This is a genomic window from Bordetella genomosp. 9 (assembly GCF_002261425.1).
Classification (GTDB): Bacteria; Pseudomonadota; Gammaproteobacteria; order Burkholderiales; family Burkholderiaceae_B; genus Bordetella_C.
Map to the genome: position 1 here is coordinate 3313523 of NZ_NEVJ01000003.1, position 56534 is coordinate 3370056.

The 56534-nt window shown below is 68.1% G+C and carries 52 protein-coding genes and 1 pseudogene (2 of these 53 running past the window's edge); 34 read left to right on the forward strand and 19 right to left on the reverse strand.

The genetic code is table 11. The annotated features are described in order from the left end of the window. Together CAL26_RS26090 and CAL26_RS26095 are read right to left on the reverse strand one after the other, a co-directional pair. Positions 1-475, reverse strand: partial view of an ABC transporter permease gene (locus tag CAL26_RS26090; RefSeq protein ID WP_094849522.1) — the 5' portion only. It extends 386 nt beyond the left edge of the window; 475 of the gene's 861 nt are visible here — the first part of the coding sequence; it begins with the start codon at positions 473-475; its stop codon lies beyond the left edge, outside the window. Positions 476-545: 70 nt separating this feature from the next. Further along, positions 546-1619 (reverse strand): ABC transporter ATP-binding protein, encoded by a 1074-nt coding sequence (locus CAL26_RS26095; protein ID WP_094849523.1) that lies wholly within the window; start codon positions 1617-1619, stop codon positions 546-548. A 200-nt stretch (positions 1620-1819) separates the two neighbouring features. On the opposite strand from CAL26_RS26095, the gene CAL26_RS26100 reads away from it, so the two are divergent. The 3 genes and pseudogenes from CAL26_RS26100 (at position 1820) to CAL26_RS26110 (ending at position 4479) form a co-directional block, all read left to right on the forward strand. Next, positions 1820-2746: an IclR family transcriptional regulator gene (locus tag CAL26_RS26100; protein WP_256988592.1), complete on the forward strand. Its 927-nt coding sequence runs from the start codon at positions 1820-1822 to the stop codon at positions 2744-2746. 139 nt (positions 2747-2885) lie between these two features. After that, positions 2886-3101: pseudogene (locus CAL26_RS26105) on the forward strand (helix-turn-helix domain-containing protein); the annotation flags it as partial. Between the two features lie 37 nt (positions 3102-3138). Then, complete coding sequence (locus CAL26_RS26110) at positions 3139-4479, forward strand: type II toxin-antitoxin system HipA family toxin (RefSeq protein WP_094849526.1); 1341 nt, start codon at positions 3139-3141, stop codon at positions 4477-4479. A 75-nt stretch (positions 4480-4554) separates the two neighbouring features. Here CAL26_RS26110 and CAL26_RS26115 read toward each other — a convergent pair whose 3' ends face one another. Then, a complete protein-coding gene (locus CAL26_RS26115) occupies positions 4555-5424 on the reverse strand; it encodes a LysR substrate-binding domain-containing protein (RefSeq protein WP_179283483.1) in 870 nt (289 codons plus the stop codon). A gap of 156 nt (positions 5425-5580) precedes the next feature. On the opposite strand from CAL26_RS26115, the gene CAL26_RS26125 reads away from it, so the two are divergent. The 4 genes from CAL26_RS26125 to CAL26_RS26140 all read left to right on the forward strand — a co-directional run bounded on the left by CAL26_RS26125 (position 5581) and on the right by CAL26_RS26140 (position 10074). Beyond that, positions 5581-6576, forward strand: a complete 996-nt coding sequence (locus tag CAL26_RS26125; RefSeq protein ID WP_179283484.1) for a Bug family tripartite tricarboxylate transporter substrate binding protein — start codon at positions 5581-5583, stop codon at positions 6574-6576. Beyond that, a complete protein-coding gene (locus CAL26_RS26130) occupies positions 6573-7964 on the forward strand; it encodes an MmgE/PrpD family protein (RefSeq protein WP_179283485.1) in 1392 nt (463 codons plus the stop codon). The genes CAL26_RS26125 and CAL26_RS26130 overlap by 4 nt, the downstream gene beginning before the upstream one ends. Before the next feature lie 168 nt (positions 7965-8132). Beyond that, complete coding sequence (locus CAL26_RS26135; protein ID WP_094849529.1) at positions 8133-9107, forward strand: Bug family tripartite tricarboxylate transporter substrate binding protein; 975 nt, start codon at positions 8133-8135, stop codon at positions 9105-9107. A 55-nt stretch (positions 9108-9162) separates the two neighbouring features. Continuing rightward, complete coding sequence (locus CAL26_RS26140) at positions 9163-10074, forward strand: NAD(P)-dependent oxidoreductase (protein ID WP_094849530.1); 912 nt, start codon at positions 9163-9165, stop codon at positions 10072-10074. 28 nt (positions 10075-10102) lie between these two features. Here CAL26_RS26140 and CAL26_RS26145 read toward each other — a convergent pair whose 3' ends face one another. From CAL26_RS26145 to CAL26_RS26155, 3 genes are all read right to left on the reverse strand, one after another. Next, complete coding sequence (locus CAL26_RS26145) at positions 10103-11044, reverse strand: LysR family transcriptional regulator (protein ID WP_094849531.1); 942 nt, start codon at positions 11042-11044, stop codon at positions 10103-10105. A gap of 43 nt (positions 11045-11087) precedes the next feature. Next, on the reverse strand, positions 11088-11483 hold the full coding sequence (locus tag CAL26_RS26150; protein WP_094849532.1) for a cupin domain-containing protein: 396 nt from the start codon (positions 11481-11483) through the stop codon (positions 11088-11090). Between the two features lie 96 nt (positions 11484-11579). Then, a complete protein-coding gene (locus CAL26_RS26155) occupies positions 11580-11975 on the reverse strand; it encodes a carboxymuconolactone decarboxylase family protein (RefSeq protein WP_094849533.1) in 396 nt (131 codons plus the stop codon). A 353-nt stretch (positions 11976-12328) separates the two neighbouring features. On the opposite strand from CAL26_RS26155, the gene CAL26_RS26160 reads away from it, so the two are divergent. The 4 genes from CAL26_RS26160 (at position 12329) to CAL26_RS26175 (ending at position 17156) form a co-directional block, all read left to right on the forward strand. Next, complete coding sequence (locus CAL26_RS26160; RefSeq protein WP_094850098.1) at positions 12329-13294, forward strand: tripartite tricarboxylate transporter substrate binding protein; 966 nt, start codon at positions 12329-12331, stop codon at positions 13292-13294. Positions 13295-13307: 13 nt separating this feature from the next. Then, a complete protein-coding gene (locus tag CAL26_RS26165) occupies positions 13308-14786 on the forward strand; it encodes an aldehyde dehydrogenase (RefSeq protein WP_094849534.1) in 1479 nt (492 codons plus the stop codon). A gap of 124 nt (positions 14787-14910) precedes the next feature. Then, positions 14911-15636, forward strand: coding sequence for a GntR family transcriptional regulator (locus tag CAL26_RS26170; RefSeq protein ID WP_094849535.1), 726 nt, complete (start codon positions 14911-14913; stop codon positions 15634-15636). Positions 15637-15776: 140 nt separating this feature from the next. Continuing rightward, the gene (locus tag CAL26_RS26175; protein WP_094849536.1) at positions 15777-17156 is read left to right on the forward strand and encodes an MmgE/PrpD family protein; all 1380 of its coding nucleotides are present in this window, start codon (positions 15777-15779) and stop codon (positions 17154-17156) included. A 7-nt stretch (positions 17157-17163) separates the two neighbouring features. Here CAL26_RS26175 and CAL26_RS26180 read toward each other — a convergent pair whose 3' ends face one another. The 5 genes from CAL26_RS26180 to CAL26_RS26205 form a co-directional block, all read right to left on the reverse strand. Then, positions 17164-18396: an ABC transporter substrate-binding protein gene (locus CAL26_RS26180; protein ID WP_094849537.1), complete on the reverse strand. Its 1233-nt coding sequence runs from the start codon at positions 18394-18396 to the stop codon at positions 17164-17166. A 69-nt stretch (positions 18397-18465) separates the two neighbouring features. Next, a complete protein-coding gene (locus tag CAL26_RS26185; RefSeq protein ID WP_094849538.1) occupies positions 18466-19173 on the reverse strand; it encodes an ABC transporter ATP-binding protein in 708 nt (235 codons plus the stop codon). Then, a complete protein-coding gene (locus CAL26_RS28765) occupies positions 19166-21202 on the reverse strand; it encodes a branched-chain amino acid ABC transporter ATP-binding protein/permease (protein ID WP_256988593.1) in 2037 nt (678 codons plus the stop codon). Before CAL26_RS28765 ends, CAL26_RS26185 begins: the two co-directional genes overlap by 8 nt. Next, the gene (locus CAL26_RS26200) at positions 21199-22161 is read right to left on the reverse strand and encodes a branched-chain amino acid ABC transporter permease (protein WP_179283486.1); all 963 of its coding nucleotides are present in this window, start codon (positions 22159-22161) and stop codon (positions 21199-21201) included. The genes CAL26_RS28765 and CAL26_RS26200 overlap by 4 nt, the downstream gene beginning before the upstream one ends. 57 nt (positions 22162-22218) lie before the next feature. Further along, positions 22219-22962 carry an SDR family NAD(P)-dependent oxidoreductase gene (locus CAL26_RS26205; RefSeq protein WP_094849539.1) on the reverse strand — a complete coding sequence of 248 codons (744 nt, stop codon included), beginning with the start codon at positions 22960-22962 and terminating at the stop codon, positions 22219-22221. A gap of 198 nt (positions 22963-23160) precedes the next feature. Between CAL26_RS26205 and CAL26_RS26210 the strand changes: the two genes are divergently transcribed. From CAL26_RS26210 to CAL26_RS26235, 6 genes are all read left to right on the forward strand, one after another. After that, on the forward strand, positions 23161-24675 hold the full coding sequence (locus CAL26_RS26210; protein WP_094849540.1) for a glucosyltransferase domain-containing protein: 1515 nt from the start codon (positions 23161-23163) through the stop codon (positions 24673-24675). Positions 24676-24696: 21 nt separating this feature from the next. After that, positions 24697-25632 (forward strand): LysR family transcriptional regulator, encoded by a 936-nt coding sequence (locus CAL26_RS26215; protein ID WP_179283487.1) that lies wholly within the window; start codon positions 24697-24699, stop codon positions 25630-25632. Positions 25633-25723: 91 nt separating this feature from the next. Continuing rightward, positions 25724-27973, forward strand: a complete 2250-nt coding sequence (locus CAL26_RS26220; protein ID WP_094849542.1) for a DUF3604 domain-containing protein — start codon at positions 25724-25726, stop codon at positions 27971-27973. Positions 27974-28010: 37 nt separating this feature from the next. Beyond that, on the forward strand, positions 28011-28967 hold the full coding sequence (locus CAL26_RS26225) for a Bug family tripartite tricarboxylate transporter substrate binding protein (protein WP_094849543.1): 957 nt from the start codon (positions 28011-28013) through the stop codon (positions 28965-28967). Between the two features lie 28 nt (positions 28968-28995). After that, a complete protein-coding gene (gene kbl, locus CAL26_RS26230; protein WP_094849544.1) occupies positions 28996-30198 on the forward strand; it encodes a glycine C-acetyltransferase in 1203 nt (400 codons plus the stop codon). Continuing rightward, positions 30195-31166 (forward strand): NAD-dependent epimerase/dehydratase family protein, encoded by a 972-nt coding sequence (locus tag CAL26_RS26235; RefSeq protein ID WP_094849545.1) that lies wholly within the window; start codon positions 30195-30197, stop codon positions 31164-31166. Before kbl ends, CAL26_RS26235 begins: the two co-directional genes overlap by 4 nt. Positions 31167-31199: 33 nt before the next feature. On the opposite strand, the gene CAL26_RS26240 is transcribed toward CAL26_RS26235, so the two are convergent. After that, the gene (locus tag CAL26_RS26240; protein ID WP_094849546.1) at positions 31200-31628 is read right to left on the reverse strand and encodes a hypothetical protein; all 429 of its coding nucleotides are present in this window, start codon (positions 31626-31628) and stop codon (positions 31200-31202) included. A gap of 165 nt (positions 31629-31793) precedes the next feature. Between CAL26_RS26240 and gspG the strand changes: the two genes are divergently transcribed. From gspG to CAL26_RS26300, 12 genes are all read left to right on the forward strand, one after another. Next, positions 31794-32270, forward strand: a complete 477-nt coding sequence (gspG, locus tag CAL26_RS26245; protein ID WP_094850101.1) for a type II secretion system major pseudopilin GspG — start codon at positions 31794-31796, stop codon at positions 32268-32270. Beyond that, positions 32242-32853: a prepilin-type N-terminal cleavage/methylation domain-containing protein gene (locus CAL26_RS26250; RefSeq protein ID WP_094849547.1), complete on the forward strand. Its 612-nt coding sequence runs from the start codon at positions 32242-32244 to the stop codon at positions 32851-32853. Before gspG ends, CAL26_RS26250 begins: the two co-directional genes overlap by 29 nt. Continuing rightward, positions 32850-33221, forward strand: a complete 372-nt coding sequence (gene gspI, locus CAL26_RS26255) for a type II secretion system minor pseudopilin GspI (protein WP_094849548.1) — start codon at positions 32850-32852, stop codon at positions 33219-33221. The genes CAL26_RS26250 and gspI overlap by 4 nt, the downstream gene beginning before the upstream one ends. 77 nt (positions 33222-33298) lie before the next feature. Further along, on the forward strand, positions 33299-33940 hold the full coding sequence (locus CAL26_RS26260; protein WP_179283488.1) for a PulJ/GspJ family protein: 642 nt from the start codon (positions 33299-33301) through the stop codon (positions 33938-33940). After that, complete coding sequence (gene gspK, locus CAL26_RS26265; protein ID WP_094849550.1) at positions 33937-35004, forward strand: type II secretion system minor pseudopilin GspK; 1068 nt, start codon at positions 33937-33939, stop codon at positions 35002-35004. Before CAL26_RS26260 ends, gspK begins: the two co-directional genes overlap by 4 nt. Beyond that, entirely contained in the window at positions 35001-36056 is a 1056-nt protein-coding gene (gene gspL, locus CAL26_RS26270) for a type II secretion system protein GspL (RefSeq protein ID WP_094849551.1), read from the forward strand. The genes gspK and gspL overlap by 4 nt, the downstream gene beginning before the upstream one ends. Further along, complete coding sequence (gspM, locus tag CAL26_RS26275) at positions 36053-36655, forward strand: type II secretion system protein GspM (RefSeq protein ID WP_094849552.1); 603 nt, start codon at positions 36053-36055, stop codon at positions 36653-36655. The genes gspL and gspM overlap by 4 nt, the downstream gene beginning before the upstream one ends. Next, positions 36652-37401, forward strand: a complete 750-nt coding sequence (gene gspN / locus CAL26_RS26280; RefSeq protein WP_094849553.1) for a type II secretion system protein N — start codon at positions 36652-36654, stop codon at positions 37399-37401. Before gspM ends, gspN begins: the two co-directional genes overlap by 4 nt. Positions 37402-37416: 15 nt before the next feature. Next, entirely contained in the window at positions 37417-40227 is a 2811-nt protein-coding gene (gene gspD, locus CAL26_RS26285) for a type II secretion system secretin GspD (RefSeq protein WP_094849554.1), read from the forward strand. Between the two features lie 19 nt (positions 40228-40246). Further along, positions 40247-41671: a type II secretion system ATPase GspE gene (gene gspE / locus CAL26_RS26290; RefSeq protein WP_094849555.1), complete on the forward strand. Its 1425-nt coding sequence runs from the start codon at positions 40247-40249 to the stop codon at positions 41669-41671. Between the two features lie 5 nt (positions 41672-41676). Continuing rightward, a complete protein-coding gene (gene gspF / locus CAL26_RS26295) occupies positions 41677-42888 on the forward strand; it encodes a type II secretion system inner membrane protein GspF (protein WP_094849556.1) in 1212 nt (403 codons plus the stop codon). Between the two features lie 88 nt (positions 42889-42976). After that, a complete protein-coding gene (locus tag CAL26_RS26300) occupies positions 42977-43315 on the forward strand; it encodes a four-helix bundle copper-binding protein (protein WP_094849557.1) in 339 nt (112 codons plus the stop codon). Between the two features lie 11 nt (positions 43316-43326). Here CAL26_RS26300 and CAL26_RS26305 read toward each other — a convergent pair whose 3' ends face one another. Then, entirely contained in the window at positions 43327-43527 is a 201-nt protein-coding gene (locus tag CAL26_RS26305) for a hypothetical protein (protein WP_143277503.1), read from the reverse strand. Between the two features lie 198 nt (positions 43528-43725). Here CAL26_RS26305 and CAL26_RS26310 point away from each other — a divergent pair, with 198 nt between their 5' ends. Then, a complete protein-coding gene (locus CAL26_RS26310; protein WP_143277504.1) occupies positions 43726-44991 on the forward strand; it encodes a hypothetical protein in 1266 nt (421 codons plus the stop codon). On the opposite strand, the gene CAL26_RS26315 is transcribed toward CAL26_RS26310, so the two are convergent. The 3 genes from CAL26_RS26315 to CAL26_RS26325 all read right to left on the reverse strand — a co-directional run bounded on the left by CAL26_RS26315 (position 44944) and on the right by CAL26_RS26325 (position 47901). Beyond that, positions 44944-45615 carry a YrbL family protein gene (locus tag CAL26_RS26315; protein WP_094849560.1) on the reverse strand — a complete coding sequence of 224 codons (672 nt, stop codon included), beginning with the start codon at positions 45613-45615 and terminating at the stop codon, positions 44944-44946. The two genes, CAL26_RS26310 and CAL26_RS26315, sit on opposite strands and share 48 nt — an antisense overlap. Before the next feature lie 308 nt (positions 45616-45923). Next, entirely contained in the window at positions 45924-46448 is a 525-nt protein-coding gene (gene ssb, locus CAL26_RS26320) for a single-stranded DNA-binding protein (RefSeq protein WP_094849561.1), read from the reverse strand. Positions 46449-46716: 268 nt separating this feature from the next. After that, a complete protein-coding gene (locus CAL26_RS26325; RefSeq protein ID WP_094849562.1) occupies positions 46717-47901 on the reverse strand; it encodes an MFS transporter in 1185 nt (394 codons plus the stop codon). Between the two features lie 152 nt (positions 47902-48053). On the opposite strand from CAL26_RS26325, the gene uvrA reads away from it, so the two are divergent. The 3 genes from uvrA to CAL26_RS26340 all read left to right on the forward strand — a co-directional run bounded on the left by uvrA (position 48054) and on the right by CAL26_RS26340 (position 53280). Further along, a complete protein-coding gene (uvrA, locus tag CAL26_RS26330) occupies positions 48054-50951 on the forward strand; it encodes an excinuclease ABC subunit UvrA (protein WP_094849563.1) in 2898 nt (965 codons plus the stop codon). A 73-nt stretch (positions 50952-51024) separates the two neighbouring features. Continuing rightward, a complete protein-coding gene (locus CAL26_RS26335; protein WP_094849564.1) occupies positions 51025-51690 on the forward strand; it encodes a glutathione S-transferase family protein in 666 nt (221 codons plus the stop codon). Between the two features lie 147 nt (positions 51691-51837). Further along, complete coding sequence (locus tag CAL26_RS26340; RefSeq protein WP_094849565.1) at positions 51838-53280, forward strand: DHA2 family efflux MFS transporter permease subunit; 1443 nt, start codon at positions 51838-51840, stop codon at positions 53278-53280. Here the strand turns inward: CAL26_RS26340 and CAL26_RS26345 are convergent. Genes CAL26_RS26345 through CAL26_RS26355 form a run of 3 tightly spaced genes read right to left on the reverse strand, consistent with a single transcriptional unit; the run spans position 53274 to position 56029 of the window. Then, on the reverse strand, positions 53274-54410 hold the full coding sequence (locus CAL26_RS26345) for a deoxyguanosinetriphosphate triphosphohydrolase (protein ID WP_094849566.1): 1137 nt from the start codon (positions 54408-54410) through the stop codon (positions 53274-53276). The two genes, CAL26_RS26340 and CAL26_RS26345, sit on opposite strands and share 7 nt — an antisense overlap. 48 nt (positions 54411-54458) lie before the next feature. Beyond that, the gene (gene aroB / locus CAL26_RS26350) at positions 54459-55535 is read right to left on the reverse strand and encodes a 3-dehydroquinate synthase (protein WP_094849567.1); all 1077 of its coding nucleotides are present in this window, start codon (positions 55533-55535) and stop codon (positions 54459-54461) included. Then, positions 55532-56029, reverse strand: a complete 498-nt coding sequence (locus CAL26_RS26355; protein ID WP_256988693.1) for a shikimate kinase — start codon at positions 56027-56029, stop codon at positions 55532-55534. Before CAL26_RS26355 ends, aroB begins: the two co-directional genes overlap by 4 nt. A gap of 243 nt (positions 56030-56272) precedes the next feature. On the opposite strand from CAL26_RS26355, the gene CAL26_RS26360 reads away from it, so the two are divergent. Next, a protein-coding gene (locus tag CAL26_RS26360) for a penicillin-binding protein 1A (RefSeq protein ID WP_094849569.1) crosses the window boundary here: on the forward strand, positions 56273-56534 show its 5' portion. 2174 nt of this gene lie beyond the right edge of the window; 262 of the gene's 2436 nt are visible here — the first part of the coding sequence; the start codon lies at positions 56273-56275; its stop codon lies off the right edge, out of view.

Consider the following 56534-nt stretch of genomic DNA (forward strand, 5'->3'; position numbering starts at 1 on the left):
GGCCGATGACGATGGCCGTGGGCGTGTACAGCAGCGGTCCCAGTCCCAGCGCGCGGGCCGCCTGGCCCAGCAGGCCGGCGGGGCCCAGCAGCATGCTCCAGCCGAAGGCGCGCACCACCAGGGAGATCAGCAGCGGCGACAGCACCGCGAGCAGGAAGATCGAACGCCAGGGCGCCCGCATGCGGCTCAGGATATAGGCTTCCGGCACGCCGACGGCGACGCAGATCGCGGTGGTCAGCACCGAGATCCACAGGGTGCGCCAGAAGATGCCCAGGAAGTAGGGATCGCTGAGCACCGTGGCGTAGTGGTGCAGCGTCAGGCCGGCCTGTATGCCGGTGTTGTAGTCGAAGGGGCGGAAGGTCAGGACGAAGGTCAGGCCCAGGGGCGTGACGACCAGCGCCAGGAAGACGATGCCGATGGGCAGCGAGCCCAGCATCGCGGGCAGGCCATCCAGCCTGCGGCCCGGAACGCTCATTGTTTACCCTCCTGTCGCTGCGCGCCCCCCTCCCCGGGGGAGGATTCGCGCTTGGGGCGGCCCGGCGCGCTCATTGTTTACCCTCCTGCCGCCCGACGTCCGGCAGCACCCGGACGACGTCGGGCTGCCAGTCCACGCCGACGCGTTCGCCATCGTCGTGGGGCGCGCGGCCGTCGTTGGGGGTGAGCACGGTCAGCACGCCCAGCGGTGTGTCCAGCTCGTACATCCACTGGCTGCCCAGGAAATAGCGGGTGGTGACGGTGCCGGTCAGCCGGCCCTGGCCGGCGGCCACCGGCAGCAGCTTTTCCGGCCGCAGGCAGACGCGCACGGCGTCGCCCTGGCGCAGGCCCTGCCCGTCGACGTCCAGGCTCAACTCCCCGCTGCGCACTTCCGCGCGCGCGCCCGCCCGCGTCACCGTGGCCGGCAGGAAATTCGTCTTGCCCACGAAGCGCGAGATGAACTCACTGCCCGGATGCTCGTACATCCGGTACGGACGGTCGATCTGCGTCGCGCGTCCTTCCTGCATCACGACCACGCGATCGCTGATCGACAAGGCCTCGGCCTGGTCGTGGGTGACCATCAGGGTGGTGGTGCCCGTCTTGCGCTGGATGGCCCGCAGCTCGAACTGCATATCCTCGCGCAGCTTGGCGTCCAGGTTCGACAGCGGCTCGTCCAGCAGCAGCACCGGCGGGCGGATAACCAGCGCGCGCGCCAACGCCACGCGTTGCCGCTGGCCGCCGGACAGCTCGCGCGGATAGCGGTCGCCGTGCTGGTCCAGCTTGACCAGCGCCAGCGCCTCGCGGGTGCGCTCGCGGCGTTCCGCGCGCGCCACCTTGCGCATGGACAGCCCGAACTCCACGTTGTCCGCCACCGTCAGATGCGGGAACAGCGCATAGGTCTGGAACACGATGCCCAGGCCGCGCGTGTTGGGCGGCGCGTGGGTGATGTCGCGGCCGTCCAGCACCACCCGGCCGCGCGTGACTTCGGCGAAGCCGGCAATCATCTGCAGGGTGGTCGTCTTGCCGCAGCCCGAAGGCCCCAGCAGGGACACGAATTCGCCCTGCTCCACGACCAGGTCGAGATCCTGTACGACGCGCAGATCGCCGTAGTCCTTGGAAAGCTTTTCCAGGCGCAGAAATGACATGCCAGGCCCCGCCGTGTTGTGTGAAGGATTTCGGCCCGCCCGGGGGCCGACGCTGCTCAATGCCAGCGCAGTCTAGGTTTCCCAGCCAAGGCCGGTCAATGGGGTTTTTCCGTACAGCCGATTATTTCTGTGTATTTTTCCGTTGTATAGAATTACGATGACGCCATTGCCCCGACTTATGCGAACGGATGGAATCCAGGATGACTTCTTCCGACGGTATGGAAAATGGAACCGCCGACGCGGGCGCCGTCGGCGCGCGCGGTGCCCCGCCTGATTCGGCGTCTGGGGAGCCATCGGGTACACCGGCGGATTCGAACGCCCAGGGCGTCCTGCAGCGCGCCTTCACCGTGTTGCGCGCCCTGGCGGACGCCAAGGGCGAAGCGCTGCGGCTCACCGAAATCGCCAAGCGCACCGGCCTGGCGCCCGCCACCGCGCACCGGGTCCTCCAGGGCCTGATCCAGGAAGACGCGGTGGAACAGCCCGCCGGCGGCAAGGCCTATCAGTTGAGCGTGGCCTTCTACGCGCTGGGGTCGGCGGCGGGACGCTACCGTTCCAACCTGCGGGAAATCTATCGGCCTTCCATGCTGCGGCTGTGCGGCATGCTCAGCGACACGATTTTCATCCTGGTGCGCCAGGGTTTCGACGCGATCTGCCTGGACCGCATCGACGGCCCCTTCCCGGTGCGCTCGCACACCGGCGACATCGGCGGCCGCGTGCCGCTGGGCCTGGGCCAGGGCGCACTGATCCTGCTGGCCAGCCTGCCCCCCGCCGAGCGCGAGGAAGTGATCCGCTTCAACATCCCGCGCCTGCACCACCTGGGCTTCATCGACGAAATCTCCATGCGGGTGCGCATCAAGCAATGCCTGGAATCGCGCTACGCGTACAGCGACGGGCCGGGCCTCTATCCCGGCATCGCCGGCCTGTCGGTGCCGATCGAGGACCGCAACGGCGATACGGTCGCGGCCCTGAGCGTCGCCGCTCCGCAGGAGCGCCTGAGCGGCGAACGCCTGCCGCTCATCGTCGAAATGCTGCACAAGGAAGCCCGCGCGATCGGCGCGCAGATCAATCCTTTCGATCCGGCGCTGCGCCGTCCCAGCCATTTCCTGGGGCGTGGCAATCGGGAATAGCCGGGCAGGCGGTCTTTACTACTTACAGGCTGTTTTTATCGAATACAGCCTGGAAGGCGTAAAAGCGAAATACTACCTTTGAGTTGTATTTGGCCAGTACAACCGATAGACTGTATCCAGTCCGTCTACCGGAGCCCATATGGACTTTCCCGTCCGCACCCTGCAGCAACTGCGGCCCGTGCTGCAAGGCTTCCGCAAGGCCAAGGGCCTGACCCAGGCACAGCTCGCTGCACGCCTGGGCATCAGCCAGCAAAGCTACGCCAAGCTGGAGGCCGCGCCCGCCAAGGCCAGCGTCGAACGCCTGTTCACCGTCCTGCAAATGCTGCGCGTGGAGGTCCACCTGCGCCCTATGGACCAACAGGACGCCAACGCGTCCAAGTTGGAGTGGTGACATGGCCCGAAAGCCACATCAGCTGAACATCTGGATGAACGGTTCGGCAGTCGGCGCGTGGCGCAACGAACCGGGCGGCTCTTCGCTGACGTACAGCGACGCCTGGATCGACGACCCGGGCGGCCGCCCGCTGTCCCTGTCGCTGCCCTTCCGCCTGGGCAACACCCCCTACAAGGGCGCGATCGTCGATGACTTCTTCGATAACCTGCTGCCGGACAGCGACGTCATCCGGCGCCGGCTGGCGCAGCATCACCGCGCCGACAGCGCCGCTCCCTTCGATCTGCTGGCGGTGCTGGGCCGTGACTGCGTCGGCGCCATCCAGCTACTGCCGCCGGATGAAAGCCCGGCCGGCCTGGACCGTATCGATGCCGACCCGCTGACCGACGCCGATATCGCGCTGATCCTGAGGTCGGCTGTCAGCGGCACGCCGCTGGGTCACGACGACCGTACCAGCGACCTGCGGCTCTCGATCGCCGGCGCACAGGAGAAAACCGCCCTGCTGCGCCAGCAGGGCCTATGGTTCCGGCCACGCGGCAGCACACCCACCACGCATATCCTGAAACTGCCCCTGGGCCTGGTCGGTGCCATGCGGGCCGACATGCACGAATCCGTCGAGAACGAATGGCTATGCGCACAGCTGGCCGCCGCGTACGGCCTGGCAGTGGCTCGATGCGAAATCGCGCACTTCGAAGACCAGAAAGCGCTGGTCGTCGAGCGTTTCGACCGCCGCTCCACGGGTGCGGGCGCCATCGTCCGTCTGCCGCAGGAAGACATGTGCCAGGCGCTGGGCGTATCGCCGCTGCGCAAATACCAGGCGGACGGCGGACCGGGGATCACCGCCATCATCAGAAACGTACTGAACTCGTCGCAGCGCGAGCAGGACGTCCTCGACTTCTACAAGGCACAGATCTTTTTCTGGATGCTGGCCGCCACCGATGGCCATGCCAAGAACTTCAGCATTGCCCTGCTGGCCGGCGGCAGGTACCACGCCACGCCGCTGTACGACATCCTTTCGGCGCACCCCATCATCGGCACCCGGCGCGCGCAGCTCGCGCCCCAGCGCGCCAAGCTGGCGATGGGCGTGAAAGGGGCCAGCGGATTGCACTATCGCCTCGGCGAGATCCGCCGCCGGCACTGGTACACGCACGCACACGAAGTCGGGCTGGATGCCGCGTCGGTGGACGGCATCATGCAGGAACTCATCGATGCGACCGACCCCGCCATCGAGCACGTCGCCGCAAGACTGCCACGGCATTTCCCCGCGCGTGTCGCGGAATCGATCTTTGCCGGGCTGCGTGCGCAGCGCGATAAGCTCTTGCAGCAGGACCACGAGGTGGTTTGACGGCGCCACCACACGGCTCCGTACCACCCGGTCCATACCGCCCGACGCCGCACGAGCCGGCTCCGCGCGCCAGCCTTACGCCACCGACCGCACCCACGCCGCGAATTCCGCGCAAGGCTTGATGTCCAGCGTGCCCGGCGCACTGACCAGGTAATAGGACTCCCCGCTGCGCATGGCCACGTCCAGCGGACGCGCCAGCATGCCCAGCGCCAGCTCCTCACGCATATAGGCCTGCTGCGTCAGCGCGATGCCCGCGCCCTGCACGGCCGCCTGCAGGCATAGCGCCGCATTCGCCAGCGGCACCAGGCGGGCGTCCGCCGCCGGCAATCCCTGCTGCGCCAGCCACGCGTCCCAGCTGGTCGGCGCGATCATCGAATGCAGGAGCTTGTGTTCCAGCACGTCGCGCGGATGATGGATGGCGGCGGCCATCGATGGCGCGCAGGCCAGCGTCAGCACGTCGTCGAACAGCGCTTCGGCGTGCGTGCCGGGCCACTGCCCATGGCCGCGCCGCACCACGAAATCCGCATCGCCCAGGCTGACATCGTCGGCGCGCGTGACCGTGGCCACCTCCAGGTCGATGTCGGCATGGGACGCATAGAAGGTGGCCAGGCGCGGCATCAACCACTTGATGGCGAAACTGGGAATGACCTTCAGCCGCACACGCCGCGTCCTGCCCAGCGACGTGGCCTCGTGCACGGCTTCTTCCACGCGATCGAACAGTTCCGCCACGCGGGTGGCCAGCTGCATGCCGCTGGGCGTCAGGACGGCTTCGCGTCCTTCCTTGCGGCACAGCCGCGTATCCAGCGCGGCCTCCAGCGCGCGGATCTGGTGGCTGACGGCGCCGGGCGTGACGTGCAGGCTCTGCGCCGCGCGCGCGACGCCGCCGGTGCGATTGACCGCGTCCAGCACGCGCAGCGGTCCCAGGATATTGCGCAACTTATGCATGATGCGTGAATGGTTCTCAATGTTTGCGAAAGAAATTCGGATGACGCACGCCGGCCTGCCTCCTATAGTCCCGATCAAAGACCGGTCAAGCCGACAACAAGAATTCTCAACATACAGCGTCCATCGGTGTATCGGGAACATCCAGGAGGAGACATCATGAAAGCCATCATCTTTCGCCGCGCTGCAACAGCGGCCGCGGCGGCCTTGGCGCTGTGCGTCTCGGCGGCGCACGCGCGCGACGACTACCCCGCGCGTCCCTTGAAAATGATCGTGCCCTTCGCCGCCGGCAGCGCGGCGGATACCTTGTCGCGCGCGGTCGCCACCCAGTTGGCGACGCAGCTGGGCCAGGCCGTCGTCGTGGAAAACAAGGCGGGCGCGGGCGGCACGATAGGCACGATGGACATCGCCCGCGCGGCTCCCGACGGCTACACCATCGGGCTGGCCGCGCAAGGCACGCTGATCACCAACCAGGCGCTGTACGACAAGCCCGGCTACGACTCGCTGAAGGACTTCACGCCCATCGCGGTGCTGGCGGACGTGGCCAACGTGCTGGTGGTCGCGCCCGAGTCCCCCTACACGTCGGTCGGCGCGCTGGCCCAGGCCATCAAGGCCCAGCCCGCCAACAAGTTCAGTTTTTCTTCCAGCGGCGTCGGCACCAGCCACCACATCGCCGGCGTGGTGCTGGGCCAGTACCTGGGCAAGCCGCTCATGCATGTGGCCTACACCGGCGCGCCGCAGGGCATGGTGGCGATCATGAGCCGGGAAGTCGACATGGGCCTGTACAACATCCCGGCCGCGCTGGGCCTGATACGCGGCGGCAAGCTCAAGCCGCTGGCGGTGACCAGCCTGCAACGGTCGCCGCTGATGCCGGACGTGCCGTCGCTGAACGAGAGCGGCATGAAGGATTTCGAAGTCACGCTGTGGTTCGGCATCATCGCGCCGGCCGGCGTCCCGGCCGACCGCGTGGCCCGCCTGCACAAGGAACTGAATGCGGTGATGAGCCAGCCCGCGATGCGCAACAAGCTGACCGAGCAAGGCTATGACGTCGCCAGGACGCCGCTTGCGCCGCCGACGGATTTCACGGCGCTGATCCGCCGCGACCTGGACAAATGGCTGCCGGTCCTGAAGACGATGAAGGGAGGCGCGCAATGACGGTGCCGGATACCGATGCCGCTCCGGGCGCGACGATCGCACAGGCGCTGGCCGGGTTCGCGGTCCGCACGCAGCTCGCCGACATCGCGCCGCTGGCGCTGGAGCATGCCAAGATGAGCCTGGCCAGCACCATCGCCAGCGCGTCCATGGGCTATCGCATCCCCTCGGCGGAAATCATCCGCCGGCTGGAAAGCGGCGACGCCGGCGCGCCGCAGGCCACGCTCTGGTTCGACGGCGCGCGGCTGCCCGTGGCCCGAGCGGCACGCGTCAACGCCGTGGCCAGCGACGCCGCCGCGTCGGACGACAGCGACCTGCGCAGCATCGCCCATATCGGCACCATCATCAGCACGGCGGCGCTGGCGTTGGCCGAATGGCTGAAACGCCCCGGCCGCGACGTGCTGGCCGCCATGGTGCTGGGCTACGAGGTCGCCGGGCGCATGGACGAATCGATGACGCCGGGCCGCATGCAGCGCGGCTTCCACGGATCGGTGTCGACGGTGTTCGGCGCCGCCGTGTCCGCCGGGCGGCTGCTGGACCTGGACGAGCAGGCGATGACCCATGCCATCGCGTTGTCCGCGACCTCGATCGGCGGCATGGCGCTGGCGGCCGACACCAGTTGTTCGCGCGAGTACCACGCCGGCATGGCTGCCATGGCGGGCATCCAGGCCGCGTTGGCGGCGGGCGCCGGCTTCCAGGGCGACCCGCGTATCCTCGAAGCGCCGCGCGGCTTCCTGCAGGCCATGGGCGGGCAGGCGACCGAAGACATCGTGCGCGACCTGGGCGCATCCTGGGACATCGTGACGGACATGGCGATCAAGCTGATGCCCGGCGCCCATCCCTTCCACGCCGTCGCGGAGGCCGCCGCCACCGCGGCGCGCGACCATGACGTCGATCCTGCGCGCGTACGGAGCATCGTCGTATCCGCCGCGGTGCAGCACACCACCTTCGGCGGCGCGGCGCACCCGCGCAACCTGGTGGAAGCCGCCCACAGCGTCGCCTACTTCGTGGCCGCGTCCGTGGTCGATCGCGGATTCGGCTGGGACAACCTGAGCCCCGCGAAAATGGCCGATCCGCGCATCGCGGCGCTGCAGGACAAGGTGCGCTACGCCAGCGAACCGCCGCCCCTGCCCGACCGTTTCCCGCATCGCCACGGCGGCAGCGTCGCCATCCATATGGACGACGGCAGCGTGCACCAGGCCACCTGCCGCGCTGCGCGCGGCGCGGGTGCGCGCGGCATCGCGTGGGCCGACGTGGAGGACAAGTACCGCCAGCTCGCGCCCCGCGCCGGCCTGGACGCCGGCCAGGTGGCGCACACCTGGTCGATGATCCGCGACCTGGATCATCTGGACGATGTTTCGCTGCTGGCCCGCGGGCTCATGCTGCGCTGACCGCGGCCGCCGGTATGTCTAAAACAGGCAGTCTGCTATGCCGATCGCGTGGCGTGCCGGGCCGACTCGCGTGACTAGTATTGACCGACACGCGTACGGGCCGGCGTCCGGCCCCAAGCGCGCAAAAGCGTAGGCATCGCGCCTACCGATAACATCCAGGAGACAGACATGTTGCGATTCCTTATCGGCTGTGTCGCTGCCCTGATGCTGGCCGCGCCCGCCGCCGCCGCCGACGGCTTCCCTTCCCGGCCCATCGTCATGCTGGTGGCCGTGGCGCCCGGCGGCACGCTGGACACGCTGGCGCGCCAGATCGCCAGCGGGCTGACCACCGAACTGGGCCAATCCGTCGTGGTGGAGAACACCACCGGCGCCGGCGGCCTGATCGGCTACCAGCGCCTGATGAAATCGGAGCCCGACGGCTACACCCTGATGTTCAGCAATATGTCGCTGGCCATCATTCCCCTGCTCTATCCCACTTCCCACGTGGATCCGGTGCGTGACCTGAGTCCCATAGGCGCAGTGGGCACCGTGCCCATGGTGCTGTCCGTCAGCAACCGCAGCGGACTGACCAGCCTGCCCGAGATGCTCAAGCGCATGCGATCCGGTGGCCCCAAGCTGAACTTCGGCTCCGGCGGCCCCGGCACCACGGCGCATCTTGCGGAGGGCCTGTTCCTGCATATCTCCAAAACGCAGGGCGAGCTGATCCAGTATCGCGGCTCCGGCCCCGCCATTGCCGATCTGATGGCCGGCACCATCGACGCCGTGATCGACCAGACCGTCACCATGATGCCGCTGCACAAGGACAAGCGCATCCGCGCCATTGCCGTGTCCGCGCCGCAGCGCCTGCCGCAGATGCCCGACGTGCCGACATTCGCCGAAGGCGGCCTGCCGGCCTTCGACCTGGCGATCTGGAACGGCGTGGTGGCGCCGAAGAACACCCCCAAGCCGGTGGTCGACAAACTCGCGGCCGCGCTGTCGAAAGTGATAGACAGCCCGCAGTACAAGGATCGCATCGACCAGCTGGCCGCCAGCATTCCCACCCAGGCCCAACGCGGCCCGGCGCCCATGGCCGCGCTACTGGCCAAGGACGTCAAGGAAGTGGCGTCGCTGGCCAAACAGATCGGCCTGACGCCGCAGCAGTGAGCCGCGGATCTGCGCCGGCCACTCATCGTGATCCATCTTCCCTGAAGGAGCGAACATGCAATCGGAGACTTACGGATTCATCGGCCTGGGCAATATGGGCGGCCCCATGGCCGGACGCCTGCTCGACGCGGGCTACGGCCTGGCGGTGTACGACACGGTCGCCGCGGCCGTGCAAAGCCTGGCCGGCAAGGGGGCGGCCGCCTGCACCGGCGGCCGTGAGGTCGCCGACAAGGCCGAAACGATATTCCTGAGCCTGCCCACGCCGGAAATCGTGCAGCGCGTCGCCACGGATCCCGATGGCCTGATCGCGGGCAGCCGGGTCAAGCGCGTGGTGGACCTGTCCACCATCGGCCCGCGCGCGGCCAGGGAGATCAGCGCCGCGCTCGCCAAGCGCGGCATCCTGTACGTGGACGCGCCCGTCAGCGGCGGCGTCGGCGGCGCGCGCAACGGCACGCTGGCGATCATGGCGGCCTGCCCGCGCGACGCCTACGACGCGCTGGTTCCCGTGCTCAAGCATTTCGGCCCGACGTTCTACATGGGCGATAAAGCCGGCATGGGCCAGAGCATGAAGCTGGCCAACAACCTGATGTCGGCGGCGGCCGTCGCCATCACGTCCGAAGCCATGGCCATGGGCGTCAAGGCGGGCCTGGATGCCAAGACCATGCTGGACGTCATCAATTCCGGCTCGGGCCGCAACACCGCCAGCCAGGACAAGTTCCCACGCGCGGTGCTGACGGGTACCTTCGACATCGGTTTCGCCGCCAGGCTCGCCTACAAGGACGTGCGCCTGTGCGTGGACGAAGCCGAGGCCATCGGCGTACCCATGGTCGTCGGATCGGCGGTGCGCGAAATGCTGGTCCTGGCGCAAGCCATGTGCGGCGAGAACGCTGACTACACGCACGTCGCCAAGGCGGTGGAAACGATCGCCGGCGTGGAGATCCGGCAACGGGAAAGCAAGTCGTCGTAGCGGTGGCGGGCGTCCCCGGCCCCATGCATCAGGAAAACACCGCCGGGTCCGGCGCCCAGCTGCCGCGGGCGATCATATCCTGGATCTGCCGCCGCAAAATCGTGCGCAGTATCCGCACCGCCTTGGTCGATGGCCGTTGCGTGGACGCGGCGATCAGCAGCGAGCGCGTGATGCCGGGCTGGGCGATGCGCCAGATGCGCATGCGGCCCTGCGCGATCTGCCGCGCGACGCAGGAATAGGACAGCACCGCATAGCCGAGCCCGCTTTCCACCAGTTGCAGCATGGCATGCATGGCGTCGACCTCCATCTCGACATTGGGCTCCAGGCCCAGCGCCGCCAGGGCTTCGTCGACCAGCACGCGCACGCCGTGGGGGCGGCCGGGCAGGATCATCGGCAGGCAGCTCAGCCGCGCCGCCTGCACCGGCCCCGCGCCCACGCCTGCCGGGTCGTCGCGCGGCCCCAGCAGGAACAACTCGTCGGTCAACAGCGATTCGGCCCGCAGCGAAGGAATATTCAGCCGCGGCGCGTCATAGAGGATCGCGATATCGGTCAGGCCATTGCCCAGCCACTCCAGCACGTGGCCGCTATAGCCTTCCATGAACTTCAGCGATATGCCCGGCACGGCGCGGCGAAAGGCCTGGATCAACGGGACGGACAACACGGCCGAGATCGACGCCGGCATGCCGATCACCACGGGTCCCTGCGGCACCGCGCCGGACGCCTTCACGGCGGTCACCGCGGTGCGCGTGCTTTCGACGATGCCGCGCGCGTATTGCGCGAGCAGCACGCCGGCCTCCGTCAGCAGGACGCCTCGGCCCGTGCGATGGAACAGCGCGACACCCAGTTCTTCTTCCAGTGCCTTGACGCGCCGGCTCAGGATGGGCTGGCTGATGGACAGGCGCATCGCCGCCCGCGAATAGGCGCCCGCGTCGGCGATGCCGATGAAGGTTTCCAGCTGTCGTAGTTCCATCGCGCTTTCCGCCCTGATGGAAAATGCCGGCAGCCGCGCCGTGTCAGGCGGCGGCGCGCTGCGTGGGATACTGCGTGTCGGTCACCGCATCCTGCCAATCGGCCTTGCCCAGCGACGTCGCCATATGGACCATGTAGGTATCGGCCGCCGCGCCATGCCAGTGCCGCTCGTTGGGGCCGATCCACACCACGTCGCCCTGGCGGATCATCTGCGGCTCCTGGCCGTCCAGACAGATCCAGCCGCAGCCGGCCGTGACGTGCAGCACCTGGCCGTACTCGTGCGTATGCCAATGCGTGCGCGCGCCCGGCGAAAAGAACACGTTGTTGATGCCGACGTTGTCCATGGTGGGCATGACGGGATCCGCCCACACCACGCCCGTGAACGTAGGGCCGCGCTGTTCCGACGGAATGCCGTTCGCCCTGCCGTGAAATACCTTCATTGCTGCCTCCTGTGGGATAGCCGGATGATCGAGCAGCTCGACCGCGAACGTGGACGTGAGCTGCCGAAGCTGCGGTAAACGCCGACGCCGCGCCGCTCAGCCGCGCGCCGCTTCGGCTTCGTAGGCGGCGATGGCTTCGCTGGCGACGCGGAAGGCCGCCAGCGCCAGCGGCACGCCGCAATAGATCGCCGCCTGCAGCAGCACGGCGCGTATTTCCTCGCGCGTGCAGCCGTTGCGCAGCGCGCCCTTCACGTGCGATGCAAGCTCGTGGTGCTGGCTCATCGCCGTGAGCATCGCCAGGTTGACCAGGCTGCGGGTCTTGAACGGCAGCGTGTCGTCGCCCCAGATCTCGCCCCAGCAGTATTCCGTCACCAGCTTCTGCATGGGGCGGTTGAAATCGTCGGCCGCGTTCCAGGATTTCTCCACGTGGGCGGCACCCAGCACGGTCTTGCGATTCTGGAAGCCTTTCTGAAAGAGCTCGTCGTTTGCCATCGTGATTCCTTTTATCGGCGCGGCCTGCGCCCGCGGCTGCCGCATGCCGCGTGCGGCAACGAAAGCCACGCGCGTCGCGTTCGATCATACAATCCTGCAATCATATAGTAAATGCCGAATCCGCCGGCTACTGCCGCCGGCTAGGGTTATCACTAGCCGGCCCACTGCTAAACCGATGATACAGTCATACAATCATAAGAACTAACAGACAACGCGACGGCTGACGCCAGCAGTCCCGGCACGCCGCGGCCACCATCACGCAACCCGCAGGAGGAGGAGGCCCCACGGCCCGCCACGCCCGTGGCAGTGCAGCGCCACGGGCGCTAGGCATGCGCCGCCAGCCCGCGATCGCCATGAAGAAATCTGTTGTCTTGCCCTTCGCAGCACTGCTGTACGCCCTGCTGTCCGCCACGCCGACCCGGGCCGATTACCCCGACCGTCCCTTGCGCATGATCGTGCCGTTCGGGGCGGGCGGCGGCGTCGATGCGCTGGCGCGACCGCTGGCCCGGGAGTTGAGCCAGATACTGGGGCAGAGCGTCATCGTCGAGAACAAACCCAGCACTAACGGCCAGATCGGCATGGCCGAAGTCGCGCGGGCCGCCCCCGACGGCTACACGGTCGTGATGAGTTCGGCCGCCTACGCCATCACCCCGGCGTTCTACCAGGACCTGCCCTACGACATCCGCAAGGACTACGCGCCGGTGACCATACTGGCGTCCAATCCGCTGGTGCTGGTGGCATCCACGCATTTCAAGGCATCCACCGTGCAGGACATGATCGCCATGGCACGCGCCAAGTCCGGCTCGGTGAACTTTGCCGCGCCAGGCAACAGCGGCATCCACTTCCTGGCCGGCGAGTTGATGGGCAGCGTGGCCGCCGTCAAATGGACCAGCGTCCCGTACAAGGGAGCCGGGCCCGCCTTTCCTGACCTGATCAGCGGCCAGGTCGACGTCATGTTCGACAATCCCGCGTCGTCGCTGCCCTTCGTGCAGTCGGGCCGCCTGAAACTGATCGCGACCACCGGCCAGCAGCGGCTCGCGGCGGCAGGCAACGCGCCCACCGTCGCCGAAACGCTGCCGGGCTTCGACGCCGCCAATTGGTTCGTGCTGGCTGCGCCCGCCGGCACCCCGCCCGACCGCATCCAGAAGCTGTACGACGCCAGCACGCGCGCGATGCGCCAACCCGCCCTGGTCGAGTTCATGGATCGCAACGGCATCGGCGCCATCCTCAGCACGCCCGCGGAAGCCGCCGGCTATATCCAGGCCGAGGCCGACAAATGGAGCGGTGTCGTGCGCGACAACCGGCTGGCCGTCCAATAATCAAGGAGCCGACATGCAGGATCTGCAAATGCTTTGCGACGGCCGCTGGGTGAATGCCCAGAACGGCGACTGGCTGGAGACCTTCAATCCCTATACGGGCGAAGCCTGGGCGCGGGTGCCGCGCGCGGGCGTGGAAGACGTCGACCGCGCCGTGCGGGCGGCAAGGCGTGCCTACGTCGACCCGGCCTGGCGCAACCTGACGCCCACCGCGCGCGGCGCCCTGCTGCGCCGCCTGGGCGACCTGGTGGCGCGCGACGCCGACGAACTGGCCGCGCTCGAAACCCGCGACAACGGCAAACTGATCTCCGAAATGCGCGCCCAGATGCGCTATATGCCGCAGTGGTACTACTACTTCGGCGGCCTGGCCGACAAGGTGGAAGGCCGCGTCATTCCCATCGACAAGCCCGACTGCTTCAACTTCACCTGGGACGAGCCGCTGGGCGTGGTCGCCGCCATCACGCCATGGAATTCGCCGCTGCTGTTGGCGACCTGGAAGCTGGCGCCCGCGCTGGCGGCCGGCAATACCGTAGTCTGGAAGCCGTCCGAACACTCCACCGCATCGGCGCTGGCCTTCGGCCGCCTGTTCGAGGAAGCCGGCTTTCCACCGGGCGTGGTCAATATCGTCAGCGGCCTGGGCAGCGACATCGGTGAGGCCCTGGTCACCCACCCCGACGTCGCCAAGGTGGCTTTCACCGGCGGAGACCAGACCGGGCAGCACGTGTACGAAATGGCCGCGCGCGGCATCAAGCCCGTCACGCTGGAGCTGGGCGGCAAGTCCGCCAACATCGTCTGCGCCGACGCCGACCTGGACAACGCCGTCAAAGGCGTGGTCTCCGGCATCTTCGCGGCCACGGGGCAGACCTGCATCGCCGGTTCGCGCGTGCTGGTGCATCGGGACATCCACGACAGCTTCGTAGACAAGCTCGTCGCCTTCGCCCGCACGGCGCGCATGGGCGATCCCGCGCTGCCCGACACCCAGATCGGCCCGGTCACCACGCAGGCGCAGCTGAAGAAAATCCTGGACTACATCGACATCGCCCGCGCCGGCGGCGCGCGCTGCGTGCTGGGCGGCACGCCGGGCAGCCGCCCCGAATGCGGCCGCGGATGGTTCGTCGAGCCCACCATCTTCTGCGACGTGCATCCCGACATGCGCATCGCGCAGGAAGAGGTGTTCGGGCCGGTGTTGTGCGTCATTCCCTTCGATGACGACGACGAGGCCGTGCGCATCGCCAACGACACCCGCTACGGCCTGGCGGCCGGGCTATGGACGCGCGACATGGGGCGCGCCCTGAACCTGTCGCGCCGCCTGGAAGCCGGCACGGTATGGGTCAACACCTACCGGGCGACCAGCTTTCTTTCGCCGTTCGGCGGCTATAAACGTTCGGGCATAGGCCGTGAAAGCGGGCTATCGGCGATCCGCGAATACCTGCAGGAAAAAAGCGTATGGATAAGCACGGGCGGGGACGTGCCCAATCCCTTCGTCATGCGTTAGGCATCCGCGCAACATGGGGCGTTGCGACGCGGCGATCCGCCACTCTGGAACGCGGGAGCGGTGCGCCCCGGGTTAAAATGCGCCCCATTGCCGCCACGCGGCCACCCATTTGCCAAACTACCGCATGAAAGCTGCCGTTGCCGCGCCCGAAGGCGATTTCAAAGTGCCGCGTGCCGCATCCGTACTGCGGCACAGCGTTACCGAAAGCATACGCAACGCCATCCTGGTGGGGCGCTTCGCACCTGGCGAGCGACTGCCGGAACGCGAGCTCTGCGAGATGACCGGGGTCAGCCGTACCCTGGTGCGGGAAGCGCTGCGGCAGCTGGAATCGGAGGGCCTGATCCACGTGATCCCGCATCGCGGACCGGTGGTCGACAGGCTTTCGCCCGAACAGGCCGAAGGCATCTACCAGGTGCGGGAAGAACTGGAAGGCCTGGCTTGCCAGCTCTTCGCCGAACATGCCAGCGACGCGCAACGCAAGGCGCTGCAGGATGCCTTCCAGGCACTCAAGCGCGCGATGACGCACGGGACCGCGCTGGAAAAGCTGACGGCCAAGAACTTCTTCTACCAGCAGCTGCTGGACGGCGCCGGCAACGAGGCGCTGACCACGACGCTGCGGCTGCTGAACTCCCGCGTCATGCTGCTGCGTTCGACGTCGATGCAGGCGCCGGGACGGTCGAAGAAAAGCCTGGCCGAACTGGCGGACGTCATCGACGCCATCGCGGCGCGGGACGGCAAGGCCGCCCGGCGCGCGGGCAGCCTGCACGTGCGCAACGCGGCGAAGGTTGCCATCGAGATCCTGCGGCAAGGGGATGAGGCGGCCGAAGAGGAATCCGCCGCCGCGACGTAAGGCCGCCCCGGCCACCTCGCGCCAGAAACTTCAGCCATCGCGGTCAGCGATCGACGATCGCCGATCGGCGTTGACGCGCGCCGACGCGGCACATACGATATCCATTATCGAAACTGCATTCCGATAAACGGAACACTCGTATGGATACGCCCACCGTCACGCAGCCGCCCACGCCGCGGGTTTCCTCCGACAACGCCGCCGCCGTGCCCTACGCCGTGCAAATGGGAGATTTCGTCGCGAATGTGCGCGCCGATTGTCTGCCCGCCCAGGTCGTGCAGCACGCCAAGAGCCGTCTCGTCGACTGCCTGGCGACCGCGATCTCGTCGCGTGCCCTGCCCGTGCCGGCGGTCGCCGGCGCTTTCGTCGCGGACAGCCGCGGGGGCGCCAGCATCGTGGGCAGGCGGCAATGCGCCGCGGCGGTCGACGCCAGCTTCGTCAATGCCACGCTGATCAACGGCAGCACGCACGACGATTTCCTGGCCAAGTCCCATGCGGGCGCCGTGGTCGTGCCCGCCGCGCTGGCGCTGGTGGAGGAACACGGCGGCACCGGGGCCGACCTGCTGGCCGCCATCGTGGCCGGATACGAAGTCACGGCACGCGCCTACCTGGGCGGCCCGGGCATGCTTCCGCGCTTCCGGGCGACCGGCGTGCCCGGTGCGGTCGGCGCCGCCGCGGCGGCCGCGCGCGCGCTCCGGCTGGACGCCAGGGGTGCCACGCACGCGATCGGCCTGGGCGCCATGTTCGCGTCCGGCTTCGGCGAAGGCTTCCACTCCGGCACGATGGACGTCAAGCTGAACGTCGGATGGGCCAGCCGCAGCGGCGCATCGGCGGCGCTGCTGGCCCGCGCGGGCGCCACCGCCTCGCCCACGATCTTCGAAGGCACGTCCGGGTTTTTCCATGCCTTCTCCAATGGCGTCGAAAGCGCGCCGCGCACGGTGGAAGGCCTGGGAGAGAAATTCCTGATCGAGGATACGCTCTACAAGGAGCGTCCGGTCTGCATCTTCGTGCAGACACCGGTCGAACTGGCGCACCGCCTGGTTCGGCAGCATGGCTTCGATCCCGCGGCGATCGAGCACGTGCGCATCCATGCGCCGATCGCCACGTACACCAATCCCGGCTACCAGAATGCCGCGCCTTTCGCGACGGCCCTGAAAGCGCGCATCAGCGCCCGTTTCACGGTCGCCGCGGCCCTGCTGGGTCGCCCTATCGACACCTACGAATACTACGACCGCACCGACGATGCGGACGTCCTGGCCCTGGCGGAGCGCGTGCAGCTGGTCGAGCCGTCCGCCGACGTCCATGACGTCCTCGTGCAGGTGACGGTCGGCGGGCATTGCCACGAGGCGCGCGGCGTCGAGATGGAATACCAGCTGCCCAGCCATGAAAAAGTGGTCAGGAAGTTCCAGCGCCTGACGGCGGAGCTGGAAGCCGGCCTGGGCGAACGCATCCTGGCCGCGGTGCTGGCGATAGACCAGGCGCCCGACGTCGCCGAACTGACGCGGCTGCTGCGCCTGGTTTGAGGCGACGTCACTTCTTGCCCGGCCATATCGGCTGGGCGATCGCCAGGTTCTCCGGATACACCGTCACCGGCACGCCGTTCTGCCACTGGATGATGGTGAGCGACGCGCCGACGCGATGCCCCGCATCGTCGAACTTCAATTCGCCGCCCGGAAAGTAAGGCGTGGGGCCTTCGTTCAGGCTGCGCATCGCCTGCGCCACCGATTCGCGATCCGCCTTGCCCGCTTTCTCCAGCGCCGCCTTGATGATCCACATATCGCCGTAGGTGGAGATCGCGTTCTGCGTCATCCAGGGTTCCTTGTATTCGGTCTTCATGCGCTGGATCAGCTTTTCCTGCCCTTTCGCGCCCCAGTTCGCCACCGCCGACATCACGCCGTTCAGCAGCTGCGGGCTGACGGTGTTCAGCACGTCGGGCTCGGCGATCGCGATGCCGAAGGAGATCACCGGTATTCGCACATTGGTTTCGTTCATCTTCTCCAGGATCAGCTTGGCGTCGGAAATCACCGTCGGCAGGAAGAACACCAGATCGGGCCGCCGCGATCGCACCCGCTGTATCAGCGACGACGCGTCGGACAAGGGCGGGGTGAAGGTCTCGTCCACCACGAGTTCGAGATTGTTCTTCTGCAGCAGGCCGTCCTTCATCGCCTTGACCGAAGACAGCGATGCCGCCGTGTTGTCGGTCAGGATCGCCACCGTCTTCGGCCGCTTGCCCGAGGCCTTCTCGGCCAGCTCGAGGATGATGGGCAGCGCGATATCCGCCTGGCGTCCCGCCGTCGCCGATGTCTGGAAGATGTACTTGAAGCCCCGCCCCGTGATCTGGTCGGAGTACGACAGGGTGAGCATGGGCAGCCTGGCGCGCTCCGTCACTTCGGTGACCGCCAGCGTGAACGAACTCAGGTAGGCCCCGGTGCCCGCCACCAGGTCGGGATAATCCGCCACCATCCGCTGCGCCGCGCTCTTCGACTTTTCCGTCGAATCGCCCGAGTCGACCACCACCAGTTTCAGCGGCGCGCCGCCCAGCGACTTGATGCCGCCCTGCGCGTTGATGTCGGCAACCGCCATCTCCGCGCCCATCCGCATGACCTGGCCCGGCCGCGCATAGATGCCGGACATCGGCGCGATCAGGCCCACGCTGACCGGCGTGGGGTCGGCGGCGCGCGCGGGGGCCGGCATGCCGGCCGCGAACACAAGCCCGCACAGGGCCGCGGCGCCGAGCAGGCGCGGCATCGTCAAGGTCTTCATGGTCTCCTCCTGTTAGCCCGTTGCACGGGTCTCAAGGGTGTTCACTTATGGGTCTTCACATACGGGGCTTCACATACCCAGGTACGCGCGGCGGATGCGATCATCCGCCCGCAGGGTTTCGTGCGTGCCCGCCAGCGCCACGCGGCCGGTCTCCAGCACGTAGGCGTGGTCGGCGAACTGCAGGGCTTCGGCCACCCGCTGCTCCACCAGCAGTATGGTCAGGCCCGCTTCGCGGCGTATATCGATCAAGCGTTCGAAAATGAAATCCGCGATCGCGGGCGACAGGCCCATCGATGGCTCGTCCAGCATTAGCAGGCGCGGCGACGACGCCAGGCCGCGGCCGATCGCCAGCATCTGCTGCTCGCCGCCGGACAGCGTGCCCGCCAGCTGTCCGGCGCGTTGCGGCAGCACCGGGAACCACTCGTAGATGCGCGCCAGGTTGCGCTGCCAATCGCGCCGTCCCGCCGCCGTATAGGCGCCCATTTCCAGGTTTTCCCGCACCGTCATCGACGCGAAGACCTGGCGGCCTTCGGGCACGTGCGCGATGCCCAGGTGGGGACGCCGCGCGGGCGGGACCGCCAGCAGGTCCCTGCCGTCGAAGCGGATGGCGCCCGACATCGCCGCCACCGTGCCGGAGATGCTTTTGAACAGCGTGCTCTTGCCCGCGCCGTTCGGGCCGACGATGGACACGAACTGCCCCGCGTCGACGCGGATGGAGACATCGTGCAGGACCGGCAGCGCGGCGTAGCCGGCCACGAGACTCTGGATCTCAAGCATCCTTGGCGCTCCACTTCTTGCCCAGGTAGGCCTCGACCACGCGCGGATCGTGGGTGATGGAGGCGGGGTCGCCCATGACCAGGACTTCCCCATGGTCCAGCACCAGGAACTGGTCGACCAGCCGCACCATGGCCTGCATGGTGTGTTCGATGATGACGATGGTCACGCCGTCGCGCGACAGCGAGCGGATCACGGCCAGCACATCGTCGACTTCGCCCGCGCCCAGGCCGGCCAGCGTCTCGTCGAGCAGCAGCAGATCCGGTTGTCCGGCCAGGGCGCGCGCCAGCTCCATCAGGCGCAGTTGCCGCGTGGTCAGCGTGGAGGCGACCTGGTCGGCGCAGTCGGCCAGGCCGACGCGCCGCACCGCCTGCCGGGCCAGTTCGCGCGCATGCGCTTCGCCGTTCGCCTTGACGTAGGCGCCGACCTGCACGTTCTGCAGTACCGTCAGGCGCATGAAGGGGCGCATGACCTGGAACGTGCGGCCCATGCCGGCCGCGCAGAGCACGTGCGGCTTGCGGCCCGCCATGTCGACGCCGTTGACCAGCACCATGCCGGTGTCGGGGCGCAGGAAACCGTTCAGCAGGTTGAACAGCGTGGTCTTGCCGGCGCCGTTCGGCCCGATGATGCCCAGGATCATGCCGCGGCGCACGCTGAAACTGACGTCGCGAACGGCCTGCAGGCCGCCGAAGCGGCGCGATACCTTGCGGACTTCCAGGATGGGAACAGCCGCGTCGCCGCGCCGCGCGGCGTGTTGGCGCGGCGCGGTGTCATTGCCGGCAACGGTGCCGCTGCCGGAAGCGGCATCCTCGCGGACAGGTGCCGCGGCGGGCGGCGCGCCAGCGCCCACGGCGGCGGCCTCGGACGCGGGCACGCCTTCGAACGCCATCGGCACGAAGGCCGCCGCCCCATCGGCCATGCCGCACAAGGTGGACGACATGGCCTGGCTCGCCATGCCCGCCGCCGCGAGCTGGCCCTGGCGCGGGGCCAGCGGGGGATAGCCGGCGCCGCGCGCCGCGTCGCCTCCGCTCGGGCCCGGCACCGCGGCAGCCGGCAAGGCCGCCGGCGCCACGCGGCCGGCGCCCGCGCCACGGCGGCGCAGATGATCGCGCACCTTCCAGAACACGCCCTCCGGCGCCGCCAGGATCACCGCGATGATGGCGATGCCCAATATCACGCCCTGTATGCCCGGATAGCGCGCGCCCAGTTCGGCGTGCAGCACCTCGCCCAAGGGCACCAGGATCGCCGCGCCGATGATGGGTCCCCACACGCTGCCCACCCCGCCGAACATGGCCACCGTGAGCGCCTGCGCCGACACCAGCATGCCGAACACCGATACCGGCGTCACCACCAGCAGCACCACCGCATAGAACGCCCCGGTCGCGCCGGCGATGGCGCCGCTCAGGGCGATCGCCTTGAGCTTCCAGCGCAGCGTGTCGATCCCCGCGGCCTCGGCCGCCGCCTCGTTCTGCTTGATGGCGATCAACGCCATGCCGAAGCGCGTGCGCTCGACACGGCGCGTCAACGCCACGAACAGCACCAGCATGCCCATCGCCACGACGGTGTACATGCCGGGGTTGGAGAACTGCATATAGGCCGCGGCGTTCTCCCGCTTCATCGGGAAGGTCACTTCCTGGTACCCCAGCCATTCGAAGACGTAGAGCAGCGCCAGGGGATAGGCCAGCATGGCCAGCGCGAAGTAGTGCCCGCGCAGGCGAAAGGTCGGCAAGCCGACCAGCAGGCCGGCAAGCGCGCCGATGGCGGCCGATACCGGGATCATCAGCCACGGCGTCAGCCCCAGGTAGATCTGCCCCAGCACGGCGGCGTAGGCGCCCAGGCCGAAGAACGCCGCGTGGCCGAAGGACACCAGCCCCGTGTATCCGCTGAGCATGTTCCACGACAGGCCGAAGCACGCCCACACCAGCACCAGGGTGAAGATCAGCTGGTGATAACCGTTGTCGACCCACAGCGCGATCGCCGGGTAGGCCACGGCCAGCAGGCACAGCAACCACAGATGGCGGCGGCCGTTCATGTCCGCTCCGCGACGCGGCCGAACAGGCCCTGCGGGCGCAGGGTGACGATCAGCAGGAAGAACACGAAGATGGCGGCATTCTGCAATTGCGTCGGCAACACCAGCGCCGACAGCTGTTGCACCAGCCCGATCACCATGCCGCCCCAGAACGCGCCGGAAATGCTGCCCATGCCGCCCAGGACCACGCCCGCGTACATGATGATGACGAACTCCAGTCCGACGAAGGGATGGAAGGGAAAATTGGTGGCGAGCAATCCGCCCGACAAGGCGGTGACGCAGGTCCCGAGCGCGAAGGCGATGCGATAGGCGCGATTGACGTCTATCCCCATGTACGAGGCGGCCACCGGATTATCGGCGGCGGCGCGCAGGGACTTGCCCAGCCGTGTCCGGTTGACCAGCGCGACCAGCAACAGGATGGTGCCCACCGAAATCAGCGCCGCGATCCCGCGCCCCTTGTTGACGAAGACGCTGACGAAGTCGCCCCACAGCGGGCCGATTTCCCAGGCGCTGCTGGATACCGACGTACGTATCGACACCAGCTGCGGCCCGAAGACCATCATGCCGCCGTTCTGCAGGATCAGTGCGATGCCCAGGGTCAGGATCAGCTGCGCGTAGTGGCCCTCGCCTTCCAGCGCGGCGGTGCGTCCGCCGGTGACCCGCGAGATCAGCAGCCGATGCGCCAGGTAGCCCACCGCGAACATGACCGGGACCGTCAACAGGATGGACAGGTAGGCGCCCAGCGCCGATCCGGCCAGCACGTGCGCGCCCAGCGCGATGAAAAAGAAGTAGGCCACGTACATGCCCAGCATCATGAAATCGCCCTGGGCGAAGTTGATGACGCGCATGATCCCGAAGATCATGGCCAAGCCCACGCACATCAGGCCGTACAGCGCGCCGACCAGCACGCCAGCCGCCAGCGCCTGCAGAAAGGCCTCCAGCTGTATCTGCAATTCCGTCATCGCGTCTCCCTGGCGCAACGCCCGTATCCGCCCCTCGGCCTTCGCGGCCGGCCGGTATCAGTAGCCGCTGATCGTCAGCGCGCCGTCCACCTTCAGGGTCACGCCCGCCACCGTGGCGCTTTCCTCCGACGCCAGGAATACCGCGGCCGCGGCGATCTCCGGGCCGGTGGGCAGGCGCTTGAGCGGCGTCTTCTGGCGCCGGGTTTCCCAGCCCTGCGCATCGATGACCGAACTGGCGCCCGGCGTGACGACCGGGCCAGGGGCCAGGGCATTGACCCGGATGCCGTATGCGCCCAGCTCCACCGCCTGCTGGCGCGTGAGCGTGTCCAACGCGCCCTTGATGGCGCTGTAGACGGCGGCATGCTTGATGGCGATGGAGACCGCCACCGACGACAGGTTGATCACCGCGCCGCCACCCCGGGCGATGAGATGCGGCGTCGCGGCCTGCAGGCTCCAGAAGGCGCCCTTGAGGCCGACGTCCAGCATCCTGTCGACGACGTCTTCCGGCATATCGACCAGCGGGCCGTAATGAAAATACGCGGCGTTGTTCACCAGCACGTCCAGCCCGCCCTGGCGCGCCGCATAGCCCCCGATGACGTCCAGCACGGCTGCACGGTCCGCCACGTTGCAGGCCAACGCCTCGGCGCCCGGCGTTTCCGCCACGGCCTGCGCCAGGAGATCGGCGTTGTAGTCCAGCATGCCGACGCGGGCGCCCTCATGCGCATAGGCCTGGGCGATCGCCCTGCCTATGCCCCCGGCCGCTCCCGTGACCACCGCAACCTTGCCCTGAAGTCTTCCCATGTCCCGCTCCATTGCCTTCGGTGCTGCCGGCGTTTACTTATCGTATTAGAGAATGATTGTATTATTGCATTCTCGTTTTCACAATGGGCCGTCCGGGCCAGAAATGGCGGACACGCCGAACATCTACACCTGACCAACGCCCGCTCTGCTCTAATTGCTGCCGTTTCGTGACACGTCGCCATCCACCGCGCAGGCAGCATGCATCCCACCGCAACCTCCCCATCCCGCCAGAAGGTCTTCATCGCGGCCGCGCTGCTGTACGGCCTGGCCATGTATCCCATCCTGCACGCCGATCGCTACTACATCGACGACCTGGGCCGCGCGCGCTCGGGCTACCTTGGCTGGACCACCGACGGCCGCCCGCTGTCCAACCTGGTGGTGGAAACCCTGAACCTGGGCGCCCCCATCTCCGACCTGTCCCCCCTGCCTCAGTTGCTGGCCGTGCTGCTGCTGGCCTGGCTGGCCGTCACCCTGGCGCGGAAGTTCGCCATCCCCGGCACCTGGCGCGCCCCGCTGATACTGGCGCCCCTGGTCGTCAATCCCTTCTTCCTGGAGAACCTGTCGTACAAGTTCGACGTCCTGCCCATGACGCTGGCCACCGTCCTGGCCGGGATCGCGGTGACCGCCATCCCGCCGACCCCGCGCCGGATCGTGCCGGGCGCGCTGGCCTTGCTGGCGACGCTATCCCTGTATCAGCCGGCGCTGAACGTCTTCCTGGTTTTCACGATCGCGGAATTCGTCATGGGGCAGCGCGACCTGCAGCCGGCGCGCCGCCTGGCCGGCGTCCTGGCGGCGCGCGTCGCGCAGCTGGTGCTGGCGCTGATCGCCTACAAGGGCGTGATCGCGGCCACCGTCAACGGCCACTACGCGACCGCGCACGGCGCCATCGCGCCGATCGGCATGCTGCCCGCCACCGCCTGGCACAACCTGCTGTCCTTCTGGCGCTACGTCACGGGCCTGCTGCCGGGCCTCTGGTCCAAGCCGCTGCTGGTCTTCATCGCGGCCGGCGCGCTGGCCAGCGTGTACTGGGCGGTGCGCTATCTGGTCGTGGGCTGGCGCGCGGCGCCGGTCGCCGCCAGGCTCGGCATGGCCGCATGCGCCGTACTGCTGCCCCCGGCGCTGGCGATCGCCGCCTGGGGGCCCATGCTGGCGCTGGCGCTGCCGGTGTACGCGCCCCGGGTGGCCATCGGTTTCGGTGCGCTGGGCGCGGCCAGCCTGCTGTTCGTCTGGGCCGCCCTGCAGCGCGTGCGCATCAAGCCGTCCTGGCAGGTCGCCGCCGTGGCGGTGCCCGTCTACGGGCTGTTCACCTTCTGTTTCGTGTACGGCAATTCGCTCAAGCTGCAGAAGGACTATGAAAACCGCGTGGCGGCGGAGATCGCCGCGGACCTGAGCCGCGTCAGTGCCGGACACGCCATCGCCGCCTACACTTTGGAAGGCAGCCTGGGCCACCCCGTGGTGGTGCGGCACACGCTGCGCAAGTACCCGCTGATCGACACCCTGGTGCCCGTGTACCTGACCCAGGGATGGGGCTGGGCCCATGAGGAACTGCAGCATTTCGGCGTGGACCTGCCGTTCCGGCTGTCCGCGCCGGGCGCGGCGCCGGACGCAACGTCGACGGCGGCCGCGAGCCGGCCCGCGATCGTCGTGGCGCGCGACTATCGCATCTACCTGGAAGGGGACTTGGCCATCGTCGCCTTCCTGCCTTCATCCTGATCCAGCGGTGGCGCCATGGCAATGAATCTCACGCTCAAACAGATACGGGCATTCGTGGCCGTCGCCCGCCTCGGGAGCGCGACGCGCGCGGCGGAGCAACTGCACGTCACCCAATCGGCCATCAGCCTGCTGATACGCGACCTGGAAGACAAGTCGGAAGTCCAGCTGTTCGAGCACGGACGGTCGTTGACCCTGACGGAAGCCGGCAAGGAATTCCTGCATATTGCCGAACGCATCATCGGCGACGTCGACCAGGCGGTCGACAACCTGAACGGACTGGCGACCAAGGCCCGCGGCAAGGTCGCGATCGCCGCCGGCGTATTCATCGCGTCCACGATCCTGCCGCCGGTGCTGAAAGCCTATCGGGAGCGGTATCCGAACATCGAGCTGTATATCCGGGACATGTTGTCCACCGACCTGGCGGGCGCGGTCCTGCGCGGCGAGGTCGACTTCGCCGTGGGCACCGACGCCAACCTGGACCGCAGCGTGCTGTCCGTGCAATCGCTCAGGCATTTCAGGCTGGGGGTGTTCTTTCCAGAAGGGCATCCCCTGGAATCGCGCAAAACGATTGGGTGGCGCGACCTGCGGCCCTGGCCGGTCATCGTCGTCAACCCCTTGAATGCCCTGTGGCAGCGGGCGATGGCCATGCTGTACGCGCAAGGCATCACGCTGGAAGTTGCCTTCGAAGTGACCTTCCCGTCGACCGCGCTGGCGATGGCCAGGGAAGGATTCGGCGTCGTCATCCAGCCTTCGTACGCGATTCCAGGCCTTGCGGCCGAAGGCATCGTCGGGCGGCCATTGAGCGGGCCGGGGGTCGAATCGGAAGTGGTAGTGATCCGGCGCAACGGCAGCGCACTGACACCCGCTGCGGCCAGTCTCATCGCGCTGCTCGAACACACGCTGGGAGAAGCCGCGCAGACGCCGCCAACGCCTGAGAGGAGGCATAAGATTTCCTAATACTGGGTCAAGAAAAAATCGTTTCCCTAATTCCGAGCGCGCCATCACACTTCCTGCCGATACGAACCCGCCCAGGAATAGCGATCGCGATATGTCCCACGTTCCCTTGTATACCGACGCCGCCGGCACGGTCCAGATCGAAGCTCCCGAATCGCTGATCGCGGGATCCATGGCCACCATCAAGGTGGTCTACACCGCGGGGAAGTTCGGCATCGACGATGCCGGTTCGGTGAAGCTGATGCTGCGCTTCGCCACCGATTCCGGGCGTCCGCAGTTCGATCGTCCGAACGCGCCGAATTACGTGTCGGCCACGGCCTCCAACGGCGCCGTGCTGGACCTGACCTACGACCCGATGGGCAGCGAGCGGCCGTGGTGGAAGACCATCGTGATCCGCGTGGTGAAGAATTTCCTGAAGGAAGGCGACCGCATCACCGTGGTGCTGGGCGACCGCTCGCAGGGATCGGCGGGCATGCGCGTCCAGACGCTGCGCGAATCCACGTTCGAGATTCGCGTCCAGGCCAACCCTTTCGGCGTCGTCAAGTACATCGACGTGCCCACGGTCCGGACCATCAACATCGTGCCCGGCAAACCCGTGCAGTGGAAAGCCATCCTGCCCACGCTGCGTGGCGTGGCCGACGCGTTCCGCCTGTGCATCAAGGCGGAAGACGCCTGCGGCAACCCCACCGAATTCACCGATCACGCGTTCACGCTCGTCAGTTCGCATCCGGTCCAGGGCCTGCCCGAGCGGATCACGATCGGCGAGAAAGACCATCCTTACGTCATCGACGGCTTGAAGGTCAGCCAACCCTGCGACCTGGTCGTGACGCTGAAGGACGAGGCCGGCAAGGCGGTCGCGCGGTCGAACCCGATGCGTGTCCAGGCCGAACCCCCCTTGCGCCAGTACTGGGCCGAGTTCCACGCGCAAAGCGAGGAAACCGTCGGCACGAACTCCGTGGTGGACTATCACGTCTTCGCGCGCGACCGCGCCTTCGTCGACATCATCGGTCACCAGGGCAACGACTTCCAGATCACCAATACCTTCTGGCGCGACTTGAACGCGGTCACGGCCGAATTCAATGCGCCCGGCAAATTCATCACCCTGCCCGGATACGAATGGTCCGGCGTCACCCCGTTGGGCGGCGACCGCAACGTGTACTTTTCGCAGGAAGGCCGGCAGATCCGCCGGTCGTCCCACGCCCTGGTTCCCGAGACGGAAGACATCGCCACGGACTGCAACCACGCCGCCGAGCTGTTCGAGAAGCTGCTGGAAGCGGGCGAAGACTGTGTTGCCTTCGCCCATGTGGGCGGCCGCTATGCCGACCTGACGGTCGCGCATGACGGACGCATCGAACGCTCCGTCGAAATCCATTCCTCGTGGGGCACCTTCGAATGGCTGCTGTTCGACGCCTTCGATCTGGGATACCGCGTGGGCGTGGTGTGCAACAGCGACGATCACAAGGGCCGGCCCGGCGCCAGCCATCCCGGCGCATCCGTCTTCGGCGCCTATGGCGGATTGACCTGCGTGCTGCTGCCTGAGCTGACGCGCCAGGCCGTATTCAAGGCGCTGCGCGATCGCCACCATTACGGCACGACGGGCGATCGCATTTTCTTGGACGTGCAGGCTTCCTTTGGCGGTCCGGTCACCCGCTACCTGGACGATCCCGCCCTGGGGACCGCGGATACCGAGCAGGTCCAGGCCGCGATGATGGGCGATATCGTGAAGTCCGGTGCGGGATCGGCGACGCTCAGCTTCAACGCATCGTGCCCCACCCCCATCGAACGCGTGGATATCCGCGTGGGGAAGAAAACGGTGAAGACGGTCCGGCCCTATTCCGCCGCCGACCTGGGCAGCCGCGTCCGGGTCATTTGGGAGGGTGCCGACGACCGCGGCCGGTCCCGCATGTCCAACTGGGACGGTTCGATCACCGTCGCCGGAAATGCCATCCTGGAAGCCACGCCGATCAATTTCTGGCACCTGGACAAGAAGCTGGAGAAGGTCAGCGATACCGAGCTGAAGTGGCAGTCGGTCACCACGGGCAACTATGCCGGCGTGGACATCCGGCTGGCACACGCGGACGACGGCCGGATCACCATCAAGACTCCGTACCTGGACCTGGCGTTCAACGTACGGCAGATCGGCTTCGAGGACATCGAATTCGACGCGGGCGGCGTGGGCCGCAAGCTGCGCATCTTCCGGCTGCCTGACGTCAATGACACCACGAGTTTTTCCTTCACCGCCCAAGTGGATCTGCCGGAGGCGGGGGACAACCCGCTGTACGTCCGGCTGACCCAGGAAAGCGGCCACCTGGCGTGGAGCAGTCCCATCTACGTCGTGAAGTAGCTGTCGCGGGACGACAAAACCAACACAAGGGGTTGCCATGAACAAATCCATCCTGGTCGCCGGCCTGATCGCGCTCGGCTGCGCGGGACCGTCGCAGGCCGCGGACTGGCCGGCCCGGCCGGTGTCGATCATCCTGGGCTTCGCGCCGGGAGGCTCCGCCGACATCGCTGCGCGCATCGTCTCGGAAAAGCTCACCAAGTCCTTCGGCACCAGTTTCGTGGTCGAGAATCGCCCCGGCGCGAACGGCGACATCGCCGCCACCTTCGTCTCGCATGCGGCCCCCGACGGCTACACGCTGCTGTTCGCACCGGACGCCATCGTGACGTCGCCGGCCATCCGCAAGACCCAATACGATCCGATCAAGGACTTCGTGCCGATCGCGATGATCGCGCAGGGACCGCTGGTACTCGTCGAGAACCCGAAGACCAAGGCCGAATCGGTGGCGCAGCTGATCGCGATGGCCAAGGCGAATCCCGCGAAGTTTTCCTTCGGTTCGTCCGGGGTGGGAAACAACCAGCATTTCGCGGGCGAGAAGTTCAATGCGATGACGGGCCTGTCGCTGACGCACGTGCCCTACAAAGGGGGCGGGCAGGCCATCGCGGACCTGCTGGCGGACCAGATCCCCATCGCCTTCCTGGGCACGGGTCCGGTCATGCCGCATGTGAAAAGCGGCAAGCTGAAGGTCCTCGCGGTCACCACGGCGCAGCGTTTCCAGGGCCTGCCCGACGTGCCGACGCTGGACGAGTCGGGGCTGAAGGGTTTCGATATGTCGCAATGGCTGGGCATCGTCGGACCGCTCGGTACGCCGCCCGACGTGATCAGGACGCTGAATTCGCGGATCAACACGATCCTGGCGGAACCCGACGTCAAGGAAAAGCTGCTGGCTTCGGGTATGAACGCATTGCCGATGACGCCGGCCCAACTGGGCGAGCAGATCAAGCGGGATGCGGCGTCGTACCGAAAGCTGGCGCAGGACCAGCACATGTCCGAGTAAGGCGGTTGGCGCCGAGGAACCATCGATCATGGATAGCGGAAATTCATTCTACGTCCGGCTGCGCGACGAGCTGCGGGCACTGCATGCGAACGGCCTGTACAAGGAAGAACGGGTGATCGCGACGGCCCAGGGCGCCGCGGTGGCGACCCGTGACGGCAGGACGGTCATCAACCTTTGCGCCAATAACTACCTGGGCCTGTCGTCCCATCCCGCGGTAATCCGGGCCGCGCAGGCCGGCCTGGACGCCCGTGGATATGGGCTGAGTTCGGTGCGCTTCATCTGCGGCACGCAGGATATCCACAAGGAACTGGAAGCCCGGCTGAGCCGGTTCCTGGGTACCGAGGACACCATCCTCTATGCCGCGGCCTTCGATGCCAACGGCGGCTTGTTCGAGCCGCTGTTCGGCCCGGAGGACGCCATCATCAGCGACGAACTGAACCACGCCTCCATCATCGACGGGATACGCCTGTGCAAGGCGAAGCGTTACCGCTACGCGCACAACAGCATGCATGACCTGCGCGCCTGCCTGCAAACTGCACGAGAAGAACGGGCCCGCAACATCATCGTATTCACGGACGGTGTCTTTTCCATGGATGGGGCCATCGCGAAGCTGGATGAGATACGCAAGCTGTGCGATGAGTTCGACGCACTCCTGGGCGTGGACGATTGCCACGCCACCGGCTTCATGGGCAAGCTGGGACGCGGCACCCATGAATACCGCAATGTATTCGGCAAGGTCGACATCATCACGGGCACCCTGGGCAAGGCCCTGGGCGGCGCCTCCGGCGGCTTCACCAGCGGCCGCAAGGAAGTCATCGACATCCTGCGGCAGCGTTCCCGCCCGTACCTGTTTTCGAACACGGTCGCGCCCGCGATCGTCCAGGGCACGCTCGCGGCCCTAGACCTGCTGGAAGCCGACACCGTGCTGCGGGACCGGCTCGAAGACAACACCCGGTTCTTTCGCGCCGCGATATCGGAATGCGGCTTCGACATCAAGGAAGGGTCGCATCCCATCGTTCCGATCATGGTCCACGACGCCAACAAGGCGCAGGCGCTGTCGCGCAGGCTGTTGGAGCTGGGCGTCTATGCCATCGGGTTCTTCTATCCCGTGGTGCCGAGGGGACAGGCGCGTATCCGGGTGCAGGTCAGCGCGGCCCACGGCAGGGAGCAACTGACCAGCGCCGTCGCGGCGTTTCAGCAGGCGGGACAGGAATTGGGAATAGTGCGATGAATACGGAAAACACAAGAATCCTGGTGATCGGCGCCAATGGCCAACTCGGGACCGAGCTCGTCGAAGCCCTGGCCACACGCCACGGCGCGGACCGGATCGTCACCGCGGACATTCGCGCAGAAGGACCCGACCCGGACTGCGTGCACGAGTTATTGGACGTGACCTCGGCCGAAGCGCTCGAAAGCGTCGTGGCACGGCACCGGATCGGCCAGATCTACAACCTGGCCGCGGCGCTGTCCGCGACCGCGGAAGTCAAGCCGCAGTGGGCATGGGACCTGAACATGACCGGCCTGCTCAATGTGCTGGAGATCGCCCGGCGGCAGGGCATCCGCAAGGTATTCTGGCCGAGCTCGATCGCGGCATTCGGTCCGTCCACACCCAAGCACGGCGCGCCGCAGCAGACCGTGATGGATCCCGAAACGGTGTACGGCATTTCCAAGCTGGCGGGAGAAGGATGGTGCCGGTGGTACCGGACCAGGAACAAGGTCGACGTCCGCAGCCTGCGCTATCCGGGCCTGATCTCCTACAAGACCGCGCCCGGCGGTGGCACCACCGACTATGCGGTGGATATCTTCCACCAGGCCTTGCGCACCGGGTCATACCGCTGCTTCTTGAACGCGGACCAGGAACTGCCCATGATGTACATGGCCGACGCCGTGCGCGCGACCATCGAACTGATGGACGCGCCGGTGGACCGCATCACGGAATTCGGCAGCTATAACCTGGCGGGGTTCAGCGTGACGCCGGATGCGCTGACCACGGAAATAAGAAAGCGGATTCCCGACTTCCGGATATCGTACGCGCCGGACTTCCGCCAAGCGATCGCGGCCAGCTGGCCCAGCTCCATCGACGACTCCAGGGCCAGGTCCGACTGGGGATGGATGCCCCAGTTCGACCTGCGGGCCATGGTGCCGGACATGCTGGCGCACGTGCGGGAAATGATCACCGCCGAGCCGTGCCGGGCATGAGACAACCACGCGGGCGCTGACGACAGCGCCCCTTCAACGCACCGGCACGAATCCGGGCGTCTTCAGGGCCGGCAGCGCCGCCACCGCGACGCGTATCGCCGTCCCGCCCTGGTCCAGCACCACGCCCGCGGACTCGACTTTCGCCAGGGTCACGCCGTCGGCGATCGGCTGGCCCACGCGGTAGGCGCGTGGCGCGGCGCCATCGATGGCCAGGATCGCGGCGCCTCGTTCGCCCGCCGAGATCAGGCCCAGCACCGTCACCTTGACCGGGGCCGCCGACGTCCCGAACCAGCGCGCGAGCGCCGTGGTATCCCCCGCCGCCCGCGCCCGCGGCACCAGCAGCGGCGGCAGGGTGGACGCGCGCGGCGCCAGCAGGATCGCGCCCCAGGTACCGACGCCCGCCGCCAGGACCAGCATGGCGGCGCCCCGGGCCAGCCCGGCGGAATCGAAGCGTTGTGGCATGGAAGCGTTTACAAGGCCGACCGTGCGTCGACATATGGCTGTCATTAGGACCGTAGATGATAGGTCCCGCATATGACAGATCACCTCAATTGTTGTGACAGCCAGACGCAAGGCAAGCAGCGTCCCGGCCAGCGCGCAACGCGTCGGCGAGCGACGATGAACCCCATGAAACCTTGCACCCACGGCATCCCCGCGCCTCGGACCCGCCGTCCCGCGCCCCGCAACCCGCCCTCCCGCCAACGCGGCTTCTCGCTCATCGAGATCATGGTCGTGGTGGTCATCATGGGGATCCTGGCCGGGCTCGTCGTGCCCAACCTGCTCCGGCGTCCCGACCAGGCGCGCGTCGTCGCCGCGCGGCAGGACATCTCCAGCATCTATCAGGCGCTGAAACTGTATCGCCTGGACAACGGCCACTATCCCAGCGCGCAGCAAGGCCTGCAGGCGCTCGTGCAACAGCCGGCTGATGAAAAACTGTCAGGCTGGCACAGCTACCTCGATCGCCTGCCCAACGATCCCTGGGGCCATCCCTATCAATACCTGAATCCCGGCGTCAAAGGCGAGATCGACGTGTTTTCCCTGGGTGCCGACAACAAGCCCGGCGGCGAAGACAGCGATGCGGACATCGGATCCTGGAGCCTTTGACCGCCGCGCGGCGCGCGCGTCACCCCAACCCTATCGATGCCAGGCCGGTTTCAGCCTGATCGAAATGCTGGTTGTCGTGGCCATCATCGCCATCATGACCGCGGGCATCAGCCTGGCCATGCCGCGCCGTGGCGACCAGCCGCTGGCGCGCGACGCCCGCCGGCTGGAGCTGCTGTTCGCACAGGCCCAGACGGAAGCCCGCGCGGGCGGCCGCGCCATCATCTGGCGCGCCGACGAAAACGGCTACCGCTTCACCCGGCGCGCCGCGTGGCAACCCGGCGACGCACGCGCCCTCGCACCCGCCTCCGTCACCGAGGCGCCGCAGTCCGATGATTTCCGGCAGGACGAATCACTGCGGCCGCGGCAATGGGAAGCGGGCCACGTACGCGTGCAGGTCTACAGCGATGGCGGCCCCACGGGCGGCGGCACCGGCGCGGCGGATGCGTCGGGAGCGGGCGACCATGCCAGCGCCGTCTTCGCGCCGGAATGGATCGCGCCGCCCATGCGCGTCGAACTGAGCGATGACTTCCGGCGCATCGACATCGTGCGCGACGCCGCCGGGCGCTATGCGACACACCCATGAAGCGCCGCGATCGACAACGAGGCTTTTCGCTGCTGGAAGTCCTGGTGGCGCTGGTCATTATCGCGATCGCGCTGGGCGCCTGCGTGCGCGCGGCGGGACAGATGGCGGCAGGCCAGGCCGCCGTGCGCGATCGCGCGCTGGCGCTGGTGTCGGCAGAAAACACGCTGGCCGAACTGCGCGCCCAGCGCCTTTATCCGCCGTTGGGGCGCCGCAGCCAACCCTGTCCGCAGGGGCCGCTGGCACTCACCTGCGACCTCTCCATCGAATCGACGTCCAATCGCGGCTTTCGCCAGGCCACGGTGCGGGTCATGGATGCCGACAAACGCCTGCTGTCCGAACTGCGCGGGTTGGCGGGCGCGCAGCCATGAAAATATGCATGGCGGCACCGGCAAGGCGAACACGCGCATCGGCGCGGGCGTCGCACGCGCCAGGGGCAACGCGGCCGATGCCGGCACGGCGCGGCGCAACGAAGCCGTCCGCAACCAGCGCGGCACGACAGCGCGGCTTCACGCTGATCGAAGTGCTGGTCGCGGTCGCGCTGATGGCCATCGTCAGCGTAATGTCCTGGCGCGGCCTGGACAGCGTGGTCCGCGCGCGCAACCACATGCAGCGCGAAGCCGACCGCGACGAGGCCTTGCTGCGCGTGCTGGGACAGCTGCAACAGGACGTCCGCATGCGGGCGCCCGATTCCGTCCTGGACGGCGGCATCCCCGACGCGAGCGCCGGTCAGGCCTTGCCCGCCGCCATCAGCATGCCGGCCAGCGCGCAGGAGGTCGATATCGTCCGCGGACCGGCGCCGGCGGGGCGCTGGCAGCGCGTGCGCTGGTGGCGCGATGGCGACACCTTGCGCCGCGCCAGCGGAGCCGGTGGCGACAGCTTCCCGCTGCCCAGGCCCGATGCCGGCGCGGACGTGCTGGACGGCGTGCAGGGCTTCGCCGTGGAAGCCTGGATACCCGGACGCGGCTGGATCGCCTTGCCGGCCAACCAATCGAACGCGGCCGCCACCGGGCTCGCCTTCGTGCTGCGACTGGCCGGCGCCGCGCCCGGCACCACGCAGACCTATCGCCGCGTGGTGGCCCTGCCATGAAGCCCACCCCTGCAATGAAGCCCACGCAACGCAACAGGCAGCAAGGCATGGCCGTCATCGCCGCGCTGCTGGTGGTCGCCGCCGCCGCGATCATCGCCACCACCATGCTGGATGGCCAGACCACGTACACGCGCATCCTGCAGAGCGAGAAAGCCCGCGTGCAGGCGCATTGGCTGCTGATGGGCGGCATGGACTGGGCCCGGCTCATCCTGCAGGCCGATGGCAAGCGCAGCCCGGCCACGCGTCCGGACCAGCTGTGGGCCACGCCCATCGTCGACCTGCGGGTCGATCCGGACGATCGGACGGACAATCAAGCGGGCGCTCAGGCGAACAATCCGTCGGACGCCGCCCTGTTCTCCGGGCGCGTCGACGACGAGCAGGCCAAGTACAACCTGTGGAACCTGGCGCGCGCGGGCCGGGTGGACCCGCGCCAGCTCGTGGTGCTCGAACGCCTGCTGCAGGCCCTGGACCTGCCCCCCGCGGCCGCGCCCCTGATCGCCCGGCGCATCGCGCTCAGCCAGGCCCTGCCCGAAGGCGCCGACGGCCCGGACGGCGCGGACGGTGAAGGTGGCGGGGGCGGTGGGCGCGGTGGAAACAACGGCACCGGCGCGCGGCACGCTTCCGCCGCCGGCGTCGCCGGCTCCCAGAAATCGCCCGGCCTGCAATCCCTGGACGACCTGCGTGGCATCGCCAGGCTGGACCAGCAGGCCTTGGATCGCCTGCGCTGCTGCGTCACCATCCTGCCCGCGCGCACCGCGGTCAACGTCAACACCGCGCCGGCCGAAGTGCTGCATGCCCTGATCGGGCCGCTATCGCTGGGCCACGCGATGGCCCTGGTGGCGGACCGCGAACGCGGCCGCTACTTCAACGACGAAGCGGACTTCGTCAACCGGCTCGCGGACCCCGAGATCAAACTGGACGACGACAGCGTGGATATCGGCAGCCAGTGGTTCGGCGTGACCGGCGCCGTGCGCCTGGGCAGCGCCACTGTCGCGATGCGCGCGTTGCTGCGCCGCGATGAAAGCCAATCTACCCACGTCGTCTGGATAAGGGAAGCGAATTGAAGACCGTCCTGCGCCTGGCCCTGCCGCCGCTGCGCGCCCTGAACCCCGACATGCGCGTCGCCTTCGTCCTGCTGGACCGCGAACGCCGCATCCTGCGCGAAGGCGAACTGCCCCTGCGCGAGATCGCCGCCGTCACGCCGGCCGCGCGTGTCGAGGCCGTGCTGCATCCCCTGGATACCGTCGATACCTTCATCACGTTGCCGCCGCTGCGTGGCGACCGCCTGCAGGCCGCTGCGGTTGCGCAGGTCGAACCGCTGACGTTGTCGTCAACGGATGACCTGGCCATCGCCTTCGGTCCCCGCGATGACGCGGGCCGCGCGCCCGTCGCCTGGACCGATCGCGCGGTGCTCGTGCGCGGCTGGACCGCGCTGGCCGAAGCGGGTTTCGATGTGGCGGCCCTCTATCCCACCCGTGTCGCGGCCCCCCAGGCCGGGGCCGACGAATCGGCTGGCATCGCGCCGCTGGGCCTGCCCGCCGATGCGCGCTGGCGGCAGGCATCGCCCGCATGGTCGCTGGCGCTGCCCGAACTGCGGCCCGCGATGCGCGGCGGGCAGCGTTGGCGCGCGCCACTGGCATGGGCGGCGGCAGCACTGGCGGTCTGGCTGATCGGACTGAATATCCATGCCGCGCAACTGGCCGGCGAAGGCGCCGCATTGCGGCAAACGATGATCAGCCGCGTCGCCGATGCATTCCCCGATCTTCCCGTGATCGTCGATCCGCTCAAGCAGGCGCAGCAACGCGTCGACGCCCTGCGCGCCGCGCGCGGCGCCGCCAGCGATGACGACTTCATGCCGCTCGCGCTCGCCGCGGCCACCCTGCTGCCCGCCGGCACGCTGCAGCTGGCCGCGCTGTCCTACCAGGACGGCCAGCTGACCATCGACGTCGACGACAACGGACGCCCGCCGCCGCCCGCCAACGGCGCGCCGCAACGCCAGGCCACCGCGATGGGCCTGGCGCTGGAAGCCACCCGGACCGGCTGGAAACTGATGCCGGCGCGCCTGGCCGGCGCCCGCACCGACCGCGGGCGCGTCGCACAGGAGCGCCAGCCATGACGGCCCGCATGCGCAACCTGCAGCGGCCCGCCTTGCCGCCCGCGCTGCTGGCGCGCTGGCTGGCCGCGCGCCAGCATGCGGCGGCGTACTGGACCGGGCTCAGCATGCGCGAGCGCCGCCTGGTGCGGGGCCTGGGCGGCGTCATCGTCGCGGCGCTGCTGTTCCTGGTGGCGTTGCGGCCCGCCTTGCGCGATATCGCGCAGTGGCAGGACGAACTGCCGCTGCTGCGCACCCAGGCCGCCGCCATCGACGCGCTGGTGCAGGAAGCCCAGGCCTTGAAGCGCGAGCAAGGCAAGCGCATCGCCGCCAACGACATGGAAGACGCGCTGCGCGCCAGCCTGGCGCACGCCGGGCTGGGCACGTCCCCCCAGGTCGGCAAGCTGGAGGACGGCAAGCGCTGGCGCGTCGCCGTCGAAGGCGTGACGGCGGCGGCCCTGTTCGACTGGCTGGCGCATGCCCCGGCGCAGCTGCATCTGCGCGTGACGCAGGTCCAGCTGCTGCGGCCGCGCGATTCGCTGGGTCGGCCGGTGCCCACCCAGGTGTCCGGCACGCTGCTGCTGCGCGATGGGGACGCGCCCGCCAGGGAGGTCCGGCCATGAGGGCGCGACGCTGGCTGCTGCCCGCTGGCGCGGCATGCGTGGCGCTCGTCGCCGCGCTGGCCGTCCTGCCCGCGCGCTGGCTGCTGCGCGCCTTCCCGGCGGACGGGCCCATCAGCGTCGTCGATGCCTCGGGCAGCGTGTGGAACGGCCAGGCACAGGTCGCGGTCGGTCCGCCCGGCCTGCGCCGCACCCTGCCCCAGGCCTTCAGCTGGCGCTGGCACTGGGCCGCCGGCGTCGGCCCCGCCGCGCAGTTCACCCACCCCTGGCTGGCCACACCCGTGGAAGTGGCGCCCGGGCTGCGCGGCATCCGCCTGGGCCAGGGCCGCCTGAATCTGCCCGCCGATGCGCTGACCGCCATCGGCGCGCCGCTGAACACGCTGGAGCCCGGCGGGCAGCTCGCGCTGGCCTGGCCCGCGATGGACCTGGGCGCCCTGCCGCCGGGCACGTCGCCGCTGCAGCTGACCTGGACGCAAGCGTCATCGACCCTGGTGCGCGTGCAGCCGCTGGGCGACTACCAGGCATCGCTGTCCGCGGACCCGCAGGGCCACCTCGACCTGCGCATACGCACCCTGCGCGGCGCCCTGCGCGTCGACGGCCAAGGCCGCGACCAGGCGGGCCGCTGGCGCTTCGACGGCCAGGCCAGTCCCGCGCCCGACACCGATACCGCCACGCGCGATGCGCTGCAGCCGCTGCTGAGCGCGCTGGGCAACTACCGCAACGGCGTTTCACAACTGCGATTTCCCTGATTACCGAGCCGCTCGATGAATCCCCCTCATGCCCCCCGCAAGCGCCACGACGCCACCGGTCTCGTCCGCCGCATCCGCCACGCCGCCGCCCGGCCGCCGCAGCGGCTGGCCCCCGCCGCGCTGGCGATCCTGCTGGCCTTGAGCGGATGTGCAACGCCGGACAAGCCGGCGGCGCCGCCCCCGGTACCGGACAGTCCCCTGATCAGCGCGGGAGCCAGCCAGCCCGACATGGGCGCCACGCGCACACGGCGCACCGACACGCCGACGGCGCCCGCGCCGCGCGACCTGGGCCCTCTGCACGTCCGCGTCAAGGTCAACGGCAAGGACGTCGATGGCAATGCCGCCGTCCCCGGCGCCGCGGGCAGCGAGAACACCGACCCGGTGCAGCTGAATTTCGTCGATGCCGACCTGCCCAACGTGGTGCGCGCCATGGCGCGCTACACCGGGCGCAACTTCGTGGTCGATCCGCGCGTCAAGGGACAGCTGACGCTGGTGTCCGAGCGGCCGGTGGACCCCGGCACCGCGTACGACATGCTGCTGGGGGCGCTGCGCATGCAGGGCGTGGCCGTCATCGACGTCAACGGCGTCAGCCGTGTCGTGCCGGAGGCCGACGCCAAGCTGCAAGGCGTGCCCGTCTCGGAAAGCGGTCAGCCGGCCACCACCGGCGGCCTGGTGACGCGCGTCTTCCGTCTGCAGTACGAGAACGCCACCAACCTGCTGCCCGTGCTGCGGCCGATGATCGCGCCCAACAATCCGATCAACGCCTATCCCAACAACAACACCCTGGTCGTGACGGACTACGCCGACAACATGGCGCGCATCGCCAAGGTGATCGCCGAGATCGACAATCCGGACTCGCTGTCCGCCGACGTCATCCCGGTGCGCTACGGCATCGCGTCCGACATCGCGCCGGTGGTCGGCGGGATGCTGGATACGCGCGGCGGCAACGACCCCAGCCAGCAGGTCACCGTGGCGGCCGATCCGCGCAGCAACAGCGTCCTGGTCCGCGCGTCCAACCCGGCGCGCGCCCAGCTCGCGCGCGACCTGGTGATGCGCCTGGACAACCCGCAAAGCCGGGCCGGCAATCTGCACGTGGTCTACCTGCGCAACGCGCAGGCGGTGAAGCTGGCGGGCGTGCTGCGCGGCGCGCTGACCGGGCAGTCCGACAATCGTGGCGGCAGCGCGGCGGCCCCGTCCGGCGGCACGCAGGGCGGCGACTATGGCAGCAATCCTTTCCGCGGCGGCACCTCGGTGATGAATCCGTCGCAATCGACGCAGACGCAGAACGCGCTGGGCACCGGCGCGAACGGCGCCAACGCATCGCAGCGCTTCGGCCAGAACGGCGACGGCGGCGACCGCGACGCGCAGGGCAACGCGTTTTCCGTCAACGGTGCGACCATCACCGCCGACCCGACCACCAACACGCTGATCATCTCCGCGCCCGAACCGCTCTACCGCAGCCTGCGCGAAGTCATCGACGAGCTGGACCAGCGCCGCGCCCAGGTGCTCGTCGAAAGCCTGATCGTCGAAGTGTCCAGCGACGACGCCGCGCAGTTCGGCATCCAGTGGATGTTCGGCGGCAACGGTTTCAACGGCAACGGCAGTTCGGTGTTCGGCGGCACCAACCTGAACGGCAGCGGCCTGAATCTCTCGTCCAGCACCGCGACCACGCTGGACGCGCTGGGCAGCGGCCTGAACGTGGGGCTGGTCAAGGGCACGGTGGACGCCCTGGGGCACCAGGTCATCAACCTGGGCGTGCTGGCGCGCGCCATGCAGGGCAGGCAGGGCACCAACATCCTGTCGACGCCCAACCTGCTGACGCTGGACAACGAGCAGGCCAGCATCGTCGTCGGCCAGACCGTGCCCTTCGTGACGGGCTCCTACGTGACCAACTCCGGCGACGGCTCGGGCAATCCCTTCCAGACCATCGAACGCGAGGACGTCGGCCTGACCCTGAAGCTGCGGCCGCAGATTTCGGAGGGCGGCACGGTCAAGCTGGACCTGTACCAGGAAGTCAGCAGCATCGACGACACCGCCACCAGTACCGCCGGCATCATCACGCGCAAGCGCGCGCTGGATACCAGCGTGCTGGTCGACGATGGCCAGATCATCGTGCTGGGCGGCCTGCTGGAAGATTCCGGCACCGATGGCACGCAATCGGTGCCGATACTCGGCGACCTGCCCCTGATCGGTTCGCTGTTCCGCTATACCAACCGGCACCGCACCAAGACCAACCTGATGATCTTCCTGCGTCCGCATATCGTGCGCGGCACCAACGACAGCCGCCGCCTGACGATGGACCGCTACGACTACATGCAGCGCGTGCAGGACAACGCGCGAACCCCGCACAGCTGGCCGCTGCCGGACGTCGATTCGCCGCACCTGCCCACGCTGGGCCCGGACGGCCAGCCGCTCTCGTCGCGGCCGCTCGACCTGCGGCCCAGCAGCGCCGACCAGACCCTGAGCCAGGACCCGCCTCACACCGTCACCGATACGCGCGTCTACCCGAAGACCCCGCGCCAGCCAGCGCCCGCGACATCCATGGAAGGCCTGCCCGCCGTGGCCAGCCAGCTCGGCGCCGGCAAGGGCAATGGCGATGCTGGCGGCCAGGCGCTGGTGCTGCAGATCGCCCGCGCCGACTCGCAGGCCCAGGCGCAGCAGATCGTGCAGCGCGTATCGAGCACGGGCCTGCAGGCCTACACCCAGGTCGCCCCCGGCGGCTCGGGCGTACTGGTGCGCACCCGCGTCGCGCGCGATCCGGCGACCGCGGGCGCGGCGGCCGAACTGCTGACCAGGCTGGGCTATCAACCGGAGACCATACGGTAACGGCCCCGGAGATCACGCGATGACCACCCTGCCCTATGCCTGGGCCCGCGCACAGCGCGCCCTGCTGACCATCCGCCCGGAAGGCGCGCAGCTGACGTTCAGCCCGCGCACGCCCGACTGGGCGCGCGCGGAGGCGCGGCGCCATCATCCGCTGGCGCAGGAACGCGAGATCGCCGACGAGGAACTCGAAACGTTGCTGGCGGCCGCCTACGCCCAGGCCGGCGACGCGGCCAGCGTGGTGGCCGCGTCCGAAAACGAGATCGACCTGGACCGGTTGATGCAGGACATCCCGGAAATCGAGGACCTGCTCGACACGCAGGACGACGCGCCCGTCATCCGCATGATCAACGCCCTGTTCACCCAGGCCGCGCGCGACGGCGCCAGCGACATCCACATCGAGGCCTTCGAGACGCATTCGATGGTGCGCTACCGCGTCGATGGCACGCTGCGCGACGTGGTCAGCCCGCGGCGCGCGCTGCATCACGCGCTGATCTCGCGCATCAAGATCATGGCGCATCTGGACATCGCCGAAAAACGCCTGCCGCAGGATGGCCGCATTGCCCTGCGGGTCGGCGGGCGGCCCATCGACGTGCGCGTGTCGACGCTGCCCACCGGCCATGGCGAACGTGCGGTGCTGCGCCTGCTGGACAAGGAAGCCGGCCGCCTGCGCCTGGAAAGCCTGGGCATGGCGCCCGCCGTGCTCGCGCGGCTGGACAGGCTGATCCACCAGCCGCACGGCATCGTGCTGGTCACGGGCCCCACCGGCAGCGGCAAGACCACCACCCTGTACGCATCCCTGGCGCGGCTGGATGCCGGCACCACCAATATCCTGACCGTCGAAGACCCCATCGAATACGACCTGCCCGGCGTCAGCCAGACCCAGGTGAACGCGCGCATCGACCTGAGTTTCGCCACCGCCTTGCGCGCCATCCTGCGGCAGGATCCGGACGTGGTCATGATCGGTGAAATCCGTGACCTGGAAACCGCGCAGATCGCTGTGCAGGCGTCGCTGACCGGACACCTGGTGCTGGCGACGCTGCACACCAACGACGCCGTGTCGGCGATCACGCGCCTGACCGACATGGGCGTCGAGCCCTTCCTGTTGTCATCGTCGCTGCTGGGCGTGCTGGCGCAGCGGCTGGTGCGGCGGCTGTGCCCGCACTGCAGGCAGACGGCCGAACAGGAGGATGGCCGCCCTGCCTGGCGCGCGGTGGGCTGCGCGGCGTGCGGCCACACCGGATACAGCGGCCGTACCGGCATCCACGAACTGTTCGTCATCGACGAGGAAATACGCCGCCTGATGCATGACGGCGCCGGCGAGCTCGCCATGCGCCGCGCCGCCGAGGCCGCCGGCATGCGCACCATGCGGCAGGACGGCCAGCGCTGGGTGGATGGCGGCGAAACCTCCGCCGAGGAAATCCTGCGCGTCACGCGCGACGATTGATACCCATGCCCTCCTACAACTTCGAAGCCGCCGACGCCACGGGCCGCCTGGAGCGCGGCATGATAGATGCCGACTCGCCGCGCGGCGCGCGCAACGCGCTGCGCGCACGCGGGCTCACGCCGCTGGACGTGCGCGATGCGTCCGGACGCCATCGCCCGGGCTCCGCGCGTTGGCTGGGCAAGCATCTCAGCGACGTCGAGCTCGCCTGGTTGACCCGCCAGATCGCCAGCCTGCTGGCGGCCCGCCTGCCGCTGGACGCGGCGCTGACCGCCACGCTGGAGCAGGCCGAAAAGCGCCACGTCGCGCAGGCGCTGTCCGCCGTGCGCGCCGACGTGCGGGCGGGCCATCGGCTGGCCGACGCGCTGGCGTCGCGGCCGCGCGATTTTCCCGATATCTACCGCGCGCTCGTGGCGGCCGGCGAGGAATCCGGTGACCTGTCGCTGGTCATGGAACGGCTGGCCACCTACGTGGAACAGCGCAACGCCCTGCGCGGCAAGGTGCTGACGGCCTTCATCTACCCCGCCATCGTCGCCGTCGTCTCGGTGGGCATCGTCTTCTTCCTGCTCGGATTCGTGGTGCCGCAGGTCATCGGCGCCTTCAACCAGACGCATCAGCAGTTGCCGCTGATCACCCGCATCATGGTCGCGATGAGCGACATCGTGCGCGATTGGGGCGCCATCGGCGTAACCGTGGCGGTTGCCGCGTTCGCCGCATGGCGCTGGAGCCTGCGGGCCGCCCCCGCCCGCCTGCGCTGGCACGCGCGGGTGCTGCGCCTGCCGATGGCCGGCCGCTTCGTGCTGGAGATGAACGCCGCGCGCTTCGCGTCCACGCTGGCCATCCTGTCGGGCAGCGGCGTCTCGCTGCTGCGCGCCTTGCAGGCCGCGGCGCAGACGCTGACCAACGACCGCCTGCGCGCCGCCGTGGCCGACGCCACCGACCGGGTCCGCCAGGGCGCGCCGCTGGCCGCCTCGCTGCAGACGCAGAAAACCTTTCCGCCGCTGCTGGTGCACCTGATCGGCAGCGGCGAACGCACCGGCGAACTCGCCCCCATGCTGGACCGCGCCGCCGCCACCCTGTCCGCCGACCTGGAAAGGCGCGCCATGGCCATGACCGCGCTGCTGGAACCCTTGATGATCCTGATCATGGGCGGCGTGGTGCTGGTCATCGTGCTGGCGGTGATGATGCCCATCATCGAGATCAACCAGATGGTGCAATGACGGCCGGCATGGCCGATGCTGAGACGTCCCTGTCTCAAATCGCCGGTAGGCGCCCACCGTCCTGCCGACATGGCCAGGAGTCTCCGCAATGAATCCCATCTCCTCCAGTATGCAGCTTTGCATCGACGAATGTCTGCGCTGCTATCAAACCTGTATCGCCATGGCGATGAACCACTGCCTGGAAGCGGGCGGCCGCCATGTCGAGCCCGAGCACTTCCGCCTGATGATGGCGTGTGCCGAAATGTGCCGCACGTCCGCGCATTTCATGCTGATCGGCGTGCCCCACCATCGGCACACCTGCGCCGATTGTGCGACGATCTGCCGCCAATGCGCCGATAGCTGCGACGAGCTGGACGGCATGGACGAGTGCGCGACGATGTGCCGGCGCTGCGCGGACGCCTGCGAACGGATGGCCGACGGGGCCTGATTCCGCGGTGGTCATCGCATTCGCAAGGCAGGGTTCCTCGAATAGACCACTTTCGTCACGACGTTGCCGGTCTTGGGGATGGGCAGCGGGGCGTTCTTCGTCACGTTGTTCTTTGACGGATCGGCGTAGAACCAATTGTCGCCGCTGTAGCCATACACCACGATGTATTTCGGATTGCCCAGCTGGTCGCCCTGCGGGATTCCCCATCCCACCACCACGGGCGACTTGGTCCTGATCTGGGCACGCGCGGAGCGGCGCAGGCGCGGTCACCGCACCCCGTCCGAATTCTGAAAATTTGATGAAAATTCGACGCACCGTAACCGACACTGGCGCGCAGAAAAACTTCCGCGAGCGACATGCCCTCGATATCCACGGCGCGCAACGCGGCGCGGCCGCAGGGGCGCCGAACAATGGATACTCCCAGGACCGCCAATACGTCCAGATGCGCGCAGGTCCTGCGCTCCCTCATCGAACCTGGCCGGGGCCCGCGCCTGCCCTGGGTCATGCTGCGTCCGCGCGACGCCGATGGCGACGACATCTTCGAAGGCGACTTCGACTTCCTTATCGATGACGCGCGCTTCGACGAGATACTGGCGCGCGTGTTCGCCGTTTGCCAGGAAGCCGGCGTCAGCTTCATCCTGCGCCAGTCGTCGCCCTTCAAGCGGCAGATCGAGCTGCTGCACGACGACCAGCGCCGCGTAACCCTGGAATTCTGGCCGCAGGCCGAACTGCGCACGCGCGGCGACGTCGGCCGGCTGAGCCGCGGCGGCGTCGACTACGCCACCTATGAACGATTGGACGCCAAGGATCGCGAGGCGCTCCTGGCCGCGCTATTCCTGCTGCACCTGCACCACAAGCGCAAGAAGCTGGACGTGCCGCTGGTGCGCGACCGCCTGGCCTACTTCGCCGACCGTGTGGCGGATATCCCGGGATTGAGCGGCGCCATGCGCGGCCTGCTGGCCGGCACCCTGGGACTGGACGCCGCGCACCACACCGCGACGGCCTACCTGCTCGAACACAACATTCCAACCGTATCGCCCATCGCCATCGCCTTCAAGCGCCTGGCATGGCGCATACGGCGGCTTGCGCATTGGCCTGCGTGGCGCACGATCGCGGTGGTCGGGCCGGACGGCAGCGGCAAGGGCACGCTGATCGACGCCGTCCGGGCCAGTCCGCTGGGACGTCGGTTTCGTTTCAAGCGCTTCAAGCGCCTGTTCCGCAAACCGCTGTTCTACTGGGGCCGCGAACCGCGCAACGTGCGCGAGGAAAAAAGGCTCTGGCTGGTCCTCCCCATCGCGTGGATCGCCTTCACGCTGGCGCAGCTGTTCGGCGGCTGGCGCCGTCCGCTGGTGCTGGACCGCTATTTCTACGATTACTTCGTCCGCAACGTCCGCCTGACCGCGACGCAGCCCTTCCGGCGCATCGCGGCATATGGCGCGTGCAGCGCGCTGGCCCCGCCGCCGCGGCATCTCATCGTCGCCACCTGTCCGCCGGACGTCATCCACGCACGCAAACAGGAAATGTCGCGCGAGGCCATCGAATCCCTGTACGCCATGTACCTGGATCAGGTCCGGCGCGGCCGGCTCCCCGCCACGCTGTTCTGCCATACCGGCGTCAGCATGGAAGAATCAAACCGGCACGCACTGCTTTTTCTTGGGCACCCAGAGCCGGCTTGACCGGTCGCGCAGCATGTCCAGCGTTTTTTCGCGAAACGATCGGGCCTTGTGCCGCGCGGCCCATTGCTCCAGCGCCGTGAACCTGCAGCGGGCCCAGTACTTGAAGTCGAAGTGCCGCGTGCCCAGCCCGTCGACGAACACCAGATAGGCGCGCCCGGCCACCGACGACTCCCGCACCAGGAAGTTGTCGATGCCATAGTCGGCCAGGATCACGTTATTGCGGATCAGCCAGTCGCAGGCCTCGTAGACCAGGCCCACGGCTTCCATTTCGCTGATCAGGCCGCTGCGCAAGGCCTGCGACAAGGTCGGACAGGGCGTGCCGTCCGGCCGCTGCACCAGGTCCACCACCAGGCCGCGTCCGCGGTTCGTCTTCACCCAGCCGTGCACGCGCGGCAGGTGCGGCCCTTTGACGCCCGACCGTTCCAGGTGGACGCTGTAGTGCAGGTCGATGTCGTTCTGCGCCCGTTCGTGCTGTGGCTTCGCCACCTTGACCCCTAGCGCGCGGTTCAAGGGATGGCGCCAGACCTCACGATCGTGGCCGGCGCCTATCTTCTCGGCAAGAACCAACACGACGTCCTGACCCGCGGCGGTCTTGCACGACCACTCCGGAGGAAGTGTGCTCATGAAATATTGTTGTCGATGGCTTCTTCATCATTCTGGGTGTGAATCCATTGACATGACAACGATATTTCAGGCGCCGTCGCGTCCGGGCAACGCTGGCCGGGAAAAATTCTTTATGCATCAACTGCTTGCGCATGGATGAGCTGCCGTCCGGCTGCGCCTTTACAAAAATTCGACGCCAGCGGTGCTAATCGGCCAGCGGGGCTGGGAAGGCGGCCGAGCTGGCGAGGACCGGCGCGGCGCCGGCGCAAAGAAAAAGCCCCCGCGCAGCCAGGCTGGCAGGGGCCTTCCAGGAAACGGCTCGGCAGGCTTCAGAACGGAATATCGTCGTCCATGTCCGTCAGGTTCGCCGCGCCGCCGCCACCGCCGCCGGCGGGCGGGCTGGCCGGACGCTGCGGCGCCGGGCGCTGGGCCTGCTGGCGCGGGGCGCGTTGCGGCGCGTCGTCATATCCACCGCCACCGCCGCCGCCGCCGAAACCACCGCCGCCTTCGCCGCCTTCACGGCCGCCCAGCATCTGCATCTGGTCGGCCACGACTTCGGTGCTGTAGCGGTCGGCGCCGGTGTCCTTGTCCTGCCACTTGCGGGTCTTCAGGCGGCCTTCGATATAGACCGAGCGGCCCTTCTTGAGGTATTCACCGGCAATTTCCGCCAGGCGGTTGTACATGACGACGCGATGCCATTCGGTTTCTTCGCGCCGCTCGCCGGAGGCCTTGTCCTTCCACTGCGACGTCGTCGCGACGGACAGATTGCAGATGGCGCTGCCTTCGGGGCTGTAGCGCACTTCGGGATCGCGCCCGAGGTTGCCGACGAGGATGACTTTATTGACAGATGCCATGTGCTGATTTCCCTAGATTGCCCATCCCGGAACGGTCCATGGGGCAAATAACTTCATTTGAATGTGCGTCGCGCCGGATCGGAGCGACGCGATCCCGCGCTATGCTGATCAGGCGCCCGACGTCGGATGCGTCCGTCGGCCCGGACAGCGATACGGCAAGCTTACCGCACCTGCGGGCCGAATTTTACCGACGTGGACAAAACCGTCGCGCTCGCCCTGCACAGCCATGTACCAGGGTCGGGCCAGCCCCTGCGCGATCGAGTCCGCGTCAGCCCAGCGGTTTCAAGCCCCAGGTGGCCGCCAGCCACACCACCGAAAGACCGGCGACCGTCAGGAACACGGCGCCCGGCCCCGCATGGGCAGCCAGTATCCCGCCCAGCGCCCCGCCGCAGAACAGGCCGGCCGCCTGGGACGTGTTGTAGAAGCCCAGCGCCAGCCCCTTGTACGCGGCCGGCGCGACGCGCGAGACCAGCGACGGCTGCAGGGCTTCCAGCACGTTGAACATCACGAAGAACAGGGTCAGCAGCACCAGCATGGCGTGGAAACTGCCCTGCCCCCAGCGCATCAGCCCCAGCACCACGATCAATCCCGCCACCGCGCCGACCAGCGCGCCGCGGTGCGCGCGATACTTCTCGGCCACGAACACCACCGGCACCATCAGCACGAAGGACACCACGATGACGGGCAGGTAGATTTCCCACAGGTCGTGCACGTCCAGGCCGTCCAGCCGGGCCATCAGCGCGGGCACGACCACGAACAGCGACACCTGGATCAGGTGCAGGCAGAACACGCCGAAGTTCAGCCGCAGCAGGTCGCCATGCAGCAGCACCTGGGACGGCCTGGCGCCGCGCATGGCGCGGTTGCCGCTCAAGGGCGCGACAGGCACCCACCAGCGCGCCACGGCGAAGCTGAGCACGCCCAGGCAGGCGATGGTCCAGAACAGCCCCGGCAACCCCCACCAGCCGGTCAGCAGCGGCGCGGCGACCAGCGACACGGCGAAGGACACGCCGATGGACGCGCCGACCATGGCCATCGCGCGGGTGCGGACCTCGTCGCGCGTCGCATCGGCGATCCAGGCAGTGATGGCGGCGGAAATCGCCCCGGCGCCCTGTACCGCGCGGCCGATGGTGATCCAGAAAACATTTGGGGACAGGGCACAGATCACGCTGCCCACGATGAACAGCACCAGGCCCAGCAGCACCACCGGACGCCGGCCCCAGCGGTCCGACGCCAGCCCGAACGGTATCTGCAGCACCGCCTGCGTCAGCCCGTAGATGCCCATCGCCAGCCCGACCTTGGCCGGATCGTTGCCGCCGGGCAGGCCGCGCGCGGCCACCGCGAACACTGGCAAAAGCAGAAACAGCCCCAACATACGGCAGGCAAACAGTCCTGCCAGGGCGATGCTGGTGCGTCTTTCGTTGGGGGTCAGCTGAAGGCGGAGGCGTGACGGCATGCGGGGGAATCGGGTCTGCTGCGCGCGATCTGATTGTTGTGGAACGGCGGGTAAACGCGACGCCCGTGCAGAACGGCCTGGCCACGACCCCGAACACGGACGAATTCGGCGCGCTATAGTAACAAGTTGGCCTTTGGAATTGCTTAAACCCGATGGACGCGATACGCATTCGGGGTGCACGCACCCACAACCTGAAGAACGTCTCGCTGGATCTGCCGCGGCAGAAACTGGTGGTGATAACGGGTCTGTCCGGTTCGGGCAAGTCTTCGCTCGCGTTCGACACACTATACGCGGAAGGCCAGCGCCGATACGTTGAAAGCCTGTCGGCGTATGCCAGGCAGTTCCTGCAACTGATGGACAAGCCGGATGTCGATCTGATCGAGGGCCTGTCCCCGGCGATTTCCATCGAGCAGAAGGCCGCGGGCCATAACCCGCGTTCCACCGTCGGCACCATCACCGAAATCCACGATTACCTGCGCCTGCTGTTCGCCCGCGTCGGCACGCCGTATTGCCCCGACCACGGCTTGCCGCTGCAGGCGCAGAGCGTCAGCCAGATGGTCGACACGGTGCTGGGCTGGCAGGCGGACACGCGGCTGGCGATTCTCGCGCCGGTGGCGCGTGCCCGCAAGGGCACCTTCGAAGACGAAATCGCCAGCCTGCAGGCACAGGGTTACGTGCGCCTGCGCGTCGATGGGCAGATGGTCGAAATCGACAGCCTGCCGGCGTTGAAGAAAACCGAGAAACACGACATCGACGTCGTGATCGACCGCCTGCGCGTGCGCGCCGAAAGCGGACAGCGCCTGGCGGAAAGCTTCGAAACCGCGCTGGCGCTGGCCGACGGCCGGGTCGTGGCGCTGGACATGGACGGCGCGCACGAGCATGTATTCTCCAGCCGCTACGCCTGTCCGGTGTGCAGCCACAGCCTGCCCGAACTCGAACCGCGGCTGTTCAGCTTCAACAATCCGATGGGCGCCTGCCCGAGCTGCGACGGCATCGGCCAGGTGGGCTTCTTCGATCCCAAGCGCGTGGTGGCGTTTCCGGAGCTCAGCCTGGCGGCCGGCGCGATCCGCGGCTGGGACCGCCGCAACGCCTTCACGCATTCGCTGCTGACCAGCCTGGCCGCGCACTACGAATTCGATATCGAAGCGCCTTTCGAAGCCTTGCCGGAAGCGGTGCGCGACAAGGTGCTGTACGGCTCGGGCGAAGAGGAAATCGCCTTCGTCTATCTGAACGAAAAAGGCCGCAGCACCGTCAAGCGCCACGTCTTCGAAGGCGTGATTCCCAATCTGGAACGGCGCTGGAAGGAAACCGATTCGGCCACCGTGCGCGAAGAACTGGGCAAATACCGCAACATCAAGGTCTGTCCCGCCTGCCACGGCTCGCGGCTGCGCGCCGAAGCGCGCCACGTACTGATCGGCGCGGAAAAGCGCGACGACAGCGAGCGTCGCGGCCTGGCGATCTACGAAGTGGAAGGCATGCCGCTGTCGGACTGCCTGCGCTGGTTCCAGGAACTGGCGCTGACCGGCGCCAAGCAGGAAATCGCCCAGCGCATCGTGCGCGAGATCGAGGCGCGGCTCAGCTTCCTGAACAACGTGGGCCTGAACTACCTTTCCCTGGATCGCAGCGCGGATACGATCTCCGGCGGCGAGGCCCAGCGCATTCGCCTGGCCAGCCAGATCGGCTCGGGCCTGACCGGCGTGATGTACGTGCTGGACGAGCCCTCCATCGGGCTGCACCAGCGCGACAACGACCGCCTGATCGGTACGCTGCAGCACCTGCGCGACCTGGGCAACAGCGTCATCGTGGTCGAGCACGACGAAGACATGATCCGTTCCGCCGACTGGGTCGTGGATATGGGTCCCGGGGCCGGCGAACATGGCGGCCAGGTGGTGGCGCAGGGCACGCCGGCGCAAGTGCAGGACGACGCGCAATCGCTTACCGGCCAGTACCTGAGCGGCCGCCGAGCCATCCAGGTACCCGAGCGCCGTCCGGTCACCGACGAGCTGCCCTGGCTGGTGGTGGCCGGCGCCAGCGGCAACAACCTGAAGAACGTCGACCTGCGGGTGCCCGCCGGCCGGCTGGTCTGCGTGACGGGCGTGTCCGGATCGGGCAAGTCCACGCTGATCAACGATACCCTGGCGGTAGCCGTGTCGCGCCAGCTGCATCACGCCCAGGCCGAACCGGCGCCGTTCGTCGCGCTGGAAGGCCTGGAGCATTTCGACAAGATCATCAGCGTCGACCAGAGCCCGATCGGCCGCACGCCGCGCAGCAATCCCGCGACGTACACCGGCCTGTTCACGCCCATCCGCGAATTGTTCGCCGGGGTGCCGGAAGCGCGTACGCGCGGCTACGACCCCGGGCGCTTCAGCTTCAACGTCAAGGGCGGCCGCTGCGAAGCCTGCCAGGGCGACGGCGTGGTCAAGGTGGAAATGCATTTCCTGCCGGATATGTACGTGCCCTGCGACGTCTGCCAGGGCAAGCGCTACAACCGCGAAACGCTGGAAATCCGCTACCGTGGCCGCAACGTCAGCGAAGTGCTGGACCTGACGGTCGAACAGGCGCTGGAGTACTTCGATTCGGTGCCCGCCATCTCGCGCAAGCTGCACACGCTGATGGACGTGGGGCTGTCCTACCTGCGCCTGGGCCAGAGCGCGACCACGCTGTCGGGCGGCGAAGCGCAGCGCGTCAAGCTGTCGCAGGAACTGTCCCGGCGCAGCACCGGCCGCACCCTGTACATCCTGGACGAGCCCACCACCGGGCTGCATTTCCGCGACATCGAACTGCTGCTCAAGGTACTGAACCAGCTGGTCGACGCCGGCAACACCGTGCTTATCATCGAGCACAACCTGGACGTCATCAAGACCGCGGACTGGGTGGTCGACATGGGTCCGGAAGGTGGCGACGGCGGCGGCCGCGTGGTGGCGCAAGGCACCCCGGAAGACGTGGCGCGGACCGCGGGCAGCCACACCGGGCACTACCTGCAGCGCGTGCTGGAGGCCGCCAACGCCGTGCCGCCCGCCGCGACGCCGCTGCGCAGGAAGGCGAAGTAGACTGCGAAGGACGGCGTCTCCACGCGGGGCGGACACGCCGCTGCAAACAAAGCCCGATTATCCTGGAGCGTCCATGTACACCCTTCTGATCGGCAACAAAAACTACTCGTCGTGGTCGCTGCGGCCGTGGCTGGCGTTGAGCGTGGGCGGCATTCCATTCAAGGAAGAAAAACTCACGCTGTTCACGCCCGAGTTCGCGGCCCGGCTGGCGCCGCTGACGCCGTCGGGCACGGTGCCCCTGCTGCTGGATGGCGATTTCGCGGTCTGGGATTCGCTGGCCATCTGCGAATACGCGGCCGAACGCCATCCGCAGGCGCGGCTGTGGCCCGCCGACCCGCGCGCCCGCGCCCGCGCGCGTTCCCTGGCCGCGCAGATGCACAGCGGCTTTGCCGATCTGCGCAATGTCCTGCCCATGAACATCGAAGCGCTGTTGCCCGGCATCGACATCCCGCCCGCGGCACAGCAGGATATCTCGCGCGTGCAGGCGATCTGGCAGGATACGCGCGCGGAGTACGGCCAGGGCGGCCCCTTCCTGTTCGGTGCGTTTTCCATCGCGGACGCCTTCTTCGCGCCGGTGGTGTCCCGCTTCTTCACCTACGGCGTCACCGCCGCGGCGGGCCCGGTGCGCGAATACATGGACGCGATCGTGGCGCTGCCGGCCATGCAGGCCTGGATGCGCGACGCCAGGGCGGAAGGGATCTTCCTGCCGCCCGACGAACCCTATCGCACGCAACGCTGAGCCGCCTGTCGAAATCCGCCGCCGTCGATCGTCGTGTCGGGCAAGGACAGGCGTGGGCAGGCGCGGACCGCCCCCGGCCCGTGCTCCACGGCCATGCTCCACGAGCCGCGCCCCACGATCCACGATCCGCACTACAGGAGAAGACACATGACACACGGCATAGAAGGCCGTAAACGCTGGTATGCGCTGACGGTGCTATGCCTGGGCGTATTGATGATCGTGCTCGACACCACCATCGTGAACGTGGCGCTGCCATCCATCCGCGCCGACCTGGATTTCACCGAAACGTCACTGGTGTGGGTCGTCAACGCCTACATGCTGACCTTTGGCGGCTTCCTGCTGCTGGGCGGCCGGCTGGGCGATCTCTACGGCCACCGGCGCATGTTCCTGGCCGGCCTGGCGCTGTTCACGCTGGCCTCACTGGCCTGCGGCCTGGCGCACACGCGCGAATTCCTGATCGCCGCGCGCGCCGTGCAAGGCCTGGGCGGCGCCGTCGTCTCGGCGGTATCGCTGTCGCTGGTGATGAACCTGTTCACCGAAGCGGGCGAGCGCGCCAAGGCCATGGGCATCTACGGTTTCGTCTGCGCGGGCGGCGGCAGCATCGGCGTACTGCTGGGCGGCCTGTTGACGTCCACCCTCAGCTGGCACTGGATCTTCCTGGTCAACCTGCCCATCGGCGCGGCGGTCTATGCGCTGTGCCTGGCCCTGATCCCGCGCGGGCGCGGCATGGCCATGGACGGCCGCCTGGACGTGGCCGGCGCGATCACGATCACGGCCGCGCTGATGCTGGCCGTGTATGCGGTGGTCAACGGCAATGAGGCGGGCTGGGGCTCCACGCAGTCCGTCGCCATGCTGGCAGCCGCGGTCATCCTGCTGGCGCTGTTCCTGGCCATCGAGGCGCGCGTGCGCGCCCCGCTGGTGCCGCTGCGCCTGTTCCGCCTGCGCAACCTGGCCGTGTCCAACGTGGTCGGGGTGCTGTGGGCGGCGGCGATGTTCGCCTGGTTCTTCATTTCGGCGCTGTACCTGCAACTGGTGCTGGGTTACGACGCCATGCGGGTCGGCCTGGCGTTCCTGCCGGCCAACCTGATCATGGCGGCGTTCTCGCTGGGGCTGTCCGCCCGGCTGGTCATGCGCTTCGGCATCCGCCTGCCACTGGCAGGCGGCCTGCTGATCGCCGCCATCGGCCTGGCGCTGTTCGGCTACGCGCCCGTCCATGGCAGCTTCGCGCTGCACGTGCTGCCCGGCATGCTGCTGCTCGGCCTGGGCGCCGGCGTCGCCTTCAATCCCGTCCTGCTGGCGGCGATGAGCGACGTCCAGCCCGACGAATCCGGCCTGGCGTCGGGCATCGTGAACACCTCGTTCATGATGGGCGGCTCGCTGGGACTGGCGGTGCTGGCCAGCCTGGCGGCCGCACGCGCCCATGCCGCCACCAGCGCGGGCGCGGCGCCCGCCGCGGCGCTGAACCAGGGTTATCAGCTGGCCTTTCTATGCGGCGCGGGCTTCGCGCTGGCCGCCGCCATCCTGGGCGGAGGCTGGCTGCGATCAGCGCAAAGCCCGCGCCCGCAGGCGCCCGCGCCCCACCATCAATAGGACATGTCGAACAGCCGCTTGTGCTCGCGCATGGCGTAGCGGTCGGTCATGCCGGCGATGTAATCCGAGATGGCGCGCGGCTGGGCGTCGCGCCGCAGGTAATCCGGCGGCAGCAGGCGCGGATCCGCCAGGAAGGCGGTGAACAGGTCGCGCACGATGCGGCGCGCCTTGGACGTCATGCGCATCACGCGGAAATGCCGGTACAGGTTCTCGAACAGGAAGCGCTTGAGCTCGTCGGCCTCGGCGCGTATGCCTTCGGAAAACCCCACCAGCGCGGGCGCTTCGCGCACGTCGTCCACGCTTTCCGGCCGGTGCCTGGCGATGCGTTCCGCCGTCGTATCGGTCAGGTCGACGATCAGCGTGTTGATCATGCGGCGTATGGTTTCCGCGATCTGCCGGCGTTGCGGAACATCGGCGAACTGCGCCGCCACGCCATCGTAATGGCGCGCGAAGATGCGTACCTCGCGCATCTGCTCCACCGTCACCAGGCCGGACCGCAGCCCATCGTCGATATCGTGGTTGTTGTAGGCGATCTCATCGGCCAGGTTGGCCAGTTGCGCCTCCAGCGACGGCCGGCGGCGGCGGATGAAGCGCTCGCCCACCGCGCCCAGCTGCCGCGCGTGCGCCAGCGAACAATGCTTGAGTATGCCTTCGCGCGTCTCGAAGCACAGGTTCAGGCCGTTGAACGCGGCGTAGCGCTCTTCCAGCTCGTCGACCACGCGCAGGCTCTGCAGATTGTGCTCGAAGCCGCCGGCGCCGGGCGCCAGCTCGTGCATGCAGGCGTTCAGTTCATCCTGGCCGGCGTGGCCGAAGGGCGTATGGCCCAGGTCGTGCGCCAGCGAGATGGCTTCGGTCAATTCCTCGTTGACGCGCAGGCTGCGCGCCAGCGTGCGCGCGATCTGCGCCACTTCTAGGCTGTGCGTCAGCCGCGTGCGGAACAGGTCGCCTTCGTGGTTGATGAACACCTGGGTCTTGTATTCCAGCCGCCGGAAGGCGGTGCAATGGATGATGCGATCGCGATCGCGCTGGAATTCCGTGCGGTTCTGCGGCGGCGCTTCGCTGTGCGCGCGGCCCAGGCTGCGCAGGGGATCGGCGGCGTAGGGAGCCAGTGTGTCCGCGTATGTATTCATAGGGCAATGATCGTTGATTCCTGTCTATCGGACCATCGCCGGAAGGGTTCAGGCGACGGTGCGTTCCAGCACCCGGAGCACGGCGTCCCGCGGCGCGCCCTGGATGATGGCCTGGCCGATACGTGGCGTCAGGACGAAACGGATCTCGCCGCCTTCCGCCTTTTTGTCCACCCGCATCAGGGACAGCCAGCGTTCCGCGCCCAGGTCCGGCGCCGTGGTGGGACAGCCGATGGCCTCGACCAGTTTCCGGACGCGCGCCACGTCGGCCCGCGGCAGGCCGGCGACCTCGGCGGACAGTTCGGCGGCCTGCACCATGCCGCAGCCGACGGCCTCGCCGTGCAGCCAGGCGCCATAGCCCAGCCCCGATTCGATCGCATGGCCGAAGGTATGGCCCAGGTTCAGAATCGCGCGCAGGCCCGATTCGCGCTCGTCCTGGCCCACCACCTTGGCCTTGAGTTCGCAGGACACCTGGATGGCATGCCCGAGCACCTCGCGGTCCAGCGCCCGCAGCCGCGCGGCGTTGGCTTCGCACCAGGCCCAGAATTCGGCGTCCAGGATCATGCCGTACTTGATGACTTCCGCCAGCCCGGCCGAGACCTCGCGCGCCGGCAGCGTCGCCAGCACGTCGGTATCGATTTCGACGGCGACCGGCTGGTGGAAGGCCCCGATCATGTTCTTGCCCAGGGGATGATTCACCCCGGTCTTGCCGCCGACGGATGAATCCACCTGCGCCAGCAGCGTGGTGGGCACCTGCACGAAACGGATGCCCCGCATGTACACCGCCGCGGCGAAGCCGGTCATGTCGCCGATCACGCCGCCGCCCAGGGCGACCAGCACGGAACGGCGATCGAAGCCCTGCGACAGCAGGACGTCGAAGATCTGGTTCAGCGTGGCGCTGTCCTTGTGCTCTTCGCCATCCGGCAGGTCGATGCGCACCACCTTGCGCGCCGTCCTGGCCAGCGCGCGTTCCGCCCGTTCGGCGTACAGCGCGGCCACCGTCGGATTGGTGACGAGGGCGATCGCGGTGGCATTGGGCGGGATGGCCTCATCCAGATGGTCGAGCCGGCCGGGCGCGATGCGGATGGGATAGCGGGCGCCCGGGACGGCGACGTCGACGACTTTCATGCTTGCTTCTCGTAGGCTTGCAGCTTGGGCGCCAGTTGCTTGACCAGCGTGCTGACGGGGACGCAGCCGGTTTCGATGATCAGGTGCGCGACCTCCCGGTACAGGGGTTCGCGGCGGGCCAGCAGGTCGCGCAGGGTGCCACGGGGATCGGCGGTGGCCAGCAGCGGGCGGTTCTTGTCGCGGCAGGTGCGGCGGTAAAGCTCATCCACGCTGGCGCGCAGGTAGACGACGATGCCGTGCTCGCGCAGCACGGCGCGGTTCTCGGCGGACAGGATGGCGCCGCCGCCGGTGGCCAGCACGATGCCGCGCCGGGCGGCGCAATGCGCCAGCGCGGCGGCTTCGCGCTTGCGGAATCCCGCCTCGCCTTCGATCTCGAAGATGACCGGCACGCGCACGCCGCAGCGGGATTCCAGTTCGTGGTCCAGGTCGACGAAGTCGCGGCCCAGCACCCGCGCCAGCGAACGCCCGATCGTGGTCTTGCCCGCGCCCATCATGCCGACCAGGAAGATCGGCGTGTCATACGGCAGGCTCAGGCGCGGTGCCGCGCCCGGCACGGCGCAGGTCTCGGATTCGGTTTCGACGGCCGGCGTGGCGGCCGTGCAATCGGGTGGGGACGCGTTCATAAGACGTATTATCCCATTCGGATCAGTTGCCCGCGCGCCACACTGAACAACGCTGTTACAGAAACCACACACGCGGCAGGGATGGCCGGCCCGCTTCCCCGTAAAATCGCGGCGATGAGTAAGCCCCAGACGCCTTCTTCCAAGAACGAAAAGCCCGATTCGAGCGGCTCCCCCTTTGTCCGTTTTTTCTTCAAGCTGGGCATTTTCTGCGCCGGCCTGGTCGGTTGCGGCCTGCTGCTGGGCGGCATGGCGCTGGCCCTGGCCTGGCCCAACCTGCCCGACCTGCACGCGATGACGGACTATCGTCCGCGCATCCCGCTGCGGGTCTTCACCGCGGACAAGGTGCTCATCGGCGAATTCGGCGAGGAGCGCCGCA

Coding starts and splice junctions, on each gene's coding strand:
- CAL26_RS26100 (WP_256988592.1), top strand. CDS start 1,820: ATGACTTCTTCCGACGGTATGGAAAATGGAACCGCCGACGCGGGCGCC.
- CAL26_RS26225 (WP_094849543.1), top strand. CDS start 28,011: ATGAACAAATCCATCCTGGTCGCCGGCCTGATCGCGCTCGGCTGCGCG.
- CAL26_RS26325 (WP_094849562.1), bottom strand. CDS start 47,901: ATGCCGTCACGCCTCCGCCTTCAGCTGACCCCCAACGAAAGACGCACC.
- CAL26_RS26240 (WP_094849546.1), bottom strand. CDS start 31,628: ATGCCACAACGCTTCGATTCCGCCGGGCTGGCCCGGGGCGCCGCCATG.
- CAL26_RS28765 (WP_256988593.1), bottom strand. CDS start 21,202: ATGAACGGCCGCCGCCATCTGTGGTTGCTGTGCCTGCTGGCCGTGGCC.
- gspE (WP_094849555.1), top strand. CDS start 40,247: ATGACCACCCTGCCCTATGCCTGGGCCCGCGCACAGCGCGCCCTGCTG.
- CAL26_RS26095 (WP_094849523.1), bottom strand. CDS start 1,619: ATGTCATTTCTGCGCCTGGAAAAGCTTTCCAAGGACTACGGCGATCTG.
- CAL26_RS26125 (WP_179283484.1), top strand. CDS start 5,581: ATGAAAGCCATCATCTTTCGCCGCGCTGCAACAGCGGCCGCGGCGGCC.
- CAL26_RS26150 (WP_094849532.1), bottom strand. CDS start 11,483: ATGAAGGTATTTCACGGCAGGGCGAACGGCATTCCGTCGGAACAGCGC.
- CAL26_RS26200 (WP_179283486.1), bottom strand. CDS start 22,161: ATGACGGAATTGCAGATACAGCTGGAGGCCTTTCTGCAGGCGCTGGCG.
- CAL26_RS26235 (WP_094849545.1), top strand. CDS start 30,195: ATGAATACGGAAAACACAAGAATCCTGGTGATCGGCGCCAATGGCCAA.
- CAL26_RS26110 (WP_094849526.1), top strand. CDS start 3,139: ATGGCCCGAAAGCCACATCAGCTGAACATCTGGATGAACGGTTCGGCA.
- CAL26_RS26340 (WP_094849565.1), top strand. CDS start 51,838: ATGACACACGGCATAGAAGGCCGTAAACGCTGGTATGCGCTGACGGTG.
- CAL26_RS26310 (WP_143277504.1), top strand. CDS start 43,726: ATGGATACTCCCAGGACCGCCAATACGTCCAGATGCGCGCAGGTCCTG.
- gspM (WP_094849552.1), top strand. CDS start 36,053: ATGACGGCCCGCATGCGCAACCTGCAGCGGCCCGCCTTGCCGCCCGCG.
- CAL26_RS26170 (WP_094849535.1), top strand. CDS start 14,911: ATGAAAGCTGCCGTTGCCGCGCCCGAAGGCGATTTCAAAGTGCCGCGT.
- gspG (WP_094850101.1), top strand. CDS start 31,794: ATGAAACCTTGCACCCACGGCATCCCCGCGCCTCGGACCCGCCGTCCC.
- gspI (WP_094849548.1), top strand. CDS start 32,850: ATGAAGCGCCGCGATCGACAACGAGGCTTTTCGCTGCTGGAAGTCCTG.
- CAL26_RS26345 (WP_094849566.1), bottom strand. CDS start 54,410: ATGAATACATACGCGGACACACTGGCTCCCTACGCCGCCGATCCCCTG.
- gspD (WP_094849554.1), top strand. CDS start 37,417: ATGAATCCCCCTCATGCCCCCCGCAAGCGCCACGACGCCACCGGTCTC.
- CAL26_RS26115 (WP_179283483.1), bottom strand. CDS start 5,424: ATGCATAAGTTGCGCAATATCCTGGGACCGCTGCGCGTGCTGGACGCG.
- CAL26_RS26185 (WP_094849538.1), bottom strand. CDS start 19,173: ATGCTTGAGATCCAGAGTCTCGTGGCCGGCTACGCCGCGCTGCCGGTC.
- CAL26_RS26300 (WP_094849557.1), top strand. CDS start 42,977: ATGAATCCCATCTCCTCCAGTATGCAGCTTTGCATCGACGAATGTCTG.
- CAL26_RS26205 (WP_094849539.1), bottom strand. CDS start 22,962: ATGGGAAGACTTCAGGGCAAGGTTGCGGTGGTCACGGGAGCGGCCGGG.
- CAL26_RS26210 (WP_094849540.1), top strand. CDS start 23,161: ATGCATCCCACCGCAACCTCCCCATCCCGCCAGAAGGTCTTCATCGCG.
- CAL26_RS26355 (WP_256988693.1), bottom strand. CDS start 56,029: ATGATGGGCGCGGGCAAGACCACGATCGGGCGTTCGCTGGCGCGGGTG.
- CAL26_RS26180 (WP_094849537.1), bottom strand. CDS start 18,396: ATGAAGACCTTGACGATGCCGCGCCTGCTCGGCGCCGCGGCCCTGTGC.
- uvrA (WP_094849563.1), top strand. CDS start 48,054: ATGGACGCGATACGCATTCGGGGTGCACGCACCCACAACCTGAAGAAC.
- CAL26_RS26155 (WP_094849533.1), bottom strand. CDS start 11,975: ATGGCAAACGACGAGCTCTTTCAGAAAGGCTTCCAGAATCGCAAGACC.
- ssb (WP_094849561.1), bottom strand. CDS start 46,448: ATGGCATCTGTCAATAAAGTCATCCTCGTCGGCAACCTCGGGCGCGAT.
- CAL26_RS26220 (WP_094849542.1), top strand. CDS start 25,724: ATGTCCCACGTTCCCTTGTATACCGACGCCGCCGGCACGGTCCAGATC.
- gspK (WP_094849550.1), top strand. CDS start 33,937: ATGAAGCCCACCCCTGCAATGAAGCCCACGCAACGCAACAGGCAGCAA.
- CAL26_RS26145 (WP_094849531.1), bottom strand. CDS start 11,044: ATGGAACTACGACAGCTGGAAACCTTCATCGGCATCGCCGACGCGGGC.
- kbl (WP_094849544.1), top strand. CDS start 28,996: ATGGATAGCGGAAATTCATTCTACGTCCGGCTGCGCGACGAGCTGCGG.
- CAL26_RS26140 (WP_094849530.1), top strand. CDS start 9,163: ATGCAATCGGAGACTTACGGATTCATCGGCCTGGGCAATATGGGCGGC.
- CAL26_RS26260 (WP_179283488.1), top strand. CDS start 33,299: ATGCCGGCACGGCGCGGCGCAACGAAGCCGTCCGCAACCAGCGCGGCA.
- CAL26_RS26130 (WP_179283485.1), top strand. CDS start 6,573: ATGACGGTGCCGGATACCGATGCCGCTCCGGGCGCGACGATCGCACAG.
- CAL26_RS26165 (WP_094849534.1), top strand. CDS start 13,308: ATGCAGGATCTGCAAATGCTTTGCGACGGCCGCTGGGTGAATGCCCAG.
- aroB (WP_094849567.1), bottom strand. CDS start 55,535: ATGAAAGTCGTCGACGTCGCCGTCCCGGGCGCCCGCTATCCCATCCGC.
- gspF (WP_094849556.1), top strand. CDS start 41,677: ATGCCCTCCTACAACTTCGAAGCCGCCGACGCCACGGGCCGCCTGGAG.
- CAL26_RS26335 (WP_094849564.1), top strand. CDS start 51,025: ATGTACACCCTTCTGATCGGCAACAAAAACTACTCGTCGTGGTCGCTG.
- CAL26_RS26315 (WP_094849560.1), bottom strand. CDS start 45,615: ATGAGCACACTTCCTCCGGAGTGGTCGTGCAAGACCGCCGCGGGTCAG.
- CAL26_RS26175 (WP_094849536.1), top strand. CDS start 15,777: ATGGATACGCCCACCGTCACGCAGCCGCCCACGCCGCGGGTTTCCTCC.
- gspN (WP_094849553.1), top strand. CDS start 36,652: ATGAGGGCGCGACGCTGGCTGCTGCCCGCTGGCGCGGCATGCGTGGCG.
- CAL26_RS26250 (WP_094849547.1), top strand. CDS start 32,242: ATGCGGACATCGGATCCTGGAGCCTTTGACCGCCGCGCGGCGCGCGCG.
- CAL26_RS26215 (WP_179283487.1), top strand. CDS start 24,697: ATGAATCTCACGCTCAAACAGATACGGGCATTCGTGGCCGTCGCCCGC.
- CAL26_RS26160 (WP_094850098.1), top strand. CDS start 12,329: ATGAAGAAATCTGTTGTCTTGCCCTTCGCAGCACTGCTGTACGCCCTG.
- CAL26_RS26135 (WP_094849529.1), top strand. CDS start 8,133: ATGTTGCGATTCCTTATCGGCTGTGTCGCTGCCCTGATGCTGGCCGCG.